Source organism: Peribacillus faecalis (assembly GCF_014712675.1).
In the GTDB taxonomy this organism is placed as follows: domain Bacteria; phylum Bacillota; class Bacilli; order Bacillales; family DSM-1321; genus Bacillus_AD; species Bacillus_AD faecalis.
The window spans coordinates 1-57,671 of sequence record NZ_JACXSI010000055.1 but is presented as its reverse complement, the minus strand read 5'-3'; the positions used below and the strand labels follow the sequence as shown (position 1 = coordinate 57,671).

At 40.4% G+C, this 57,671-nt stretch carries 55 protein-coding genes, 2 tRNA genes and 1 pseudogene (1 of these 58 running past the window's edge); 20 read left to right on the top strand and 38 right to left on the bottom strand.

Going from position 1 to position 57,671, the window contains the following annotated elements:
- The 7 genes from IEO70_RS17315 to IEO70_RS17285 form a co-directional block, all read right to left on the bottom strand.
- Positions 1-199, bottom strand: the 5' end (the start) of a protein-coding gene (locus IEO70_RS17315) for a DUF47 domain-containing protein (RefSeq protein WP_190999626.1). Its footprint begins 422 nt before the window's first position; 199 of the gene's 621 nt are visible here — the first part of the coding sequence; the start codon lies at positions 197-199; its stop codon lies beyond the left edge, outside the window.
- Between the two features lie 358 nt (positions 200-557).
- Positions 558-1,586, bottom strand: coding sequence for an AI-2E family transporter (locus IEO70_RS17310; RefSeq protein ID WP_190999625.1), 1,029 nt, complete (start codon positions 1,584-1,586; stop codon positions 558-560).
- A gap of 311 nt (positions 1,587-1,897) precedes the next feature.
- A complete protein-coding gene (locus tag IEO70_RS17305; protein WP_190999624.1) occupies positions 1,898-3,235 on the bottom strand; it encodes a methyl-accepting chemotaxis protein in 1,338 nt (445 codons plus the stop codon).
- A gap of 329 nt (positions 3,236-3,564) precedes the next feature.
- Positions 3,565-4,236, bottom strand: coding sequence for a potassium channel family protein (locus tag IEO70_RS17300; RefSeq protein ID WP_190999623.1), 672 nt, complete (start codon positions 4,234-4,236; stop codon positions 3,565-3,567).
- Positions 4,237-4,308: 72 nt separating this feature from the next.
- The gene (locus tag IEO70_RS17295; protein WP_190999622.1) at positions 4,309-4,854 is read right to left on the bottom strand and encodes a hypothetical protein; all 546 of its coding nucleotides are present in this window, start codon (positions 4,852-4,854) and stop codon (positions 4,309-4,311) included.
- A 231-nt stretch (positions 4,855-5,085) separates the two neighbouring features.
- Positions 5,086-5,484, bottom strand: a complete 399-nt coding sequence (locus IEO70_RS17290) for a DNA-directed RNA polymerase subunit alpha C-terminal domain-containing protein (RefSeq protein ID WP_190999621.1) — start codon at positions 5,482-5,484, stop codon at positions 5,086-5,088.
- 129 nt (positions 5,485-5,613) lie between these two features.
- Complete coding sequence (locus tag IEO70_RS17285) at positions 5,614-6,849, bottom strand: dicarboxylate/amino acid:cation symporter (RefSeq protein ID WP_190999620.1); 1,236 nt, start codon at positions 6,847-6,849, stop codon at positions 5,614-5,616.
- Positions 6,850-7,252: 403 nt separating this feature from the next.
- Between IEO70_RS17285 and IEO70_RS17280 the strand changes: the two genes are divergently transcribed.
- Together IEO70_RS17280 and IEO70_RS17275 are read left to right on the top strand one after the other, a co-directional pair.
- Positions 7,253-8,197 (top strand): alpha/beta hydrolase, encoded by a 945-nt coding sequence (locus IEO70_RS17280; protein ID WP_328820961.1) that lies wholly within the window; start codon positions 7,253-7,255, stop codon positions 8,195-8,197.
- Positions 8,198-8,539: 342 nt separating this feature from the next.
- A complete protein-coding gene (locus IEO70_RS17275; RefSeq protein WP_190999618.1) occupies positions 8,540-9,100 on the top strand; it encodes a GNAT family N-acetyltransferase in 561 nt (186 codons plus the stop codon).
- A 509-nt stretch (positions 9,101-9,609) separates the two neighbouring features.
- Here the strand turns inward: IEO70_RS17275 and IEO70_RS17270 are convergent.
- A complete protein-coding gene (locus IEO70_RS17270) occupies positions 9,610-10,923 on the bottom strand; it encodes a Na+/H+ antiporter family protein (protein WP_190999617.1) in 1,314 nt (437 codons plus the stop codon).
- Positions 10,924-11,172: 249 nt separating this feature from the next.
- Between IEO70_RS17270 and IEO70_RS17265 the strand changes: the two genes are divergently transcribed.
- The 5 genes from IEO70_RS17265 (at position 11,173) to IEO70_RS17245 (ending at position 16,979) form a co-directional block, all read left to right on the top strand.
- Positions 11,173-12,534: a hemolysin family protein gene (locus IEO70_RS17265; protein WP_235973648.1), complete on the top strand. Its 1,362-nt coding sequence runs from the start codon at positions 11,173-11,175 to the stop codon at positions 12,532-12,534.
- A gap of 38 nt (positions 12,535-12,572) precedes the next feature.
- Positions 12,573-14,108, top strand: coding sequence for an amidohydrolase (locus IEO70_RS17260; protein ID WP_190999616.1), 1,536 nt, complete (start codon positions 12,573-12,575; stop codon positions 14,106-14,108).
- 227 nt (positions 14,109-14,335) lie between these two features.
- A complete protein-coding gene (locus tag IEO70_RS17255; protein ID WP_190999690.1) occupies positions 14,336-15,811 on the top strand; it encodes an NAD(P)/FAD-dependent oxidoreductase in 1,476 nt (491 codons plus the stop codon).
- 272 nt (positions 15,812-16,083) lie between these two features.
- Positions 16,084-16,740: an HAD family hydrolase gene (locus IEO70_RS17250; RefSeq protein ID WP_190999615.1), complete on the top strand. Its 657-nt coding sequence runs from the start codon at positions 16,084-16,086 to the stop codon at positions 16,738-16,740.
- A 59-nt stretch (positions 16,741-16,799) separates the two neighbouring features.
- A complete protein-coding gene (locus tag IEO70_RS17245) occupies positions 16,800-16,979 on the top strand; it encodes a hypothetical protein (RefSeq protein WP_190999614.1) in 180 nt (59 codons plus the stop codon).
- 273 nt (positions 16,980-17,252) lie between these two features.
- Here IEO70_RS17245 and IEO70_RS17240 read toward each other — a convergent pair whose 3' ends face one another.
- The gene (locus IEO70_RS17240) at positions 17,253-17,780 is read right to left on the bottom strand and encodes a hypothetical protein (protein ID WP_190999613.1); all 528 of its coding nucleotides are present in this window, start codon (positions 17,778-17,780) and stop codon (positions 17,253-17,255) included.
- A 110-nt stretch (positions 17,781-17,890) separates the two neighbouring features.
- Between IEO70_RS17240 and IEO70_RS17235 the strand changes: the two genes are divergently transcribed.
- A complete protein-coding gene (locus IEO70_RS17235) occupies positions 17,891-18,664 on the top strand; it encodes a MerR family transcriptional regulator (protein ID WP_190999612.1) in 774 nt (257 codons plus the stop codon).
- Between the two features lie 26 nt (positions 18,665-18,690).
- Here the strand turns inward: IEO70_RS17235 and IEO70_RS17230 are convergent, their stop codons facing one another.
- On the bottom strand, positions 18,691-19,119 hold the full coding sequence (locus IEO70_RS17230) for an Rrf2 family transcriptional regulator (protein WP_190999611.1): 429 nt from the start codon (positions 19,117-19,119) through the stop codon (positions 18,691-18,693).
- A gap of 168 nt (positions 19,120-19,287) precedes the next feature.
- Between IEO70_RS17230 and hmpA the strand changes: the two genes are divergently transcribed.
- On the top strand, positions 19,288-20,493 hold the full coding sequence (gene hmpA, locus IEO70_RS17225) for an NO-inducible flavohemoprotein (RefSeq protein WP_190999610.1): 1,206 nt from the start codon (positions 19,288-19,290) through the stop codon (positions 20,491-20,493).
- 179 nt (positions 20,494-20,672) lie between these two features.
- Here hmpA and IEO70_RS17220 read toward each other — a convergent pair whose 3' ends face one another.
- The 5 genes from IEO70_RS17220 to IEO70_RS17200 all read right to left on the bottom strand — a co-directional run bounded on the left by IEO70_RS17220 (position 20,673) and on the right by IEO70_RS17200 (position 25,279).
- Positions 20,673-21,380, bottom strand: coding sequence for an ABC transporter ATP-binding protein (locus IEO70_RS17220; RefSeq protein ID WP_190999609.1), 708 nt, complete (start codon positions 21,378-21,380; stop codon positions 20,673-20,675).
- Position 21,381: 1 nt separating this feature from the next.
- Positions 21,382-22,161: an ABC transporter ATP-binding protein gene (locus tag IEO70_RS17215; protein WP_190999608.1), complete on the bottom strand. Its 780-nt coding sequence runs from the start codon at positions 22,159-22,161 to the stop codon at positions 21,382-21,384.
- Positions 22,136-23,098, bottom strand: a complete 963-nt coding sequence (locus tag IEO70_RS17210; protein WP_190999607.1) for a branched-chain amino acid ABC transporter permease — start codon at positions 23,096-23,098, stop codon at positions 22,136-22,138. Before IEO70_RS17210 ends, IEO70_RS17215 begins: the two co-directional genes overlap by 26 nt.
- Before the next feature lie 13 nt (positions 23,099-23,111).
- Positions 23,112-23,990 carry a branched-chain amino acid ABC transporter permease gene (locus IEO70_RS17205; RefSeq protein WP_190999606.1) on the bottom strand — a complete coding sequence of 293 codons (879 nt, stop codon included), beginning with the start codon at positions 23,988-23,990 and terminating at the stop codon, positions 23,112-23,114.
- Positions 23,991-24,079: 89 nt separating this feature from the next.
- Positions 24,080-25,279, bottom strand: coding sequence for an ABC transporter substrate-binding protein (locus tag IEO70_RS17200; protein ID WP_328820960.1), 1,200 nt, complete (start codon positions 25,277-25,279; stop codon positions 24,080-24,082).
- A gap of 333 nt (positions 25,280-25,612) precedes the next feature.
- On the opposite strand from IEO70_RS17200, the gene IEO70_RS17195 reads away from it, so the two are divergent.
- Positions 25,613-26,092 (top strand): ABC transporter permease, encoded by a 480-nt coding sequence (locus tag IEO70_RS17195; RefSeq protein ID WP_407949622.1) that lies wholly within the window; start codon positions 25,613-25,615, stop codon positions 26,090-26,092.
- A gap of 36 nt (positions 26,093-26,128) precedes the next feature.
- Complete coding sequence (locus tag IEO70_RS20470; protein ID WP_407949620.1) at positions 26,129-26,293, top strand: hypothetical protein; 165 nt, start codon at positions 26,129-26,131, stop codon at positions 26,291-26,293.
- A 78-nt stretch (positions 26,294-26,371) separates the two neighbouring features.
- Here the strand turns inward: IEO70_RS20470 and IEO70_RS17190 are convergent, their stop codons facing one another.
- The 5 genes from IEO70_RS17190 to IEO70_RS17170 all read right to left on the bottom strand — a co-directional run bounded on the left by IEO70_RS17190 (position 26,372) and on the right by IEO70_RS17170 (position 32,037).
- Positions 26,372-27,391, bottom strand: coding sequence for a homoserine dehydrogenase (locus IEO70_RS17190; protein ID WP_190999605.1), 1,020 nt, complete (start codon positions 27,389-27,391; stop codon positions 26,372-26,374).
- A 20-nt stretch (positions 27,392-27,411) separates the two neighbouring features.
- Entirely contained in the window at positions 27,412-28,521 is a 1,110-nt protein-coding gene (menC, locus tag IEO70_RS17185; RefSeq protein ID WP_190999604.1) for an o-succinylbenzoate synthase, read from the bottom strand.
- A gap of 18 nt (positions 28,522-28,539) precedes the next feature.
- Positions 28,540-29,346: a GNAT family N-acetyltransferase gene (locus tag IEO70_RS17180; RefSeq protein WP_190999603.1), complete on the bottom strand. Its 807-nt coding sequence runs from the start codon at positions 29,344-29,346 to the stop codon at positions 28,540-28,542.
- A 25-nt stretch (positions 29,347-29,371) separates the two neighbouring features.
- Positions 29,372-30,508 (bottom strand): amidohydrolase, encoded by a 1,137-nt coding sequence (locus tag IEO70_RS17175; RefSeq protein ID WP_190999602.1) that lies wholly within the window; start codon positions 30,506-30,508, stop codon positions 29,372-29,374.
- 146 nt (positions 30,509-30,654) lie between these two features.
- Positions 30,655-32,037 (bottom strand): YjiH family protein, encoded by a 1,383-nt coding sequence (locus IEO70_RS17170; RefSeq protein ID WP_190999601.1) that lies wholly within the window; start codon positions 32,035-32,037, stop codon positions 30,655-30,657.
- 200 nt (positions 32,038-32,237) lie between these two features.
- On the opposite strand from IEO70_RS17170, the gene IEO70_RS17165 reads away from it, so the two are divergent.
- From IEO70_RS17165 to IEO70_RS17155, 3 genes and pseudogenes are all read left to right on the top strand, one after another.
- Positions 32,238-32,314 (top strand) — tRNA-Arg (locus tag IEO70_RS17165).
- Between the two features lie 16 nt (positions 32,315-32,330).
- Positions 32,331-32,401, top strand: a tRNA-Gly gene (locus tag IEO70_RS17160).
- Between the two features lie 592 nt (positions 32,402-32,993).
- Positions 32,994-34,422, top strand: a pseudogene (locus IEO70_RS17155) (IS1182 family transposase).
- Between the two features lie 106 nt (positions 34,423-34,528).
- On the opposite strand, the gene IEO70_RS17150 reads toward IEO70_RS17155, so the two are convergent.
- The gene (locus tag IEO70_RS17150; protein ID WP_190999600.1) at positions 34,529-35,815 is read right to left on the bottom strand and encodes an L-lactate MFS transporter; all 1,287 of its coding nucleotides are present in this window, start codon (positions 35,813-35,815) and stop codon (positions 34,529-34,531) included.
- A gap of 252 nt (positions 35,816-36,067) precedes the next feature.
- On the opposite strand from IEO70_RS17150, the gene IEO70_RS17145 reads away from it, so the two are divergent.
- Positions 36,068-36,832: an alpha/beta hydrolase gene (locus IEO70_RS17145; RefSeq protein WP_190999599.1), complete on the top strand. Its 765-nt coding sequence runs from the start codon at positions 36,068-36,070 to the stop codon at positions 36,830-36,832.
- Between the two features lie 408 nt (positions 36,833-37,240).
- On the opposite strand, the gene IEO70_RS17140 is transcribed toward IEO70_RS17145, so the two are convergent.
- The 13 genes from IEO70_RS17140 to IEO70_RS17080 form a co-directional block, all read right to left on the bottom strand.
- Positions 37,241-38,509: an MFS transporter gene (locus tag IEO70_RS17140; protein ID WP_190999598.1), complete on the bottom strand. Its 1,269-nt coding sequence runs from the start codon at positions 38,507-38,509 to the stop codon at positions 37,241-37,243.
- Positions 38,510-39,847, bottom strand: coding sequence for an alkaline phosphatase family protein (locus tag IEO70_RS17135; protein WP_190999597.1), 1,338 nt, complete (start codon positions 39,845-39,847; stop codon positions 38,510-38,512).
- A gap of 114 nt (positions 39,848-39,961) precedes the next feature.
- Positions 39,962-40,843 carry a D-alanyl-D-alanine carboxypeptidase family protein gene (locus IEO70_RS17130; protein ID WP_190999596.1) on the bottom strand — a complete coding sequence of 294 codons (882 nt, stop codon included), beginning with the start codon at positions 40,841-40,843 and terminating at the stop codon, positions 39,962-39,964.
- A gap of 82 nt (positions 40,844-40,925) precedes the next feature.
- Complete coding sequence (gene thiD, locus IEO70_RS17125; protein ID WP_190999595.1) at positions 40,926-41,705, bottom strand: bifunctional hydroxymethylpyrimidine kinase/phosphomethylpyrimidine kinase; 780 nt, start codon at positions 41,703-41,705, stop codon at positions 40,926-40,928.
- Positions 41,702-42,340, bottom strand: a complete 639-nt coding sequence (locus IEO70_RS17120) for an HAD family hydrolase (RefSeq protein ID WP_190999594.1) — start codon at positions 42,338-42,340, stop codon at positions 41,702-41,704. Before IEO70_RS17120 ends, thiD begins: the two co-directional genes overlap by 4 nt.
- Positions 42,337-42,978 carry a thiamine phosphate synthase gene (thiE, locus tag IEO70_RS17115; protein WP_190999593.1) on the bottom strand — a complete coding sequence of 214 codons (642 nt, stop codon included), beginning with the start codon at positions 42,976-42,978 and terminating at the stop codon, positions 42,337-42,339. Before thiE ends, IEO70_RS17120 begins: the two co-directional genes overlap by 4 nt.
- Positions 42,968-43,792, bottom strand: a complete 825-nt coding sequence (gene thiM / locus IEO70_RS17110) for a hydroxyethylthiazole kinase (protein WP_235973647.1) — start codon at positions 43,790-43,792, stop codon at positions 42,968-42,970. Before thiM ends, thiE begins: the two co-directional genes overlap by 11 nt.
- Before the next feature lie 691 nt (positions 43,793-44,483).
- Positions 44,484-46,466, bottom strand: coding sequence for a TRAP transporter permease (locus IEO70_RS17105; protein WP_235973646.1), 1,983 nt, complete (start codon positions 46,464-46,466; stop codon positions 44,484-44,486).
- Positions 46,453-46,971, bottom strand: coding sequence for a DUF1850 domain-containing protein (locus IEO70_RS17100; protein ID WP_235973645.1), 519 nt, complete (start codon positions 46,969-46,971; stop codon positions 46,453-46,455). Before IEO70_RS17100 ends, IEO70_RS17105 begins: the two co-directional genes overlap by 14 nt.
- A gap of 77 nt (positions 46,972-47,048) precedes the next feature.
- Positions 47,049-48,065, bottom strand: coding sequence for a TAXI family TRAP transporter solute-binding subunit (locus IEO70_RS17095; RefSeq protein WP_190999592.1), 1,017 nt, complete (start codon positions 48,063-48,065; stop codon positions 47,049-47,051).
- A 54-nt stretch (positions 48,066-48,119) separates the two neighbouring features.
- Positions 48,120-48,776 (bottom strand): DNA-3-methyladenine glycosylase family protein, encoded by a 657-nt coding sequence (locus IEO70_RS17090; protein ID WP_190999591.1) that lies wholly within the window; start codon positions 48,774-48,776, stop codon positions 48,120-48,122.
- Complete coding sequence (locus IEO70_RS17085; RefSeq protein ID WP_190999590.1) at positions 48,763-49,236, bottom strand: methylated-DNA--[protein]-cysteine S-methyltransferase; 474 nt, start codon at positions 49,234-49,236, stop codon at positions 48,763-48,765. The genes IEO70_RS17090 and IEO70_RS17085 overlap by 14 nt, the downstream gene beginning before the upstream one ends.
- A gap of 119 nt (positions 49,237-49,355) precedes the next feature.
- A complete protein-coding gene (locus tag IEO70_RS17080) occupies positions 49,356-50,408 on the bottom strand; it encodes a zinc-dependent alcohol dehydrogenase family protein (protein WP_190999589.1) in 1,053 nt (350 codons plus the stop codon).
- A 224-nt stretch (positions 50,409-50,632) separates the two neighbouring features.
- On the opposite strand from IEO70_RS17080, the gene IEO70_RS17075 reads away from it, so the two are divergent.
- The 5 genes from IEO70_RS17075 to IEO70_RS17055 all read left to right on the top strand — a co-directional run bounded on the left by IEO70_RS17075 (position 50,633) and on the right by IEO70_RS17055 (position 54,692).
- Entirely contained in the window at positions 50,633-51,400 is a 768-nt protein-coding gene (locus tag IEO70_RS17075) for a threonine/serine exporter family protein (RefSeq protein WP_190999588.1), read from the top strand.
- Positions 51,401-51,411: 11 nt separating this feature from the next.
- Entirely contained in the window at positions 51,412-51,888 is a 477-nt protein-coding gene (locus IEO70_RS17070; protein WP_190999587.1) for a threonine/serine exporter family protein, read from the top strand.
- Between the two features lie 478 nt (positions 51,889-52,366).
- Positions 52,367-54,037 carry a dihydroxy-acid dehydratase gene (gene ilvD / locus IEO70_RS17065; RefSeq protein ID WP_206711642.1) on the top strand — a complete coding sequence of 557 codons (1,671 nt, stop codon included), beginning with the start codon at positions 52,367-52,369 and terminating at the stop codon, positions 54,035-54,037.
- 123 nt (positions 54,038-54,160) lie between these two features.
- Positions 54,161-54,409: a hypothetical protein gene (locus tag IEO70_RS17060; protein ID WP_328820959.1), complete on the top strand. Its 249-nt coding sequence runs from the start codon at positions 54,161-54,163 to the stop codon at positions 54,407-54,409.
- Positions 54,410-54,518: 109 nt separating this feature from the next.
- Positions 54,519-54,692 (top strand): asparagine synthase, encoded by a 174-nt coding sequence (locus IEO70_RS17055; RefSeq protein WP_190999584.1) that lies wholly within the window; start codon positions 54,519-54,521, stop codon positions 54,690-54,692.
- Positions 54,693-54,888: 196 nt separating this feature from the next.
- On the opposite strand, the gene IEO70_RS17050 is transcribed toward IEO70_RS17055, so the two are convergent.
- Genes IEO70_RS17050 through IEO70_RS20085 form a run of 4 tightly spaced genes read right to left on the bottom strand, consistent with a single transcriptional unit; the run spans position 54,889 to position 57,393 of the window.
- Entirely contained in the window at positions 54,889-55,584 is a 696-nt protein-coding gene (locus IEO70_RS17050; protein WP_190999685.1) for an ABC transporter permease, read from the bottom strand.
- 12 nt (positions 55,585-55,596) lie between these two features.
- Positions 55,597-56,505, bottom strand: coding sequence for an osmoprotectant ABC transporter substrate-binding protein (locus tag IEO70_RS17045; protein WP_190999583.1), 909 nt, complete (start codon positions 56,503-56,505; stop codon positions 55,597-55,599).
- A gap of 18 nt (positions 56,506-56,523) precedes the next feature.
- Positions 56,524-57,177 (bottom strand): ABC transporter permease, encoded by a 654-nt coding sequence (locus IEO70_RS17040; protein ID WP_190999582.1) that lies wholly within the window; start codon positions 57,175-57,177, stop codon positions 56,524-56,526.
- 18 nt (positions 57,178-57,195) lie between these two features.
- Positions 57,196-57,393, bottom strand: a complete 198-nt coding sequence (locus tag IEO70_RS20085; RefSeq protein ID WP_235973652.1) for a CBS domain-containing protein — start codon at positions 57,391-57,393, stop codon at positions 57,196-57,198.
- Positions 57,394-57,671: the final 278 nt, after the last annotated feature.

The window sequence follows — 57,671 nt, the reverse complement described above, 5'->3', positions numbered from 1 at the left end:
CTTTATTCAGTTCTTTAATAACTTCATGCACAAAAGAATCACCTTTATGCTCATATTCCTTCATCGCTTCTGTTAAAACCTTCAGGTCGCTGATATTGTTCAGCTTTTTATCAGCGAAATAATCGCTCGCTTCCTTTAAGTTTTCAGCAATATTAATTAAAAGTGTTCCAAACTTGTCCTTTTTAGAATTAAAAACCATTTGTAATTTTCCCTCACGATCAAAATAATATGTAGTTGAGTGCCCGTTCCTTTTTAATAGAACTTAAATATTATGAAACGAATGAAGTGAACATTCATTACGAAAGAATATTAAAATAACTCTTCCTGACTTAAGGTGATTTTTATTAAATCATCCAAAATTAACTATTTAAAATACAAAAAAAACACATAAACAGAATTGTTATTTTAACATAATTTATATTAACACTAAAAATCATTGTGATACAAGCATATCTTACTTTCCTTTTTTCTAGTCTTCCTATTCATCTCTTCCCTATACTTTAAGAAAACAAAATAAAAAACTGTACAAAGGCGATTTCTTTGTACAGTTTCACTCATTAAGTCGTCTTTTCTTTTACTTTATCTTCTTCCGGTATTTCCAGCATATCCATCGCAAAGATAAAAATCGGAATACCGATAATCAGACCCCATACGCCGAGGAAATGTTCCGAAACAAGCAGCACCGCCAATGTTACAAATGTCGGCAGATTTGTCTTAACGCTCATAAATTTCGGGTTTAAAACATACGCTTCGAGTGCATGGATGACAGCAATCATCACAACAACCGCGATTACAGTTGAAATGCCCCCAATATTATAGGCAATCATACATAATGGAACTAGCGAAATGATCACACCTACAACCGGAATTAGTCCAAGGAAGAATATCATAATCCCAAGACCAATCAGCTGAGGAAAATCCATTAGCCACAAACCGATGATAGAAATGACAGCATTTGTAGAGGCAATTAAAAATTGCACTTCGATTACTTTACCAAACGTATTGATGAACTTTTTGCCGAATAGCTCCATGTTGATAAAGAAAGTACTGAAATAACCTTCTTTAAAGCGCGAAACAAAATCAAGAATTTTGTCTTTCTCCAAAAGTAAAAATAAGCTAAGGACAATACTGATTAACACTTGTATCAACTTACCTCCTATTTCTGAGGCATATGTATAAATACGTTCAACGTTGCTCTCCAAATCAAGAGGAAGCTTATCAATTGTGCTGATCACAAAATTAAAGATTTCACCCTCGGGAGGATTGTTGTAAAAATGCACTAGTTCCATCACGAGAACCCTAATCTGTAACGATATGATCGGCAAATATTTATATAGTACCAACACAAGCGCCAATACAACGGCTGTATAAATGATTAATAAAATAATCTTCGGATTAATCTTAACAACTTTATCCAACTGATGGGAAATAATCATCTGAAGACGCCCCATCAAAAAAGCGAATAAAAACGTAAACAACACAAGATGAATCATGCTGCCCAAACTATAAAGAAGCAAAACTAAAATAAGCAGCGTAATTATTTTCGAAAAACCTTTACTCCGAAAAAAGGCGATTATATCTTCCATTAAGCCATTCGATCTCCCGTCCTATAAGAATTATGTCGTTAAAACCCGTTTTATACGATAAATTAGCTTTTTTTCTAATTTACCATACTTTAAGCATAAAAAATAGGACATCTAAACAGACTTTTTATTATCCTTACTATATTTTATACACGATGGCATTTAAATTATTCGCAATTTCGGATAACGATTTTATGACAGCATAAATAGATTCTGTAGACGCTCGTTGCTCCGCAGATGCTGACGAGATATTTTCAATTTTATTAAAATATTGATCGGTGGCATCATTAAGACTCGAACAACTTATTCGTGATCTACGTACTCGACATCAGTTCATTTGCGGCTGTTTGCATATCTGTAACTTCTTCCTTCACCGCTTTCATATCTTCATAAATAGAATGGAAGGCTGTTTCGCTTCGCTTAATCATCTCGTTTCCGACCAGTACCTCGGATAAGCTCTTTTCCATCCCTTCCACTAATTCCTTAATGCCCGCCTGTATTTTGGAGACAACCGCTTGAATTTCTGAAGCTGATTCCTCTGTTCCGTTCGCCAGCTTTCTGACCTCTTGGACTACAACTGAAAAGCCTTTGCCATGTTCTCCGGCACGTGCCGCTTCAATGGAAGCATTTAGCGACAACAGCTTTGTCTGATCGACAATAGCCGTAATCATTGAAAGAATCTGTCCGATTTGCAGCGATTGCTTTTCAAGATTTTCCGTCAATTTCCTGCTTAAAGCCACTTCATCCGTAATAACGCCCATTTGCTTTGTTGCCGCTTCAATGCCCAGAATGCCGTTTTCTGCCCCTTGCAAACTTGTTTCAGCTTTTTCCGCAACGATATCGGAACTCTTATTAATTAACTTTACTTCGTTCATAATGTCAGCGTTCTTATCCAAGCCTTCTTCTAAATTTTCCCGTTGGTTTTGTGAATCCTTCCCGCTTTCAAATAATGATGAGGCAATCTCAGCATTGGCCGCACGTGATTCCTCATCGACATATTCCTGCACTTCGGCACTGACATTCACTAATTGCTGTACGAGCTGCTTTTTCTCTTCCTCCAAAATCCCTGCCTCTGCCTTTAATTGTGTTTCAATACGACGGTTTGCTGTAATAACCAAAATCATCGCCGAACTTGTCAGCACCAGAAAGACAGCATGGATCATCAGCAAAGAAAAAGAGTAATCCGATGTACCACACAATAGTTCCGGGAATAAAAAATATCCCTCCAAATGATGAACCGCAAAAATAACGGTGCTGACCAAAATCAGCTTAATGCGTGCAAAGAACGCAATAATCGCCAATACCATAAAAATAGAGAAATGGTATTCAACAAGACCATTTCCCTCGGCAATAATGGAGATGCTGCTCGTTGTCATCGTTAAAGTAACTACTAATTGCAAGACACGATCGTTCGCTTTCGTTTTATATAAAAATAAACTGACTGCAAATAAAACAATCGGTGCTATTAACGTACTATTTAATAACACCATCTGATCGTTTGTATAACTGCTCATCCCATTTAGCAGCAAATAGTCATCTAAAAAGTTAAATTGCCTGTGCAAAAGATGGACTAAAACCATCAAAAAGATACACAATCCGCTAAGTACTACCATAATTATATTTTTTCTGTCGCCGTTCATTGACTTTTCCATTTTCACCTATCCCTTCTACTTTTTCTCTGCTGTGTTATTCTCGCGTTGTTCTTATGTCCTGATAGTGAATATCTGCTTTCTCTCAAATCAACATGAAAGACAACAGAACCATGTATATTTATAAACAAACATTCACTGTAAACAATAACGTTTATAATGATACATTGCTGTTCTTAAAAAATTCTTACATAGCTTTTATCGGCTATAATTTTCATTTTTCGAGCAAAAATAAAAGCATTTTCATATTGGTTATGCCAATTTGAAAATGCTTTACAAACAAAAGTAAGCGTTTACTATATATTGTAATGTCATAGGCTGGTTTTGCGTATTCATTTCCTTTTGTTTTCTATCAATTGCAACAGCACTTTGTATTCTTGCTCACTCAACTTTTCAAGCTGATCAATTTTCTTCTTTATGTACTCTTTATCGTCATCTTTATTGGAATTATGCGAAAAAAATGTCGCTACACTGCCTGTAATCATCCCAATACAACCGATACCGATCAACATTAAAAGAACTGCAGTGATACGGCCGATTACAGTAACCGGAATGATATCCCCATACCCGACGGTCGTCGTTGTCACAATGCCCCACCATATTCCTTCGGCAAAGCTTGTTACATCCGTTTCGAAATAATACATCGGGATAGCCGCTAAAATAATAATGATAAACGTAAACACAATGACCTTATAAAGATCATTCGTCTGCAAAATTTTCGCAAGACGCGGGAATGCCCTTCTTAACGTTTTCGAAACAACAATCAATCTGAAGAAGCGAATAATCATTGCGCCCCTAAAAATATCATCTATTGGTATTAACGCAATCAATTCTAAAGGATGTGTTTTAATGAATTCCCATTTATTATCAGACTTTATAAACTTGTAAAGGATAAAACAAAAGAAAATAACCAGAATGACCTTATTTATCCACATAGACTCTTGCCGGTTAATAAAGAACACAATTAACGAAACGACAGTAAGTATCGTAATAACAACATCCATAAATGAATCCTTATTTATTGTTCATTCCTCCTATGCGACAGAAGCAACAAATTTGCAGAATTGATTTTATCCTTATTCTCTGATGGCTAATTCATACACTTTCTCTTGACAAGTGATGATGGCCTTAACCGGTTTTCCGTCATTCTCCATCTTCTCAGGAACTGAGGCATAATAATGAAGCACCCTCGTTTCTTCCGGCTCAATCGCAGTTGCATTGGCAAAATCAAATTCCTGACCATCAGGATCTTCAACTGTTGCGCATGTTCCATATTGATCTTTTCCATCGTACTCAATGTTCACTTTCAGAAACTGATCGGATATCTCATCTTTTTCTTTTAAATTTGTCAGCTCAATGACGATATCTAAGTATGTATAGCCTTCTTCTGTATTTTCATAGTATGTAACGAATTCATTTTGTTTTGATGGGGAAATTTTATTCGTGAAAACAGTCTTCAGCACTTTCCATTCCTCAACTGCTTTGTCTTTCACAGTTTCTCCAATCGTAACGACTGATGCTTCCGGCACTATTTCGGAAGCCATTTCACTAACTTTAGAAGTGCCTAGTCCACACCCCATTAATAAGGAACAAACAATAAAGACCGCAACAATTCTATTCATCCTTCATCATACCTTCCTGCTTTAAAATTATTATATTTTTAAAATATAAATCAAGAATAAAATAAAACAGATTACCCTTTAAAACCTTATTAATATACAATTCCCCTTTTAAAAATGAATAATCCTCCCGATATAATATTTTATCAAAATAGTAAATCTTCATTCAACTTAGCTTTCAAAAACATAAAAAAAGGAAAGAAGTTTAGTAGATTGCTTCTTTCCGCTGCTATATTACAAATTTAACTTTCTTTTTATCTCTTCAATGGACTTTTGACTAATGTTCGGAATATCTTCTAAGTTCGCTTCGCGCAGCTGCTGAGCTGTATCGTAGTTTGCCTTTTTCAAAACAACATAAGTTCTGATCGTGAAATTAAGCTGTTCAATTGTTCTATAATCTACATCATTAAACACATATAACAATCTTTTACCGCGCATTTTCTTATGCGCAGGTGTCAATTCCTCCGCAAACATACATTCATATTCAGTTAATACTTCAGACAAAACCCGAAGCTTCGCGCGCCTCTCGATGATGTCTCCCTCATCAAAAGTGTCCTGATAATCCTCCAAATCTTGTTCGATTGCTTCTATTTGAGTCTTTATTTTTTGTTGAAATACCTTCAATGGTTCCATAACAGCCATAATCCCCCTGGATTTGTAATGCATACAGAGTATTTTACAAAATCCCCCCTCCGGAAGACAACCATTTAGTTTGAAATTAAAAAAAGTTGCCTAAAATCATCAGGCAACTTTTTTATATAATTACGCAGTTTTATTTTCAAGTTTCTCTTCTTGTCGTTTTTCCTGCTCGGAGATGATAACCGCACATGCAGCGTCTCCCGTTATATTAATAGATGTTCTCGCCATATCCAATAGACGGTCAATACCGAGAATAAGACCGATCCCTTCTACCGGAAGATCCACAGCTGTCAGAACCATCGCTAACATAATTAAACCAACGCCAGGCACACCGGCAGTACCGACACTCGCCAATACAGCCGTCAAAACAACAATAACCATCGCTGATATTGATAAATCCACGCCATATACTTGTGCGATAAAGATTGTCGCCACACCTTGCATAATCGCTGTACCATCCATATTGATTGTCGCGCCAAGCGGCTGTACAAAACTGCTGACATTTTTCTTAACACCCAGGTTATCTTGTGCCACTTCCATCGAAACAGGCAGTGTAGCATTACTGCTTGATGTACTGAATCCGACACTCATAGCCGGAGCAAATCCCTTGAAGAACCATAAAGGGCTTTTCTTAGCGAATAACCATACAGAGCCGCCATAAACTACAACAGCATGAACAATCAGTCCCAGAACGACAACCAGCATGTACAGTCCCATTGCTTTCATCGCGCTGAATCCTTGCGAACCGACAGCAGTCGCAATTAAGCCGAATGTACCGTATGGAGCTAATTTCATTACTAAGTTCACTAAGTACATCATCACTTCATTGCCTTGCTCAACCAGCTTTGTAATACCTTCTGCCTTTTTTCCTAAAGCAGTCAGCGCAAAACCGATTAATACAGACATAACAATAATTTGCAGCATATTACCTTCTGATAACGCCACAAACGGATTTTTTGGAATAATATTTAATAACGTTTCTGAAACCGGCGGTACTTCACCTGCCTCAAATGAAGCATTCTCTGTATCGAATTCTCCTTTTGTTCCCGGAGAAATGACAGTCGCTAACGTCATCGCAATAATAATCGCAATACCGGTCGTCACTAAAAAGTAGCTGACTGTTTTCAAGCCCATACTGCCAAGTTTCTTCGGATCACCCAATCCGGCAGTACCTAAAATAAGAGAAAATAAAACAATAGGAACAACAAGCATCGTAATTAAGTTGACAAAGATTTTCCCTATTGGGACGAACAGATAATTGTTAAGATACGGAAATAAATCAGGGGCAAAAATATTCAGTCCTAAGCCAGTGAGGGACCCTAGTGCGAGGGCAATAACAATCTTTTTCGTTAAGTTCATTTGCATCCATCCTTTGTCGTATAATAAAAAATCCCTTGTAACCGCTTACGTTTGTGTGAGGCAGGAAATGATTGCAGCTTACTATTGCTCATTCCGCACAGTTAAAAACTGGCACATTGGAATAAGAACACACAAATTTAACGTTTATTACCAAGAAATTTATACTTTATTATACTTAATAACTATTGAAATATAAAATATAATGCATTCATTATGTAAATTAAGATTATTCTGAAAATTTAACCGTTGTATATCAATGTAATATTATCGATTTTCCCTCTTAAGTAAATAAATGTAATTTATCCTTGTACATATACACCCTACCTATCTTCTTGTAATATGCATTTTAATATAGTAGAGCCTAACTATATAGATAACACTAATGAATAACGGAGAGATTATTTTGAAGAAAAAACGATTAATAAACTACATCATTATTCTCTTATCAGTTATTTTGATCGGATTGACAGGCGCAAGCTTCTACTTCTACAATCTTGCCATTAAACGTTCGACCGGAGAATTTCTTAACGACAATCCGGATTTAGCTGTAAATACGGATAACTCTTTACAAATCGTGGGACAAGCTTGGCTGGAAACCGTCACATTCGATACAGTTGAAATGACCTCAAATGACGGATTGAAACTAGTCGGCTATTACTTGCCGGCAGAAACAGTAACCAATAAAACAGCGATTATTGCACATGGCTATACGAGCCAAGCGATGAATATGTATTCCTACGCGAAATTTTATCACGAACTGGGCTATAACGTACTGATGCCCGATGCGCGCGGACATGGCGCAAGCGAAGGAGATTATATCGGTTTCGGCTGGCATGATCGTCTCGATTATGTGCAATGGATTAACTATGTGCTGGCACAAAACGGAAATGACACAGAAATTGTGCTTCACGGCGTTTCTATGGGCAGCGCGACCGTACTGATGACGAGCGGCGAAGAACTGCCAAAACAAGTAAAAGCAGTTGTTGCCGATTGCGGCTATACTTCTGCAGAAGATGTATTAAGTTATCAGTTAAAGCGCATGTACCACTTACCGAGCTTCCCTATTCTTCAAGTGACAAGCTTAATGACGAAAATCCGTGCCGGATACTCATTTGCGGAAGCATCCGCACTGGAACAAGTGAAGAAAACCGAAATACCGATTCTATTCATTCACGGTGAAGACGATACATTCGTCCCTGTCGAGATGGTTTACGAACTTTACGACGCAGCCGGCAGCGACAAAGAGCTGCTTATTGTTCCGGACGCTGAACACGCGAACGCTTATGATGCCGATCCTCAGTTATATGAAGAAACGGTAACGAATTTCTTGGATAAATATGTAGAATAGTAAAGAGCCGTGCAACAGTTTGCACGGCTCAATTATTTATCAAAGGTATACGCAAAAGAAGCCTCTTTCACATGGAAGTTTCCGGTTCCAACTCAACACCGGTCCTTCGTTCACTTCGCCCCCGGCATAATTCATCCGAATTTCACCGTAATTCCTCCACTTTTGAAATTAATTCTTCTGCTTCTCTAAATAATTCGTCCAACTTCTCAGTAATTCTTCCACTTTTCTATTTTATTCTTCCACATTCCCCCATAATTAGTCCGACCCTTCTGCCGAAATCAACTAAATGTTTACGTTTCAACCTATACTATAATGTTATGTAAATCTAGTCGAGGTGATAAGATGAATCCGATTTTATTAGATTTTCCAAACGAGTTCACGACTAAACGACTGTTAATTCGAATGCCCATGCCGAGTGACGGAAAAGCGGTCTATGATGCTATTTCTACTTCTCTCCCGGAACTTAAGCCATGGGTACCTTTTGCACAAAAAGAGCAATCTGAGCAGGATCTTGAAGCGAATGTGCGCCAGACACATCTCGACTTTCTCAGCCGAAAGGATTTGCGCCTCCATTTATTTTTAAAGGAAAGTGGGCAATTTATCGGCTCCTCCGGCTTGCATCGGATCGATTGGACTGTTCCGAAGTTTGAAATCGGTTATTGGCTTGACACACGCTTTAGCGGAAAAGGCTATATGACCGAGGCAGGACAAGGTATTACTGACTTCGCTTTCAACGAATTGAAGGCAAAAAGAATCGAAATACGTTGCGATCCTAACAACATCAAAAGCCGTGCTATTCCTGAAAAATTAGGCTATACATTAGAAGGTGTATTAAAAAACAATGCTAAAGCACCTGATTCCGACGGGTTAGTTGATACATGCGTTTTCGCTAAAATTAACTAAACCGAACTTATAGTGAAAAAAAATGCCGATGCCCCCTTTGGTGAGCATCGGTATTTTAATTCCCTTATAAAATTAAGTTTACATTCTGAACTTGGATAGCTGTCTAACCTTTCACCTGCCATGCTCGGAGGCCTACAGGATGTAGGTCATATCGGCGTTGACACAGGACGTGGCGCCTTTAGCCGATGTTCCTTCTCCTGCCTCCCCCAAGAAACCAAGATCGGGTTTCCTGGGTGGGGCTCTCACGATGAGAGTCACAGCGACGTTGCTACAGGACGTAGCGCTCTTAGTCGCTGTTCCTTTTTTGTCTAGTGTCTATCTGCAGCGGCCAGCCCCTCGAGGTCATAAGCCAAATCACTCCAGAAATTTTACAATTTCCTACGTGATTCGACTTATGCAGGTCGGGGCTGAACGGGCCGCTTCCGCTTTTCGGATCCGCATGGCTCCTTTTTCACCGAAGTGTCTAAGTGGCATATTCATGATGAAAAAGGACCGGTGACGGTTTTTTCTTATAAAACCATCGCTGCAATCCAGCCGAAAATAATCAGCGGAATATTGTAGTGCAAAAATGTCGGCACGCATGTATCCCAAATGTGGTTGTGCTGCATGTCGGCATTCAATCCGGAAGTTGGTCCAAGCGTGCTGTCAGATGCAGGTGACCCGGCATCCCCTAACGCTGCCGCCGTTCCTACTAAAGCGATTGTTGCCATCGGACTGAATCCAAGCTCCAATGATAGCGGAACGAAGATGGTTGCAATAATCGGGATAGTCGAGAATGAAGAACCGATTCCCATTGTCACAAGCAAACCGACAATCAGCATCAGTAAAGCTGCCAATGCCTTACTGCCTCCGATGATATCCGCAGCCTGATGCACTAACGTATCAACATCACCCGTCGCCTTCAATACATCAGCAAACCCAAAAGCTGATAGCATAACGAAGCCGATAAAGGCCATCATCTTCATACCTTCAGTCAGCAATGCATCCGCTTCATTCCAACGCACAGAACGGCTGATGTACAAAATCGCAATACCTGCAACAGCCCCGATAATCATTGAATCAAATGCTAACTGAGCTACAAGCGCTCCGATTATTGATAAAACCGCAAAAATAATGCCCGCTTTCGAATAAGGGCCTTCTTCAGCCTTCACTATTTCACGTGTCTCATACTCTCTCTTTTTACGATATGAGAAAAAGATTGCAACCAGTAAACCTACTACCAAGCCTAATGTCGGAATCAACATTGCGACCGGAATATCACTTGTGTCAATCGTTAAGCCGCTGCTCGCCATATTCGTTGCCAAAATATCATGAAATATTTTCCCGAATCCGACAGGCAATAAAATATACGGCGCTGTCAAACCGAATGTTAAAACTGAAGCAATCAGTCTTCTATCAATCTGTAATTCATTTAATAACCGCAACATAGGCGGTATTAAAATAGGAATAAAAGCAATATGAATCGGGATTACATTTTGCGAAAAGCAAGCGATTACGAGTAAAGCAAATAAAATTAACGCCTTTGAATAAGTCTTTCCTTTCGAATCTCCATTTTTCTTCACAACTTTAAGTACCCATTCGACCAATAGATTAGGCAACCCTGTCTTCGAGATTGCCACTGCGAACCCTCCCAATAAAGCATAGCTCAATGCCACGCCGGCACTTCCCCCTAATCCGCCCGTAAACACTTCAATCGTTTTTTCAAAAGTAAGCCCGCCTGTCAAGCCACCGGCAATCGCTCCCACAATTAGAGATAACACGACGTTGACACGGAGTAGGCTCAAAATAAGCATAATAAAAACCGCTACTATAACTGCATTCATAATAATATCCCTCTCGACGCTTTAGTTTGATAAATCGGTAAAGAACTAAAATATACATATTAAAATATCACTATAATAAAATTGTGTCAATTTATTCATTTTTCTTCTTCCCTTAGTAGAGATGGTTTAATCCATTCAACTAATTGGTATAAAAGATGAAACGATACCATTAACTAACAATAATTGTTTGAAAAATACCAATACAAACACTATTCAGCTTTTGTATAATAATAGAAAAGGCATTTGGAGATGATGGACAAAGTGGACTCTTCCTGGTTAATAGATTTACTCATCGTATTTTTGCTCATCATAGGAAACGGAATTTTCGCAATGACTGAAATTGCTCTCATATCATGCAGTGAAGCCAAACTAAAAAATGAAGCAGAAAAAGGCAAAACTAGCGCGAAACTTGCCCTTCGTTATTTAAAGGATCCGACAGATCTGATGTCAACCGTTCAGGTCGGCATTACATTAATCGGCATCATCAATGGGGCCTTCGGTGGCGCTCGTTTATCAACCCCTTTTGCTAACTTAATGATTAATTGGGGATTAAGCAGCGATTGGGCTTATTCAATCAGTTATATTGTAGTCGTCACTGCGATTACGTATTTATCGCTTATTGTCGGCGAACTTGTCCCTAAACGCATGGCATTTGCGGCTCCCGAGCGCATTACACTGACAGTGATTCCGACTATGAATATATTTTCAAAGATTATGCGTCCATTCATTTGGATTTTATCTAAATCAACTTTATATGTCTTCAGCTTGCTGGGCTTAAAAAAACAAAACACAAGCCAAGAAGCTGAGTCTGAAATTAAACAATTATTATCGAAAGGCGTTCAAGACGGCGCTTTCGCCCATGATGAAGTACAGCAAGTCGAGCGTGTTTTCGCCTTCCACGATCAGTTGGCATTTGAACTGATGCAGCCCCGCACAACTTTAGACTGGATAGACTTAGAGGATACAAATGATGATATAGCCGCATCAATTTTGAACAGCAAACATAATAAGCTTCCTGTCGGCCAAGGAAGTTTGGACGATTTTCTCGGATTTGTCGATGTACGCGATGTTTTAATGGATTTCCCGATTACCGATGCTCACCAAATCACTAAACATTTGAAGCAGCCGTTAATTTTGCCCAGACAGATGGATGCCAGTGCCGTTCTGCAGTCGATGCAGAAGAGCGGCAGCGGTATGGCATTTGTACTGGACGAGTATGGCGGTTTCCTTGGAATGATTACATTATTTGATATACTCGAGGCAATCGTCGGCGACATTCCGATTGAAGAAGAAGAACCTGAGTTAATTGTTCGCCATGACGGCTCATATTTGGCGGATGGTTTATTGCATATTGAGGATTTAAAACGATATTTGGATATTAAAGACCCTTTACCGGGTGAGGAACGCTCCTCTTATCATACAGTAGCCGGGCTGTTCATATATCTTCTGGGAGATTTGCCGAAGAAAGGCAGTCGCGTTAGCTCCAACGGTTACACATTCGAGGTCGTCGACTTGGACGGCAACCGAATTGATCAATTGCTGATTGAGAAGCTCCCGGAGGAAGAAGAAAGTTCCGCTAAGAAGTCAATTCAAGAGGATGGAGATGAATAATTATCAGAAAACTATTTTATAACGGACGTTTTTATACAATGGAAAAGGAAGGCGCAACCGTTGAATCAGTAATCGTGAATAATGGATTAATTGAACGTGCAGGCAATCTTCAAGATTGTCTGCATTTCTTAAATGGCCGATCTTATGAAAAAATTGATTTAGCCGGAAAAACGATTCTGCCCGGCTTTATCGATTCGCACCTTCACTTGATCGGGCACGGAGAAAAGCTTGAGAAAGTGAATCTTTCTGTCGCGACAACAAAGAAAGAAGTACGGCTGTTACTGCAGGCTGCTTCACTCAAAAACGATGTGGTTATTGCTGAAGGATTTCATGAAGATTTGACAACAGACGGTGAAATATCGAAAGCTGACCTGGATGTATGGTTCCCGCTTCAGCCTGTCATTCTCATTCGCCGCTGCTATCATACAATTTTACTAAATGAGTGTGCCATGCATAAGTATAAGCTGGCCGATTGGGACATTCCCGAGAAAGAAATCGGGAAAGACATAAACGGACAGTTGAACGGGTACATATACGAAGGTACTATGCAAAGATTAAGAAAACTTTTGCAAACGTACCCGTTGCAATTGCTGGAACGATATATCGAGGCCGGCATAAGAGATGCCAATTCGTATGGAATCACTTCCCTTGTCAGTGAAGATTTATCTTACTATGGTGATTGGGCACCGACACTTCAAGCTTTTACCAACACATTGTATAAAACAGACAATCCTTCAATGAAGCTGCATTTGCTGGCGCATCATACCGTTTGGAAGAAAGTCGATGAACAAGGCTTCTTCGACCATCCGCCTCACCCTTACCTGTCAATTGGCAGTGTGAAGTTTTTTCTCGATGGGTCACTCGGAAGCCGCACCGCTTATTTGAAACAACAATACTCAGACGATACAAACAATTATGGCATCCGCAATTTTTCGGAACAACAGCTTGAAGCCGAAGTACAGAATGTGCGGAAAAGCAAGCGCACTGTCGCATTCCATATTATCGGTGATGCCGCATTTGAGATGGCTGTATCTGTCTTAAAGAAATACCCCCCTGTCATTGAAAATCAAAAAGACCGTCTTATCCACTTGTCTATGCTTCCTGAAGATGGTATCGAAAAGCTGCGAGGCATGCCTATCGTCCTGGATTTACAGCCGATTTTCTATAGTTCTGACTTCGCTTGGATTAAAGAGCGAATAGGCTCTGACCGTCTTCCTTTCGCATATCTGCTGGCAACATTCGTGCGTAATGGCTTCATATGCGGCGGAAGCTCAGATGCCCCGATTGAAACAATAAATCCTTGGGAAGGAATTTATGCGGCAATAGAACGCAAACCGATGGATCAGCCCGCACAAAGAGAATCTCTTACTTTATATGAAGCGATTTACTTATACACTAAAGGAAGCGCACAAACTATTGGCAGCCAATGTGGAGAAATACGTGCCGGTTATGCTGCTGACTTCCAAATATACGAGACAGATCCGTTTCATGTCGCCAAAGAGCAAGTGCGGCATTTGAGACCGAACCAACTATTCGTCAATGGTGAAATTATCTCTTACGCAACAAGCCTCTAAATCAATTTTAGAGGCTTGTCATCGTCACATGAATGACAAATGATTTTCGTGTTTTTATAACACTTTACGATATTTTTCTACATTACCCTTGTAATAATTAAACTAAATACGAACAATAATATCATTAAATTAATAAAAGTTCGCTTATTGTATTGACGAATAAATCATCATTTGTTATATTTACCGATGGTGTCAGGAAAAAAGATCAAGCCACCTGGAGGTTAATGATTATGAAACAATATGATGTAATTGTAGTCGGAGCAGGTCCCGCGGGGATTTTTGCCTGCTATGAACTAAGCTTAAAAATGCCGCAAGCGAAAGTACTTTTAATTGATAAAGGTCACGATATTTATAAAAGAAATTGCCCGATTCTTCAGAAGAAAATCGAAAAATGTCCGCCTGCAGTCGGCCGTAAAGAATTTGCCGGATGTTTGCCTGCTTGTTCCATCACAAATGGTTTTGGAGGAGCCGGAGCTTATTCGGACGGAAAATTCAACATCACAAGTGAATTTGGCGGTTGGATGACAGATTATCTCGATGATTCTCAAGTAATCGATTTAATTAAATATGTCGATGCCATCAATTTAAGTCATGGGGCAACTGAAACAATTACAGACCCATTAACTCCTGAAGTTAGAGAAATCGAAAAAAGAGGTTATGCGGCAGGATTGAAGTTACTGCGCTCCCAAGTGAGACATTTAGGAACTGAACAAAACCTTGAAATATTAAAAAGCATTTTTGAATACTTAAAAGATAAAGTCGACATGCAGTTCAAAACTGAAGTTGAAGACATTGTTACCGAGAAAAACGAAAGCGGTCATCAAATTAAAGGAATTGTCTTAAAAGACGGAAGTGCGATTTTGGCCGATAAAGTCGTGATTGCTCCCGGTCGCGACGGTTCAAAATGGCTGACAAAAATCATGAAAAAACGCCGCTTGCACATGATAAACAACCAAGTCGATATCGGCGTGCGCGTTGAAACTTCTGATGTTGTCATGGAAGAAATCAACACGCATTTATATGAAGGAAAATTCATTTACAACACATCAGTCGGCACACAAGTACGCACTTTCTGCAGCAATCCGTCCGGTCATGTCGTTGTAGAGAACCATTCCGGCATCATGCTGGCAAACGGTCACGCATATAAAGATAAAAAACTCGGCAGCAGCAATACAAACTTTGCCCTGCTCGTTTCTCATAAATTTTCCGAGCCGTTTGATCAACCGAATGAATATGCAATTGATGTGTCCCGCCTGGCAAATGCCCTATCTAACGGCGGCATCATCGTGCAAAAATACGGTGATATTTTGAAAGGCAGACGCTCGACAGAGAAACGAATAAAAGAAGGATTCATCGAGCCGACTTTGAAAGAAGCGGTTCCCGGAGACTTAGGGTTAGTGCTGCCATACAATACGATGAAGAGCTTAATTGAAATGACAGAAGCCTTAAATCATGTGTCACCCGGTTTAGCATCTGAACACACATTATTTTACGGTGTTGAAGCGAAGTTTTACTCAGCCCGACCTGTCACGAATAAACATTTCGAATCGGAAATTTCCGGACTGTATGTCGGCGGAGACGGAGCTGGCATCACGCGCGGATTGGCTCAAGCCGGAGCGTGCGGTGTGTGGATTGCCCGCGATATTATTAATAAGGTCAATGGAATTCAAACTTCTCCAGCGGTTCAAAATGTTTATGCCTAATTTAGCGGTTCGGACTGATTATTTGTAAATGCGGACTAATTATTTGGGAATTTGAAAGAATTACAGCAAACCTGGATTAATTATTTTAAAATCTGGATGAATTCTTTGTAAATTCGGACTAATTATTCCTAAATTCGGATGAATTCCCCGCCTCTAGAAGACTAACAATCTTTCAGAGGCATTTTTTAATGGATGTAATAGCCCTTGAAACAGCCCAAAAGCTTTTTTTACAATGAAATAGACAGAAATAAAGCGAAAAAGGAGAATCATTCATGATTAAAGCAGTTATTTTCGATATGGACGGTTTAATGTTCGACAGTGAAGTTCTTGGCATAGAAATGATGAAAAAAACGATGGAGCATTTCCCGTTTGAATATGATCATGATTTAAATACACGGATTATCGGAACAACAAGTGAATATATTAGAAAGCAATTTTCAGAGCACTATGGTGAGGATTTTCCGTTTGAGGAGGTAATGAAGCATAAAAAAGAAATAACACTGCAATATTATCATGAAAATGACATTCCGAAAAAAAGCGGCTTAGTGGAATTGCTGCAATTTTTAAAGGAAAACGATTATAAGCTTGGTGTCGCGACTTCCACTTATCGCGATGATGCAGAATTTATGCTGAAGCAAGCGGATATTTATCACTTTTTCGATGAGATTGTCTGCGGTGATGAAGTGAAAAAATCTAAACCGAATCCGGATATTTACTTAACAGCATTACATAAATTGAACGTGAAAGCAGAAGAAGCCATCGTGCTTGAAGATAGCGAAAATGGATTACGTGCCGGCCAAAGCGCGGGTATCGCAACAATTTTTGTGAAAGATCTTGTTCATCCACACGAAGAAGTTCTTGAAAAAGTGGTCTGCAGCGCACAAAGCTTGCATGATGTAATTGCCTATTTAAAGAATGATACGGTTTAAACTTGTTTTCGTCTCTCTCTCAGTGATATACTTTCTTGAACATAAAGGAGAATAACACTATGAAGAATGAACAACCGAAAAAAAAGTTAAGCTTACAAGAGATCATCAATCAAAAATTGGCAGCTAAAAAGCAAGGCAATAATAAAAATGATACATCACATTATTCTACTGCTACAAAAAGCTTAAAAAGCCAGCAAACGAAGAAAACAAATAACCAACGCAAACGTACCGGTGTGTAATCGAAGCAAATACTAACTCTGCAGTCTCGGGCCGTTTATTTTTGAATCCGGACTGATTAATTTTTAAAGCAGACCGATTCCGGAGAAATGCGGACTGATTAGGCAGTAAAATGAGTGGCTTTTAACAAAAGAGAAGTGACCATCCATAGTCACTTCTCTTTTCAATTCCAAAGCAAATAAACTTAAAACCTGCTTGCTCCGCCATTTCTAATTAGACCGCATTCGAAAATCATCGGTCCGACCTATCTGGAGGATTTTGTATGAAAAATACGCCTATTTCCGCCAAATAAAATAACTGATTGCGATTAAAAAATCAATGCCTAAGACGAGTGACCATACTTTGAATATCGATGTTAATGCTTCTGTTCGTGTTGCATCATTTATCCAATAAACTAAGCCTAACAATATCGCTGCTCCGATACAATAAGCTAAAACATGTTTCAACCAGCCTATAAAGTTATGCTTTGCAAATTCGAGTCCGACTTTTTTTACCGGCTTTTCTCCTTGCTTCATAACATAATAGCGGAATCTGTCGTCCGCCCACTGAATCATGCTTTTTCCGAAAGCAATCGATACACCAATATAGACAGCGGCAATCGCATGTGCCATAGTGGCGGTCGCTCCCCAATACAAATCCAAGCCTGTAATGATAACCAATACAAGATCAATAACCGGCGTCATTGCCAGCAGAAAAAAACCTAATTTTTCTCTTTTAGCGATATACCTCGTGATTAACCCTGCTAAAATAAAGACCCAAAACAATATTTCACACGCTACAATACTCCAAGCAATTGCATTCATTTCTTTTCTCCTATTCACTAAATTACATTCTTTACAATTCCAAAATATGTTATATTGAGTGTAAATGGTGACGTTACGTAACCTGCAAGCTTTGTTTAGGGGGTTTATAAATGAAATATTTTTCAATCGGCGAAGTTTCGAAAAAATTCAATACTTCATTGCGGACGCTACGCTATTATGACGAAATCAATCTTCTCCAACCTGAGGTGAAAGATGAAAGCGGCAGAAGATTTTATTCACAAGACAATTTGCTCACCTTGGAGAAAATAACTTTATTAAAATCCGCTTCCCTGCCTCTATCGGATATCCAAAACATACTGAACGAAGCAGATATGCATGCCGTCCTTTTGCTTCATAAAAATTTATTGCAAAAAGAAATTCAGCAACTGCAGCAATCTCTCGCTCACACGCAATCTCTCTTACATATTTTATTTTTAGAAGAAGAGCTTAACTGGGAACAGCTGCTTCCTTTAGTAAGACAAAACGAAATGATGAATAAAGAAAAGAAACTCGTAACAGACGATTTCTTCAACAAACAAGAACAATTGACATTGAAAGAAGTGCTCCCTCATCTTGAAAACGACAATCCGGAAACAATTAAGTGGCTTCATATTATGAAAAGAATACAGCTTTATGCCGAAAAAAAACTTCCCCCTCATTCGAAAGAAGCTCAGTTGCTCGCAGCAGATATTCAATTATTGACGTTAGAGACATTCGACGGCGATGAAGAGCTTGCGGAACGTTTTTGGAAAGCAAGAAAATCAGAAGAACAATCAGAGGCTATGAATTTGTATCCAATTGATCAAGAGCTGTTGGATTATGTGGAAGAGATAACGTCTGTCTATGAAAATATGAACCGACAACCAAAACGCCGGCGTAATTAAATAAATAATACGCCGGCGTTTTGATATCAGCCAAATAGCTCTTTTAGCTTGATTTTATTTTTCGAAATATCTTCTAAAGTATAAGAATCCAACACTTTCAAAAAAGCAAACAGCGCTTGATTGAGAACTCCCTTTAACGTACAAATCGATGTAATAGGACACCCCGAGTGATCACCGCCGAAGCATTCCACAATATTAAAATCTTCTTCTGTCTTTCTGACCAATTGCCCGATATTAATCTCACTCGGCTCCATCGCTAAACGTATCCCTCCGTTCCTGCCCCGAACAGTCTCTAAATACCCCAGCTTACCGAGCTGATAAATAATTTTCGTCAAATGATTTTTAGAAATGCCATAAGCATCAGCTATTTCCTGGATGTTAACGAGCCGATCGTTATGTACATTCACATATAATAAAACGCGAATTGAATAGTCCGTAAAACTTGTTAATCTCATTATTCATACCTCATTGCAAGAGATTTCAATTATCTTTATTTTAACATAATGGTGTAAATTTGAACATAATTGTCATAAAAACATGTATTTTAAATATTGCTTTTATTTTCTGAACATTTATAATGAAACATGTATTTAAAATACTTCTTTAAGGGATGGGGACACTTCATGTTATCACAATCAACTATCACAACTATTAAAGCAACAGTACCTGCATTAGAAGCTTACGGTACTGAAATTACAAAAGCATTTTACAAAAAATTATTTGAAACGCATCCACAACTATTAAATATCTTCAACCACACAAATCAACAAAAAGGCAGACAACAAAATGCCTTAGCTACTACTGTTATGGCAGCTGCGAAATATATCGACCAATTGGAAGTGCTTTTGCCGGCAGTTAAGCAAATTGCTCACAAACACCGCAGTCTGCAAGTACAGCCTGAGCACTATCCGGTAGTCGGCGAAACATTATTATGGGCGATTAAAGAGGTTTTAGGTGACGTAGCAACTGATGAAATCTTAAATGCATGGGGAGAAGCATACGGAGTCATTGCCGATATCTTCATTTCTGTCGAAAAAGCCATGTATGAAGAAGCCACTGCTGAATTAGGCTGGGATGGCTACAAATCTTTCATTATCAGCAAAAAAGTGAAAGAAAGCAAAAATATTACTTCTTTCTATTTAACTGCAGGAGATGGTTCAAAATTGCCGTCATTTAATCCCGGCCAATATATAACAGTTCGTGTAAGGATTCCCGGTGAACAGTACTTATTAAACAGACAATATAGCTTAACTGCTTTACCGAATGAAGATTACTTCCGAATTTCAATCAAAAGAGAAGCAATAGAAGGTTCGCCTGCTGGTAAAGTATCCAACTATCTTCACGATTTCATAAACGAGGGCGATTCAATTGAAGTGACAGCGCCAGCCGGCGAGTTCACAATCGACTTATATGAAACTAAGCCGATTCACTTTATTGCGGCAGGAGTTGGAATCACTCCATTTATGAGTATGCTTCACACATTGGCAGATAAAGAGTCTCAAAGAGATATTACAGTTATTCATGCTGTGCAAAACGAACAAGTACAAGCCTTCCATCAAGAGTTGGCGACGCTTCAAAATCAGCTTTCCAATTTCAGTGCTTCATTCTACTATGAATCTGGTGACCGCAGTGAAAAACAAGAGGGCTTCCAATATGCTGCAGGTCGTGTAACTGAAGAAACTTTACAGCAACTTGATACTAACGGCATCTATTATGTATGCGGACCTGTACCGTTCATGCAATCTGTTGTTTCTGCTTTATACAAATCGGGAGTTTCCGAGGAACAAGTGAAATATGAATTCTTTGGACCTGCAATGGCTATTCAATAATAAAACTTAACGCAGGTTTTTTGTTAGACCGTTGGGAAAACCTTTTCTCAACGGTTGTTTTTTCTATCGTGCAAATTTTTCGATCAGTTCATGCAGAAGAACTATATCTTTTAAATACTCCTCCTTCCAAAAGAATTATTTACAAAAAAAATCGCTTTAATAGCGATTTTTGATTTGTCTTAATGGCCGCCCAAATAGGCTTTTTTCACTTCTTCGCTAGCTGTCAATTCAGCAGCTTGTCCCGATAATACAATACGCCCCGTTTCTACTACGTATGCCCGATCGGCAATGGAGAGTGCCAGATTGGCATTTTGTTCAACTAATAGAATTGTCGTACCGGCATTATTAATCTCCTGAACAATCGAGAAAATTTGCTTAACAAGCAAAGGCGCAAGACCCATTGAAGGTTCATCAAGCAGCAACAGTTCAGGCTTTGCCATTAAGGCTCTCCCCATCGCCAACATTTGCTGCTCCCCACCTGATAATGTCCCGGCCTGCTGTTTTTGGCGTTCGAGCAATCTCGGAAACAGATGATACACCTTTTCAAGGTCCTGCTTAATGCCAGCCTTATCTTTTCTTAAATAAGCGCCTAGATCCAAGTTCTCTTCTATTGTCATATTGGCAAACACTCGGCGACCTTCCGGAACGTGCGAGATGCCTCGCTTAACAATAACTTGCGCCGCTTTTCCTTTAATTGAAGCATCCTTAAATATAATATCGCCTTGCTTCGGCTTCAGCAGACCGGATATCGTTTTAAGCAACGTGCTTTTTCCGGCTCCATTAGCCCCGATTAATGTGACGATTTCTCCTTGATTGATTTCAAGCGAAACCCCTCTCAGCGCTTGGATATTTCCGTAATATACATTGATGTCATTCACTTTTAACATTTTATGAAACCTCCTCGCCTAAGTACGCTTCAATAACCTTTGGATTGTTGCGGATTTCTTCCGGCTTTCCATGAGCAATCAACTGACCGTGATCCAATACATAAATTCGCTCACAAACACCCATAACTAGCGACATGTCATGTTCGATAAGCAAGACTGTCAAATCAAACTTCTCTCGAATAAAGGAAATCAATTTCATAAGTTCTTGCGTCTCTTGTGGGTTCATGCCGGCAGCCGGTTCGTCGAGCAGCAGCAATTTTGGATTTGCCGCTAAGGCACGTGCAATCTCCAACCGTCGTTGCTGACCGTAAGGCAAGTTTTTCGCAAGCTCGTCTTTGTATATATCCAAATTGAAAATCTTCAAAAACTCCAATGCCTTTTCTTCTATAATCTTCTCGCCTTTTATATGATTCGGCAGACGGAGAATAGAGCTTAAAATGTTATGCTTCGCTAACGAATGGTACGCAACCTTTACGTTATCAATAACCGATAAATCGCCAAAAAGACGGATATTTTGGAATGTTCGGCTAATACCTTTTTGGTTGATTTTATACGGAGGCAACTTCTTTAAATTCTCGCCATTTAAAGTTATGCTCCCCTCTGTCGGTATGTACACGCCTGTCAACAAGTTAAAAAATGTTGTCTTTCCAGCTCCATTCGGTCCGATTAATCCAACGAGCTCCCCATGATGAATTTCCATGTCTACGCCAGAGACAGCCTTCAAGCCTCCAAACTGTATTCCGACCGAATCAACTTTAAGCAGTGGTTTGTTTGTTGTCATGCTTGTGCCCCCCTTTTCGCTTAAAGAACGTTGTAAATTCTTTCGTCCCCATTAAACCTTGCGGACGATAAATCATCATAATGATTAAGACTAAACTATAAATAATCATTCGCGTTTCCGGATAGTCCTGCAAGAATGTTGTCACAATCGTCAAAAGAATCGCAGCCAATACAGATCCTGATAAACTGCCAAGACCGCCAAGCACTACAAAAATCAAAATATCGAAAGACTTTAAAAATCCGAAATTAACCGGCTGGATTATATAAAAGTTATGAGCATACAACCCGCCTGCTATTCCTGCAAAAAAAGCACCGATCGCAAACGCGATAACTTTATAATAAGTTGTATTGATCCCCATTGAATCTGCGGCTGTCTCATCCTCGCGAACCGAAATACAGGCGCGTCCATGTGTTGAAGTCGTGAAATTGCGAATAACGACAATCGTGATTAATACAGATGCAAAAACCCATGGCCAAGTCGTCATATGACTGACCTGCATTCCAGCTGCTCCACCTACATAGTCGATATTTAAAAGTGTAATCCGGACTATCTCACCAAAGCCAAGCGTCGCAATTGCTAAATAGTCACCCTTTAATCGCAAACTTGGAATACCAATCAATAGTCCCATTAAAGCGGCTGCAATTCCCCCGATTAACAGCGACAAAACGAAAGGCTGTTCAAGCTTCATCGTCACAACAGCAGAAGCATACGCTCCCACTGCCAAAAAGCCCGCATGTCCGATGGAAAACTGTCCTGTAATTCCTATTATTAAGTGTAAACTCACTGCCAAAATAATATTTATCCCGATAAACATAATCGTATTTTGATAGAAAGCATTCAAAGATCCACCGCTGATCAGCATTTGAATGACAGCAAATATGACGAACGAGAGTACAATTGAGAGCCAAAATCCTTTTGCTCGTTTCAATATATTCATAGCTTTGTCTCCCCTATACTTTTTCTTTTTTGTTTTTGCCGAAGATGCCTTGTGGTCTGAAAATAAGAATTAAGATTAGCACTACAAAAGCTGCACCATCACGCCATAATGAGTAACCGGCAGCACTTACTAATGCTTCAATAACACCTAGCAGCAATCCGCCGACCATTGCTCCCGGTATTATGCCAATACCGCCCAGAACCGCAGCGACAAAGGCTTTCAGTCCTGGAAGCAATCCCATAAGCGGTTCAATCTTAATATAATAAATACCGAAAATAACACCGGCAGCACCCGCTAATGCTGAGCCAATCGCAAAAGTAGCTGATATTGTATTATCAACATTAATCCCCATCAATCTTGCAGCATCGGCATCGTAGGAAACCGCACGCATCGCTTTCCCTATTTTCGTTTTATGGACAATGAACTGCAAAATGACCATTAGTATAATTGATACAACAAATATCCAGATTGACATACTATTCACTGAAATACCGAAAATATCGATGTTTTCGGATGGCAGTACGTCTTGTGGATAGGCATCCAACTGCGCGCCACGGAAATAAATAAATCCATATTCAATCAGTAACGAAACACCGATTGCTGTAATTAAAGCGGCTATTCTTGTTGCATTTCGGAGCGGCTTATAAGCAATTCGTTCAATCAATACGCCAAACACCGCACATACAGTCATCGCCACCATCAATGCCGGTATAAAAGGCAAATCAAAAATGGTGATGGAATAAAAACCGACAAAAGCGCCGATCATGAACACATCGCCATGTGCAAAATTTATCAATTTTATTATTCCGTAAACCATTGTATAACCAAGTGCAATAAGGGCATAAATGCTGCCGAGCGAAAGCCCGTTAATAATTTGCTGAATCCATTCCATGTTCGACTCCCCTTGAAAAATATTTCCCGGATAATATTTTGAAAACTATTAGAAAAAAGGAGGCATAGTCGCCCCCCTCCTTAATCTCTTTATTGCGGATCAATTTTTGTTTTAAATTGCTGTTCTCCATCAACAAATTCAAGGATTGTCGCTGATTTTACCGGATTGTGCTTATCATCTAACGTAAATGTTCCTGTAATCAATTCTAAATCCTTAGTTGATGCAAGCGCATCTTTAATTTTCACAGAATCAGTTGAACCGGCACGCTTTATAGCATCTGCCAGGAAGTATCCAGTGTCATAGCCTAAAGCATTGAAAGCGTCAGGAGATTTGTCGGAATACTTCGCTTTGAAAGCTTTAACGAATTCTTGAATCTTCTCATCTGGGTCACCGGAAGAATAATGGTTCGTAATGAATGTGTTATTTAACACTTCATTGCCTGCAATTTCAACTAATTTCGGAGAATCCCATCCGTCGCCGCCCATAATCGGAATGTCCAATCCAGCTTCACGCGCTTGTTTCACAATTAAACCAGCTTCTTCATAGTATCCAGGAAGAAAAATGAAGTCCGGCTCTGCTGCTTTCAAACGTGTTAAAGTCGCACGGAAATCAGTATCTTTAGCAACATATGCTTCTTCTGCAACAATCTCTCCGCCATTTGCTTCAAATTGCTCGACAAAAGCTGCTGCTAAGCCTTTTGAATAATCACTAGCGCTATCTAAGTAGATTGCTGCTTTTGTCGCTTTAATTTCCTGAGTTGCAAAGTTAGCTGCAACTGTACCTTGGAAAGGATCGATAAAACTTGTTCTAAATGCAAATTCGTTTAATTTGCCGTCTTTGAATGTAATATCAGGACTTGTACCGCTTGGTGAGATAATCGGTGTTTCATTATCCTCAGCAATTTGCACTTGGGCAATTGTATTACCGCTCGTTGCTGCACCGACACTCGCTACAACATCATCCTGTGTAATCAGTTTTAAAGCGGCACTTGTCGCCTCTGAACCTTCAGATTTGTTATCGACTTTAACAAGCTCGATTTTTTTGCCGTCTATGCCTTCTTTATTAATTTCTTCGATGGCCAATTCAAGACCTTCCAAAATAGATTGTCCATAAGATGCCACACCACCGGACAGTTCAAGGTTTGCACCGATTTTAATTGTATCGCCTTTACTGCCGCCGCTTGAATCGCTGCCACTATCGCTGTCAGTTGAATCAGATCCGCAGCCTGCAAGTACAACACTTGCTGCTAGAGATAAAGAGAATAATAGCCCGGTTAACTTCTTCTTCACATCAAACCCCCCTATATTCTATTACTAATTCTTATGTATGAATATTTTAAAAATAACAAATATTCTAAAAATATCTTACACGATAATAAGGCCTTAAGTCTATATTTAATTACATTTAATTGAAAATATATAATATTTTGGTTTATATTCTTTTTATTACCATTTACACTGTTATTAAGTACTTTTCCTCTTCTTTTACGAAATTCGTCTTCACCTTCATGACATTTGTGACTATCGAAACAGAAGATACCGATGAAGTAAAGAAGCCTTTGAATTATTGACATCTTCAGAGGAGGAAAAGTAATGATGGGCTCTTTCAGGATGCAATGTAAAATGGAGACTATTCGAATCTTTCGTAATCCTTATTACGTATTTTGGTCGTTATTTATGCCAATTGTCTTTTATTTCGTTTTCACGAAGGTTTTTGCCCCTAATGTTGATGATCGAGGCTTATTTGAAGCGCATTTCTTAATGTCGATGACCGCATTTATCGTTATGGGTTCCGCCATCATGACAATGGGTATTCGTTTAGTAGAAGAACAAACGAAAGGCTGGACTTTATTTCTAAAACTCACACCACTATCTTCTCAATCATACTTTCTTTCTAAAATGGTTAGTCAATCCGTCATTCATGTATTTTCGATTATATTAATTTTTGTAATCGGCGGCGTTGTAAACTCGGTTTCCCTTTCTATCACTGAATGGCTGCTTTCGGGATTATGGATCCTAATTGGGTCATTGCCTTTTCTGGCTCTCGGTACATTAATCGGCACAATGAAAAGAGTGGATACCGCTTCAGCTGTCAGCAATTAAATTTATTTATCAATTGCCATATTGGGAGGCATAAGGATGCCGCTTGAAGTATTGCCAAAGTTTATTCAAAATATCGCTGTCTGGCTGCCGGGATTGGAAATGAAGCTTGGCAAATTATTCGCGGCAATGCCCCAGAGTTCAGAAATATACTTTTATTATTGGGGTACTTCTTCCTGTTCACACTGTTATCCAGTTATATAAGGAAAAATCAAGAAGCGACAGCATAATAGCAAAGAGACTATCTAAAAGCCAATCACCGACCTTTAGACAGTCTCTTTTTTAGCGTAGGCATACCGCATTAATCAAATCTTTCAGCGCGGCTGCAGCAGCTGCTCGCGGATGGGATGCTCCGCCCGTCACACAAATCGCGCCCATTTCCTTCGTTTCAAAAACAATCCCCTTGTTTGTTCCATCAACATGAAATAACGGGTGCTCTTTTGAAAGCATGATTGGTTTTACTTGCACTATTGCCTTACCTTCGTGAAGTGCAGCTTGAGCGATCAGCTTTAGTTTTTTTCCTTCTGCTTGCGCCACAGACAGATGTTCTATCGCTATTTCATTTATCCCGGAAATTTTAATATCTCGCAAAGCTAGCTTCGTTCCTAAAAAACGGTTGGCGAGCAATAAGATTTTACAAGCACTATCAAAGCCTTTCACATCCATATCCGCATTTGCTTCGGCAATCCCTTTCTCCTGGGCATTTTTCAATGCTTGTTTAAAAGAAAGCTGCTCCTCAGCCATACTCGACAATATATAATTACTTGTGCCGTTCAAAATCCCTACGATAGATGTAATCGTACTGCCGGCTAAGCTATATTCGCCGATATCCAAAGTCGGCAAGGCCGCAGCAGTTGCGCCGCTATATTTTAGCTTTGCTCCATGTTGATTTGCTAATTCCATCACTTCCTCAAATGAAGTAACTAACGCTCCCTTTGAAACAGCAATGACATCCATCCCTTGCGACAACGCATCTATTATGTACGTTTTCCCAGGCTCACCGTTTACTATATTCGTCGGCGAGCATTCAACAAGAATATCACCATTTATATTAGCTTGCTGCAACGGGATGTGCATATCTACCGCGTATTGAAGAAGCGCATCCGAGCCATTGCCGTAATTCAGCAGAGCTTCAAGCTGAATACCTTCATCTTGAGCAATCATCCCTTTACTGCCAATAATTCCGCAAACCTTTATTTCCAAATCATAGGTGTTCTTCAGCATTTCTTCTTTTTCTGACAGAAGCTTTACCAGCTCCTTTGCAACATTTCCATAACCGCTTATGATTAAGTCTTTTTTCATCTCTTTCTCCTGCAAACTATTTAAATGTGATAAGTTTTACTGAAAATCGTCAAATCTTCAATTCTTGCAATATTCGGTGTATAACCTATTCCCGGTGCGTCCGGAACTGTAATCAATCCGCCCTTCATTTCCACAGCAGGGTCGATAATATCTTGCTTCCAATAATGTGAAGAAGGTGCTGTGTCCCCTGGCAAAGTGAAGTTGGCAAGGCTCGTAATCGCAATATTGTGTGCACGTCCGATGCCCGCTTCGAGCATCCCGCCGCACCACATCGGAATATGATGCTGAACACATAAATCATGAATCTTTTTCGATTCTGTCAGTCCGCCAACCCGGCCAATCTTCAAATTGATTACCTTACAGCTTCCTAATTCAATCGCTTTTCTCGCATCCTCCGCTGAGTGAATGCTTTCATCAAGACAGATTGGTGTCTCCAGCTCGGCCTGCAATTTAGCATGGTCGATAATATCATCATGAGCTAGCGGCTGTTCAATCATCGTCAACCCGAATTCATCCAGCTGTTTCATATGATCTATGTCATTTAGGGAATATGCGCAATTGGCATCAGCCATCAGCTGAATAGCAGGAAACTCCTTGCGGACAGCTCGTAAAATATCAATATCCCAGCCAGGCATAATTTTCACTTTAATTCTTTTATAGCCTTCTTTTAGATAGTCCTCAATTTGTTTCAGCAACTGTCTTTCTGATTCTTTTATGCCAATGCTGACTCCGACTTCAATCTGCTTTTTCACGCCTCCTAAAGCTTTAGAAAGGGATACGTTATTTTCCTTCGCATACAAATCCCATATTGCCCCTTCAATAGCAGCCTTCGCATTGAAATTACCGCGTACAGGTTTAAAAATGTCCATTACGTCATCAGGATGGCTGATCGAAGCTTTAGACAAACGCGGTATTAAATGATCGTTCATCATATGCCAATTCGTCTGAACCGTTTCCTCATTGTACATCGGTTCGACAATCGACACCGATTCTCCCCAGCCTGATAAGCCGCTCTTCGATTGCACTTCTACAGCGATAAAGTCTTTATCAACTTCTGTTCCAACACTTGTGGTAAAAGGATGCAGCAATTCCATCTTGACCTGTCTTAAAATGATTCTATTAATCTCCATTTTTGTTCCCCTTATTTCTTAGTTCACTTTTTTCAGCACGTATACATATTGATTTTCCATTTGGCTATCCTTCAATAAATCGACTACGAGCCAGCCTCTTTGCATGTAATGAGAAAATACTTGTTTCGTTGTCTCTCTCCATGTCACGGCAAGCAGGAAATCACATTTTTTCAAACTTTGAAAATTACCCGGAACCGGCACAAGCAAGTGTTCATCGTTTAAATTTAATATGATTTCCGATGGTCTTATAAAACCATCCTTCACATCCGTATTAATACAGTACGGATGCAATAAGTTGTGAGCTGTTTCGTCATCATCCTCCCTAATTCGCCACTCCACTAAAAAGCGATCTGTCGCAATGCCCTTGTTCATAGCATCAGACATTTCTCCGTATACATTTTCCATATAGTCCGTACAGACGGCTTTCAGTTTATGGACGTTCAAATTGCCATTAACAGTCTCAAGCGGATCATATGTCCATGAAATGTATTCATAACCCATTTGCAAAGCCAATTCCTTCTGCTTTCTTTTTAAGCGTTCTCCGATACCGAACGCGCGATAATCAGGATGAATACCGAGGCTATGCGACACAAGATAAATGTTCTTCCCGTTAAAACCCGGGAAACTATATTGAAAACCGATAAGCTTATTGTTAAAAAATGCTCCTAAAATAAAACCGCCATTTTTGACCGTTGCTATCGTCTGATTCACCGGCACAGCATCTTCAACCGACCAAACAAGCGACTCCAACTCATAGACGTCTTCTAATTCCTTTACTGTATGAAGAGTTCGTATCGTTAATGAAGATAAAATTTCGTGTTTCATTCATGTTCCTCCTTGCTGTTTAACATTACCACTGCTTTTTGTCGGCAAACAGCAAAGTTTGTGCTAAAATTTGCGTGCCAAAAATCAATGCTTCTTTATTAAAGGTCATTGCCGGATGATGCAATCCCGGCTGCAGGCCGCAACCGAGTCCAATCATCGTAGCAGCGATATCCGTTTTTTTCATTGTATAAAAGTGAAAATCTTCCGCTCCTGGTGATTTGCAGTATGAATTTACATTTTCCTTTCCTAAAACAGTCGCAATCGCTTCTGTAGAAACTGCAATTGCAGCATCATTCGTAACCGCAGCCGGAGCATACTCTTCCAAGCTGAATGCAATATTCGTTTCTGTCAGTGCTGCAATCGATTCAACGACACGTTTCGCTTTTTTAATTAACAAATCCATCGTCTCATTGTTTTCCGATCTTAAATCGAATGTAAAACGGGCTTTTTCAGGTATGCTGTTGGATGCCTCACCACCTTGCAGCTCCGTTATTTTAATCGAATAGCTTCCTTGCGCTTGCAAACGAATTTGCGATATTGCTTGAATGAGTGCAGAAGCTGCCTCAAGTGCGTTAATGCCTAGCTCCGGTCTGGCGGCATGAGCCGTTTTTCCCGTAATTACCCCTTTAATGCTGACACTCGAACCGTGCTGAATGACAGGAGCGGCCTTTTGAAACGGCACTTCCAATTCCGGACGCAAATGAATGCCGCCAAGAAACTTCACATTCTCTAAAACGCCGTCCCTCACCATTTGCAGCGCTCCTTCAGCCACCTCTTCAGCCGGCTGAAAAATAAACCGGACAGTATGCCGGAAGCATCTTCCGCTTTGTTTCAATGCAAGCGCAGCATGTAAAACCATCGTGCTGTGGGCATCATGTCCGCATGCATGATTCGCTCTCACCTCTCCATCAATCTCTTGCATAAGCGCATCCATATCGGCGCGAAGAGCAATCACTTCCCGCTTTTCTCCCTGCAGTTCAGCAATGAAACCATAGTGACCCGCAAACGTCTGAATAGAAAAACCTGCATCATATAATACCTTCTGCAAGTAACGTGATGTCTTTTCTTCTTTCCAGCTCGGCTCGGCCAATTTATGCAGCGCATCATATGTACATAAAATAACATTTTCATTCTCTTTAATTGCTTGGATCAAATCTCTCATCGTGAACACCTCCTTAATGCCATTATATTATAAGGTTATACAGCCCTACCTACGTACGTTTTAAAATTTCTTCCTTATGAAGTAAAAGAGGCGCCTTCAAGACATTTACAGCTTGTCTTAATAGGCGCGCCCTCTTGGTTTATCGATTAAAATATTATATGCGCAATGACTACAATGATTGGCAATGTAATAATAGTACGTAAAATGAAAATCAGCACTAAATCCCAGAAATTAACCGGAATTTTAGAGCCTAAAACAAGTCCACCCATTTCCGATAAGTAAACAAGCTGCGTAACAGATACACAGGCAATGACAAATCGTGTCAATTCGCTTTCAATTCCGCTTCCTAAAATCGCCGGAAGTAGCATATCGGCAAATCCAACTACCATTGTTTGAGCCGCCTCAGCTGCTTCAGGCACCTGCATTAAAGCTAAAATTGGCTCAAATGGCTTACCTAAGATTGCAAAAGCAGGCGTGTATTCCGCAATAATCAAACCGATTGTTCCGATTGCCATAACAACCGGCAGAACACCAACCCACATATCCAATACGTTTTGGAAACCTTCTTTAAATATAGAAGAAACTTTATCATTTTTACTCGCTTTTCTTAGCGCGGAATTTAAACCCCATTTTGCAAGCGATACATCAGAAGGAATGTCGTCCTCTGGTATCATTTCCACTTGTTCATAGCTAATGTCCGCTTTTTTCGATAAAGGCGGAATGCGCGGCATTATAATTGCAGCAACAAAACCTGCTAGAACAATTGTGAAATAGTACGGCAGAAAATATTGTTCCAAATCCAATTGCTGAAGAATGACGATGGAAAAAGTAATCGATACTACCGAGAACGTTGTCGCAATGACTGCCGCTTCACGTTTCGTATAATATCCCTCTTCATATTGCTTCGCTGTCAGAAGCACTCCGATTGTGCCGTCGCCAACCCATGAAGCTAAGCAGTCCAATGATGAACGACCAGGCAATTTAAAAACCGGACGCATAATACGCATAAATAATGCACCTGCAAATTCAAGCAATCCAAAGTTCAATAATAACGGCAATAAAATACCTGCCAAAAAGAAAGTCGTAAATAACGTAGGAATAAGACCATGAAGAAGCGTATCCCCTGTATTTTCAGAAATAATCCAGCTTGGGCCGAATTGCCATAATGTTAAAACGGCAATCACCGCACCGATTACACGAGTAATCATCCAAAATATACTTACATTCAGCAAGTTATTCAGAAATGGACGGTTAATGATAAAAGCCGGCTTTGCCAAAACAGCAAACACTGTGCCGATAGCGCCTGATACAATAAATATTACAGCTGTTAACGGAATATAATCGCCGACAGCAGACATGATTTGCCCGGATAAAAAGGCAATCGGTATCGTAATTGAACCATCTGCTTTTATCGGGACAATAAATAATAAAATACCGATTAATGATGGAATTAAAAATTTCAAATAATCTTTTGCAGTATACGTTGATTGCTGCAATTGTTCATTTTGCTTTTGAGCAAGATTGTTCATTTCGTTTTCCCCTTTATTAAAAACAATACTTCGAAATAATAAAGCATCTCATTATTCAAAAGCAAACAAAAAGGATGTAAAAATTCAAAAAAATTTATATTTATACAATAAACGAAATATAAAAGCTTATTTTCAGACACTTGAAATAAACTATATAAGCTGATATCATAAATTTTGTCAGCAAGATAATAATAACAAATGCGCCCGTAGCTCAATTGGATAGAGCGTCTGACTACGGATCAGAAGGTTATGGGTTCGACTCCTCTCGGGCGCGCCATTTATGAATTTAATATGCGGGTGTAGTTTAATGGTAAAACCTCAGCCTTCCAAGCTGATGTCGTGAGTTCGATTCTCATCACCCGCTTACATGAAACAGGGCCTTTCTATACGATAGGCTCTGTTTGTTTTATGAGTTATTATTGGGCGACGGACGAATTATTGGTCAAAGTCTTCTAATGCGAAAAAATTGCCTAACCGAACAGGCCCGCATCAGCACACACTCAGTGCTATCACTTAGAAAATAATTACAAAAACAGATAAAAAGGATTACGAAAAGTTTTACTCACTCTTAAACGGGTATATAAAAATAACCTAATGGAATATAAGTTTAACAGAGCAGTGTTGCTATTCCTCCGGCAGCACTGTTCTTTAGTTTTCATAAAATATGTACTAATAAAGACAGTTAACAATCTTCCTCATTTTCATTGCTCCTTTTGGAACGACGATAGCATTTCGCCATAGCTATGACAATAGCATCATGCTAACACTCACTTTCTTCTAAGCAGAAGTATGTAAAAAACGGGGCTGGGACAAAACCCTTCTCTGAATTAAAAAAGCCGGTGAAGTTTTACGACAAGTAAAATTTCACCGGCTTTAAACTTTTAGATAATAAAATAAGGACAACTTCTGTTAAAATTGAGTCACCACAACAAAATCCAACAGAAAGAAGTGTCCTTATGTTTAAAGATTATAACGTGAATCAATTAGTTTTGCCTTTAGATTTAGAAGTAAAATTACAAAATAACGATATTGCTTTTTCCATCCACCATTTAGTAGAAAGTATCCCACAAGAAGCACTGGAACCATTTCTCCGAAATACAGGGTGTCCTGCCTACCACCCAAGAATGATGCTTAAAATTATCTTATGTGCTTATACGCAATCTGTCTTTTCAGGACGTAAAATCGAAGGACTACTGAAAGACAGCATTCGCATGATGTGGCTGGCTCAAGGATATGAACCAACCTACCGCACTATCAACCGTTTCCGAGTCCATCCGGAAGTGAAAGAACAATCCGCCAATGCTTTGTCCAATTCCGTTGTCGACTCGTATCAGAAGAGATTATCGATCAGGAAGCGATCTTTATTGACGGTACAAAGATTGAGGCGAATGCGAATAAATTCACATTCGTCTGGAAGAAATCGGTTGAAAAATATCATCAAGGGCTGATGACAAACAAATTGAAGCATCCGAGGACACAGCTGAGCGAAAAGCGTTGAGGAGCGAACGGAAATTCCCGAAACAAGCTAGAAAGCAATTGGCGGACCACATCGCTCGCAAACAGAAATATCAAAGGGATTTTGAAATCTTTGGCGAACGAAATAGCTATTCGAAGACAGACCCAGATGCGACATTTATGCGAATGAAAGATGATTATATGAAGAACGGCCAATTGAAAGCAGGCTATAATATCCAAATCGCAACAGAGGGTCAATACGCGCTGGCTTACAGTATCTTTCCGAACCCAACCGATACCCGTACCTTAATCCCTTTCTTGAATCAAATCGAGCAGCATTATTTTGAATTGCCGAAGCACATTGTCGCGGATGCCGGATACGGTAGTGAACAGAACTATGATGATATCCTTTCGAACCGAAAACGGGAAGCACTTATTACCTATGGGATGTATCAGAAGGAGCAGAAGAAAAAGTACAAACAAAATGAATTCCATCCAGACAACTGGCATTATAATGAAGAGAATGATACATACACTTGTCCGAACCAGCAACACCTTGTATTTAAAAATCATTCGGTGCGGACAGACAAGTCGGGGTTCACACGCGAGTTTAAGATATACGAGTGTGAAAACTGCACAGGCTGCCCATTCCGTTTATCGTGTACCAAAGCCAAGGAAGGCAACAACCGAAAATTAATGGTGAATGAGAAATGGGAACAGCAAAAAGAATATGTGAGAGCGAAGCTTTCAGAAGAGAAAACAAGTTCCATCTATCGTCAGAGAAAAATAGATGTGGAACCAGTTTTTGGATTCTTGAAGGCTAATTTGCACTTCACCCGTTTTTCTGTCCGCGGACAGTCGAAGGTTGAAAATGAAATGGGCTTAGCATTAATGGCCGTGAATTTACGGAAATTCGCGGCCAGCAGCTAAGGATTTATTGAAAAGAACAGAAAAAAAGTGAAATGGAACCGGTCCATTTCACTTTTTTCGTTTTTTGAAGCTAGTTATGTCCCAGCCTCGGCTTATTTTTATATTTTTAACCGATTTGTCTTTCCTCTTCATATATACCGGCTTGTATATTTTGTTCTTGTTTACGGCGCATTTTCTGCACATCCTGACGCAGTAAGACTGAAATTAAAAATGCGATTGAGATTAACCCAGCAAACACATAAAACACCGGGATATAGCTGTTAGTGGCTTCTTTAATTGTTGAAACTAAAATTGGGCCAAATACTCCGCCAAGCGACCATGTTGTCAATAAGTATCCATGGATAGCACCAATTTGCTTCGTTCCGAATAAATCTCCGGCAAAGGCCGGCAAATTGGAGAAACCGCCTCCATAACAGCTGACCACAAATAATATTAAAGCTTGGAACAAAAGTACATTCGTTGTATTAGGTAGCGTCAAAAATGCTGTTAATTGAATAATAAAAAAGATGACAAATACATTCGGGCGTCCAAGGTAATCGGAAGCGGCAGCCCATACCAATCTGCCTCCGCCATTAAACAGTCCCATTATTCCGACTAATGTTGCCGCACCTGCAACAGACAACCCAACAACTTCTTGCGACATCGGGGATGCAACTGAAATCATCATAATCCCCGCTGTTGTATTAATAAGCTTCATGGACCATAGCATCCAGAAGTGTTTTGTTTTCACTGCTTGTTTCGCTGTTAATTGGCGAAGATCTTGCTTTATTTTCTTTTTGCCTGACTCTACTGCTTCCTTCATGCCATCCGGAAGATAGTCTTTCGGTGGCGGAGCGATGTATGAAGCACCAAGCATCATAAAAATTATATAACCGGCGCCTAAAATAAAGTATGTGCTAGAAATTCCTACAGTCATCATTAGCTCTGCAGCGACTGGAGCAGTAATTAATGATCCGGCACCAAATCCAAGCACAGCCATTCCAGTTGCAAGCCCTCTTCGATCCGGAAACCATTTCACCAAAGTGGAAACCGGTGAAATATATCCAATACCTAGTCCTAAACCACTTAATACCCCATAAGTCAACCAATACAGAGGCAATGAATCTACTAATACCGCTACCCCAGAACCGACTTGTCCTAAACCGAATAACACAGCAGCAAGCGTTGCCGACTTCCTCGGTCCATTCTTTTCAACAAAACTACCAAACAAAGCTGCAGAAGAACCAGCTAACCCCATCATAATTGTAAATGCTATTGTAACCTGTGTTCCTGTCCATCCCATCTCCTCGACTAATGGCAGCTTGTACACACTGTAAGCGTATGCACCACCGATCGAAAGATGAATGGCAATTGCCGATAAAGCGATCAACCATCTGTTTTTCATAGTACCCATCCCCTTTGAATTGTGACAATTTTTAAAAATTTCCCCTTGTAAACACAATAACACCCAACAATACGGTTAATCAAGTAAAATGTCGAACGAAATAGAGAATATTGTGTTTAAAATAGAATTTTATCGAATAAATTAGGTAATTTTATCTATTATTTATCCCTTTTAATAATTCCGACTTGACTAATGAGTATAATATGAATTAAATTAATAATAACAAAATCGGGAATTAACCATTTAAAGGGAGGAAAAGAGATGGGAGCAAATAATGGGGTTATTAATGGGGCAGAAGCATTTTTGTATGAAGGAAACGAAATCGGACTTTTATTATCGCACGGATTTATGGGAACGCCGCAAAGTGTCCGCTTCATTGGCGAAAAGCTAGCCGAATTGGGGTATACCGTTTTGGCGCCAAGATTAAAAGGACATGGAACGGATTACTATGACTTGGAGGGCTGCAAAAATGAAGATTGGTTCCATTCTTTAGAGAAAGGATATAACAAACTGAAAGACCGTTGCACAAAAGTATTTGTAATCGGGCAATCTATGGGTGGAACATTGTCTTTATGGCTGGCCAATAAAAATCCGGAAATCTCGGGCATCATCCTTATTAATGCCGCTTTATCAATTCCGACTCTTGAGCATTTTAAAAATGCGATATCTCCCAGATTTGTCAAGGAAGGCCGACCTGATATTAAGGATAAAAGTGTTCATGAAATCACATATGATAAAGCACCCCTCCTTTCAATTCAAGAATTACAGAAACTGATGAATGATACACCGGCAATTCTTCCATCTATTCATTGCCCGGTACTCGGCATTAAATCGGCCATTGATCACGTTGTTCCTCCTGCAAACACTGATTTTATATTAGCTAACGTCGCTTCAAGGATTAAACAGAGAGTCGTCTTAGAAAACTCATATCACGTTGCATCAATGGATTTTGATAAACAGGCGATTATCAATCATATTCATCAATTCACACAAACCATTCTGCAGCAAAACAAACAAGCTATTTAAACAGAAAAAACCGTTACCGGTCCTTTTGGGATGGCACATATTTACGAACTTTGCAGTCATCTTTAGATAATTCCCTTCCTAAATGCGTTACAAATCAAAAGGAGACATGCAGGAACCGAAAAGCAGAAGCGGCCCGCAAGTAAAGAACAGCTACTAAGGACGCTACATCCGCATATCTTCGTCGCTGTGACTCTCATCGTGAGAACCCCACACGAGAAACCCGACTTTGGTTTCTTTTGGGAGATAGGTAAAAGGAATAGCGCGCCACGTCCGCATGTCTTCGCCGATATGACCAACATCCTTTAGGCCTCCGAGCATGGCAGGTATAAAATTAGACAACAATTTAATCTTGCACTTATACTTTTTAATAGAAAAAAACTTGGAGATGGGAATCTCCAAGTCTTTTATTTAAGCAGATTTTTCGGCAGTTTGCACTTCATGGTCCGGTACACGCCATAATATGACTGCCCCGGCAACAAACAAGATAATTAAACTAAAAACGCCGCTGCTTGTATCCCCGGTTATTTGTGCTGTCGCCCCGACCAGTACCGGACCGGCAATTGCCGCAAACTTCCCGAATATATTATAAAACCCGAAAAACTCATTGGACGATTCTTTCGGAACAAGTTTAGCAAAATACGAACGGCTCAATGCCTGTATCCCTCCTTGGACGGTCCCAACAAGCATCGCAATAATCCAAAAATCCAAACTCGTTTTCATGAAATAGGCGTAAATACATATGATAATATACACAATAATGCCGACCATAATCATTTTTTTAGCGGTAAAGCGTTCACCGAGTTTACCGAACCATACAGCACATGGGGCTGCTATAATTTGCGTCATAAACAGCACAAGCAAAAGCGTTGTTGAATCGATACCCATATCCGAACCAAAGGCTGTCGCCATCGTAAAAATTGTATGAACCCCATCGATATAAAAGAAATAGGCTAACAAGAATAAAAATAACGCACGATACGCTTTAATATTTTTCAAAGTTTCATACAGTCTTTTAAAGCTCATTCGAATCGGATTCGGAACACGCTCAATATAATATTTTTGCTCAACATTTTTCAACATAGGAATTGTGAACAGCCCCCACCAGAGAGCTGTAATCACAAAAGCAAGCTGGCTTGCCGTCGGAACCGCTAAAGGAATAATTTTTTGCTGCGCCAGCATAATGATTGCGATACATAGGACAAAAGGAATAGCGCTCCCTATGTAACCGAGAGCATATCCATTTGCTGAAATACGATTCATACGGTCCTCTTTTGCGACATCCACTAAAAAGGCATCATAAAAAATATTAGCGCCGGCAAAACCGACGGATGTGAAAACAAAAATGCCAAGCAGCAATAGCCATTGATCATACGGAACCAACGCCAATACGAAGGTGAAAACAATACCCAGTCCGGCGAAAAACACAAAGAAACGCTTTTTAAAGCCTTTAAAGTCCGCAATCGTTCCTAACAAAGGCGCTAAAACAGACACCAGTAAGGTTGCGATTGAGTTTGCATATCCCCAATATGCTGTTGAGGTAGATGCCGCTATTCCCGCCTCTGTTGCCGCCGCTTTAAAGTAAAGAGGAAAAATTGCTGTTACTACGACAATTGAATAGGCGGAATTGGCCCAATCATAAAAAACCCAGCCTTTTTCTGCTTTTGACATTTTCACCATCTAAAGACCTCCAATAGTATCAGTTTCCGTTTCCAGCAACGGATAAATAACCTCACCATCTGTCTCTCCAAGATCCAAACCTAACAAGCTAGCTAACGTCGGACCGATATCCACTAACTTCATTGAAGGTAATGTTACACCTTGGCGAATTCCCTTGCCTGCCGCCATAAAAAACGTCTTATAATTTGGTTTATCCAGCGAATATCCATGACAGGCCAGCATATACTTTTTATTGCTCTGCACATCTTCACGGGTTACGTGCTTTATATACGATCCTTCATAGTCCTCAATAAAGTAAAAGCCTTCAGAAGCTTCAATCATAAAAGCACATTGCGAATCCGCTCCCCGTTTGCCGGCCTGTTCTCCTGTAATGTATTGCTCGATGCCGCTTTCAGGGTCGTTCACTAAATGCTGCAGCATCTGCTCGACGGTATGGACCGTCTCTTCGTCATGTTGATCGTTTAAATATATGTATGCCGAGCCGTCACATGTTTTGCAATACGCTTTCCAAGCGGTCAGTTTTCCTTTTCTATTGACGTCTATTAAACCTTTCTCGCGCAGCCGTACATTTAAACTGACTGCTTTATTCACATCCAAAGCAGTATGATCGCCTAATATTACAATTGCTGTCTCCTCGTATAAACCGCATTCTTCCAAAGTCCCGATAATTTTTCCAAGTCGGACATCATGGCGATGAATAGCCTGTTTAGCCTCCTCAGAATACGCGCCGAAATGATGACGCTTCGTATCCAAGTCGGTAAAATGAGCCATTAAAACATTTGGTCGCTTCGTTTTAATCGTATGAATGGTCGACTCTAAAATGAAATCATCAAGCTCCGGCTGATTCAGCCCATTTCGAATATGTCCGAAACGTTGATTCAGCTCCCACTGATAACCCGGTGTTCCACTAAATAAAGAGACCATAATTTGATTTTGCCACGGTCGGTTTGCGAAAATCTCTGGCAAATTGTATTTAATACCCTTCGCTCTTCCAGTGACCGGCCATAAAAGAGCAGCAACTGTCATATTCGCCCTGCTCGCTTCATCATACAGTGTTGTTCCTTTAATAGCACTTCTGAACCAATTCCAATCTGGCGAAGCTACTCCAGGTTGCAGCAATGTATTATTAATGATTCCATGCTTAATTGGATAATTGCCTGTAACAATCGTCGTATGGCAAGGATAGGTCAACGACGGATAAATCGTTTCGACATTTTGCACATAAGCCCCTTCGCAGAATATCCGCTGGAAATTCGGCAAAGTATGAATCAGTTCATAATCATTTGCTGCTAAGCAATCAAATGAGATGATAACTAAGTTTTTTGTTAGCGCTCTCAAAAATACCCTCCTTCAAGTAAATACCTTACATTATTTCTTATATTTTACTATACGCGAGGTTATTCATTAGTGGATTTATTTATTTGTAACAAAAACTAAACATTCTTCACCCAATCATTCTCCTGTCTTCATAGCATAGAAGCCATAATCCAAAAGTCGTGCGGAATCTTGCCAAATCGCTTCCTCAGTAGATTTGAAAATGATAGAAATGATCGTTTTCCCGTCTACAGTAGCAGACGAAATAAGACATCTACCAGCTTCATTTGTAAAGCCCGTCTTTATGCCATCCGCTCCCTCGTAATAAAACGATGAATCCCGTTGCAATAGTAAGTTTGTATTATTAAAGGTTACATTTTGGTCACTGTATTGATCTTGCTTAACAATCTCTTTGAACACTTCATTATTCATAGCCTCTCTAACAATAAGCCTCATATCAGACGCAGTTGTATAATGGTTGTGGTCGTGCAAGCCGCTCGGATTTACAAAATGTGTATCTGTAGCTCCTAATTCTTTTGCTTTAGCATTCATTAAACTGACAAAGTGAGCAATTGCTTCCTTATTACTGGCTGATTCAGCTCCGGACTCCAATTTTGCAATATAAACAGCAATTGTTCTCGCAGCATCATTTCCCGACGGCAGCATTAATGCTGAAAGCAATTGCCGAAGTGTATATGTTTGATTTTGCTGCAAAAAAGCAGAGCTCTCTCCCTCTACTTCCCTCTTCACTTCTTCGCCAACTGTAATTTCATCATCTAGATTTCCGAACTCAAGAGCGACTATCGCTGTCATTATTTTTGTTGTACTTGCTGGATAGACTCGAGCATTTTCATTTTTCGAATATAACATTTTGCCATTTTCTTGATTAAATACGATAGCCGTTTCTCCAATAATTCCGCTATTGCTATGACGTTTTTCCATGTCATTTATTTCCCGCGACTGGACAAACAAGTAAACGAGCGACACTAGCGCTAAAAGAATAAATAATTTCCGTTTCATTTCCATGCTCCCTTTTAAATGAATTAATTAAAGATTAAATCATTTATCTTAAGAGTAAGGGATGATAATTCTTAAGATTTCATTAATTTACAGAGCAATGATTGAGCGGTCCGCTCCCCTTGCCTAAATCCAATTGAGCCTTCAATGCATCCGTCAAATATTGCTTCGCCAATAAAATACTCTCTTTCATATCATGTCCAGCTGCCAACTGACAGGCAATTGCTGAAGAAAGCGTGCAACCTGTTCCATGAGTGTTTGGATTATGAATGCGCATGCCACTAAACCACGTCGCTACTCCTTGATGATAGAGCAAATCATCCGCTGAATGCTCAAGATGTCCTCCTTTTAGCAAAATGTAGCCTTCATATTGCTCTGATAATTTCTCCGCCGCTTCTTGCATATCCTGCTTCGTTTTAATAGAAAGATTTGTGATGCATTCCGCCTCCGGAATATTTGGAGTAATAATCGTCGCGAGTGGCAGCAGTTTGGTCATTAAAGCATCCATCGCATCATTATTAAGCAATCGGCTTCCACTCGTTGAGATCATCACCGGATCGACGACAATATTTTGCGGTTTATACTGTTTTAGTTTCTCAGCAATCATCTCAATGATCGTCGCTGATGAAACCATGCCTATCTTGACACTATCGGGAAAAATATCTTGCATAATGCAATCCAATTGCAGACCGACAAATTCAGGCGTCGCTTCCTTTACACCATACACACCTGTCGTATTTTGCGCTGTTAACGCTGTAATTGCTGTCATGCCATACATTTTATGAGCAGCAATTGTTTTCAAATCCGCCTGAATTCCAGCTCCTCCACTGCAATCAGACCCGGCTATACTCAATACTTTTTTCATAATGACACCTCGTAAAAATCATTAATATATAAATCTGCTATTCTTTTCATTTCCTCTTGATCATCCTGTGCCGACTCATCGTATACACCGATTGTAAAAAAGCCTGCTGTTTTTGCTGTTTCAACTGCATGCAGTGCATCCTCGAACACCGCGACTTCATGAGGCTGTGCTCCCCATCTCTCGGCAACCTTCAGAAATATGACCGGGTTATCTTTCCCGATTCCTGCTTGTGAACATGTCACAATAAAATCAAAACAGTCTAATATTCCCAGCCGTTGCAAAGCAGCTTCTGCATGCTCATATTCAGATGCCGTCACAATGCACATCCGTATATGACGATCATTCAACCTCTTTAAATAATCGCGCACGAACGGCTTTAAAGAAACGTAGTCCGTATATTGTTTTTCCACGACTGCTTTAATTCCAGCTATAATCTCAGCATCCGATAAAGAAAGATGAAATTGCTGTTTTAAGTAGTTTGCTGCCTGTTCCAAACTCATCGCTTTTAATTGTTCATAAAGATCTTTAGGGGCTTCAATTCCCTTTTCCTTTAAAAATAAGGCACCAGCTTCTTTCCATATATACATTGAATCCAGCAATGTACCGTCCAAATCAAAGATCACGTACTTTCTCATACATTTACCATTTGTTTAGACAGCTTTGTAAATCTTTTTGCTGCTTCCTTAATGTCGTTCTGGGCAAATAATGCAGAAATAACAGCAACCCCAGCGATTCCGCTCCCGCTTAACAGAGATACATTTTGTTCTGTTATACCTCCAATAGCAACGACCGGTATAGAGACGGCTTCACAAATTTGCTTTAAGGTTTCAAATGATACTCTCTCCGCATCCTGTTTTGTTGATGTCGGAAACATTGCGCCAACCCCTAAATAGTCTGCTCCTGCTTGTTCAGCTGCCATTGCCTGCTCAACTGTTTGCGCTGACACTCCTAAAATTTTGTATGGCCCTATTAATGACCGTACAGAATGAACAGGCAAATCGTCTTGTCCGATATGCACACCATCCGCATCGCAAGCAATGGCAATGTCCACTTGATCATTAATAACAAAGGGGATATTGTAGCAATCTGTTACTTTTTTCACTTGAATGGCTTCTGTCAGAAAATCATCATAGTGTAACTGTTTTTCGCGCAATTGGATAAAAGTTGCACCTCCGATAATGGCTTCTTCCACTTGTCGCGCGACTGTCTGGCCATTTAACCACTTACGGTCAGTTACCGCATAAACTAATAAAGACTCTCGGTTAATTCTCAATTTTCATCCCCGCTTTCAACGTTGTTTCATTCATCTTGTTCATACAATCAATTAAGTATGTCCTGAATGTTGCTGTTCCTCCATCTGTAGCAACCATCTTATGGTAGGCAAGTTCTCCGCATAACCCCATTGCCACAACAGCAGCAACAGTACTTTGCATAACTCGTTCATGATTGGCACCGCAATAAGCTCCAATGACTGCTGTCAGCATGCATCCTGAACCTGTTATTTGCGCCATCATTTCATGTCCATTCTTAATAAAAAATACATCTTTGTGATCGGTTACTATATCTGTCGCCCCTGTTATAACAACGACAGCGCCCGTCTTTTTGCTTACATTTCTTGCTAGAGCAACTGCAGCCTCCCTACTAGTCGCTGTCACGACATCGGCGTCTGCGGCATCAACACCTTTTGTATCACCGTTTCCATGCGCAAGCGTTTTTATTTCAGATATATTCCCTCTTATCACCGAGAACTTCACTTCATTCAGCAAACGGAAAACCGTATCCGTCCGTAATGTAGATGCTCCAGCACCGACAGGATCAAGAATAACCGGACGCCCTAATTGATTGGCAACCTTACCTGCCTTAATCATCGATTCAATCGTTCTAGCATTTAAAGTGCCGATATTAATGACCAAGCTATCGCATATTGAAGCTATTTCCTCAACCTCCGCTTCATCATCCGCCATAATGGGAGATGCTCCGCAAGCTAACACAATATTAGCGCAATCATTAACAGTCACATAATTCGTTATATGATGCACCAACGGTCGTTTCTCTTTTACATTACGCATAATCTCTTCAATCATCATTCCATTCCTCCTTAGAAAACCGTTACCGGTCCTTTTTTAACATGATAATGCTACTTCGATTTACTTCGTTGAAAAAAGAGCCATGCGGGAACCGAAATGCGGAAGCGGCCCGTTCAGCCCCGACCTGCATAAGACGAATCACGTAGGAAATTGTAAAATTTCTGGAGTGATTTGGCTTATGACCTCGAGGGGCTGGCCGCTGCAGCTAGACAAACTCTAATAAGGAACAGCGACTAAGAACGCTACGTCCTGTAGCAACGTCGCTGTGACTCTCATCGTGAGAGCCCCGAACGAGAAACCGATTTTGGTTTCTTGGGCGGGATGGCTTAGGCCCGAGCATGGCAGGTATAAGGTTAGACACCGATCGAAGTTCAGAATTATATACTTTTTATCTTTCTAGAAAAACCGTTACCGGTCCTTTTGTAGAGCACTTACTAAAGAATTGACAGTCAGCTCCAGATAATTACCTTCTTAAATATGTCGCAACTTCTAACAGAATAAAAAATGCGGTATACCTAATAAGGGCATACCGCATCCATTTCTACATCATCCCTACGTTGGCATTATCCATACAGGTTCAAGGGTCAAAGCTACATTTCGCTTACTCTCAGCCTGCTTGTGCAAGCCCCCCTTTTGCTTTATTCAATTTTTTATTCATTGTACCATAACCAGATTGGGTTGCAATAATTGTTTATATTTTCATCGCAGCCGGCTGACTTTTGTCATTTTTATAGAAAATTTGCAGGGCAATTAATACAGCAAAGATTCCTAAACCGATTGCATCCGACATTCCTTCCGGATACATCATTAGCAATCCTGCAATAATCGCAACAATTCGCTCATACCAGAAAACTTTTCTGAACCAATGCCCAATCAGCCCTGCCCCGATTGCAATCATTCCACAGAAGGCAGTCATAACTACCCAAGCTATTTCAGGTATGCTTGCATCAATCATTAACAGCTCCGGTGAGAAAACAAACATGTACGGAATGATAAAGGCGGCAACCGCCAGTTTTGCTGAAATAACTCCGGTTCGGATCGGTTCTCCTCCCGAAACTCCTGCTGCTGCAAAGGCAGCCAACGCAACAGGTGGCGTAATATCGGCAATAATACCGAAATAAAAAACAAACAAATGTGCAGATAATTCCGGTACCCCCATCAAAATAACCGCAGGGGCCGCAATTGTTGAAGTAATAACATAGTTGGCCGTTGTCGGAGAACCCATTCCGAGTATGATACTGGCAATCATCGTAAAGAGCAACGTCAAGAATAACAGCATCTCCGGATGAGTCGTTATTGCTTTGGCAATGGAAACAAGACTATTAGCCATCTTTAAACCTAAGCCGGTTTTTGTGACCACCCCGACGATAATCCCGGCACAAGCAGTTGCCACAGCGACTGGAATCGCTGTACGCGCCCCATCCGCCAACGCATCAATAAAGTCGCGTAGACTCATTCTTGTATCTTTACGGATTGAGCTAACCACCACTGTAATTGCAATAGCTATTAAAGCCGCACGCATAACCGAAAAATTTGCCATTAGCAAAATAATGATTGCTAAAATCGGAAACAATAAATGAATTTTTGATAAAACTTCTTTTTTTGAAGGGATTTCATCATCACTTAAGCCTTTTAAACCAAGCCGTTTCGCTTCAAAATGCGTCATAATCCAAATACCTGTAAAGTAGAGGATTGCCGGAATAGCAGCTGCTTTTGCAATATCCCAATATGTAATACCTCCGCCAATAAACTCAACCATTAAAAACGCTGCCGCACCCATAATTGGTGGCATTAATTGTCCACCTGTTGAAGAGGCGGCTTCTACTGCGCCCGCAAAGTTTTTATTGTAGCCAAGTCGCTTCATCATAGGAATCGTAAATGAACCGGACGTTACAACATTAGCTACCGAGCTCCCGCTAACTGTTCCTTGCAGCGCACTGGAAAAAATAGCAACCTTCGCTGGTCCTCCTACTCTCTTGCCGGCTATAAGTGCAGCTAAATCATTAAAATATGCACCGACACCCGTTTTAACTAAAAATGCTCCGAATAATAGGAAAACAAAAATAAAAGTCGAAGATACACCCAATGGCGTCCCTAATATCCCTTCAGTCGTAAAGAACATAGTCTGAACAAGTCTTTCAAGCGATAACCCGCGATGCGCAATAAAATCCGGCATGTACGGACCATATATGGCGTAGACAATAAACAAGACCGCAATAATTGTAATCGGTAACCCGACTGTTCTTCTCGTTGCCTCTAAAACTAACAAAATAGCCATTAAACCGATCATATAGTCAACTTCGGTCACGGTACCAGGACGCATAACTATCTCTTCCATCATTAATGGCCAATAAGAACCTACCACTACACCAAGTATGGCGAGAATAATATCATACCAAGCAACTTTCCCTTTCTTTAGCATCGATTTTCGGGCCGGGAATAAAAGAAACGCAAGACCGAGCGCAAAGCCTAGATGGACAGATCGTTGCAGCTGGGCCATTAATGGCTTATCAATGGCTGTATATAATTGAAATAATGAAAAAGCGATCAATCCACCAAAAACAAGCCAACCCATAAATCCTTTAAGCTTTCTCGTTGCCGCTTCCGGGTCGTACTTTTCTATTAATGCCTGTTGCTCTTCCTGAGAAAGAGTTTTATCCTTAAAATCTGTCAAAGATGTTCACTCCTTTCATTTGTTCCCACATATTTAATTTGGAATATTTTATTCTCAAAACACTGCCCGGAGATGTAAACGAAGTCATAGCAAGAGCTTTTTCTTCAAATAATAATTGGTGATTGGCAGAAACCTCCCCTACTCGCAGCACTATTTCAGGGAAAGTACGATTCATATTCTTTATGTAATATTTGCCGTTCTCTTGTACAAATCTTTCATTTCCTTCCGCATGAGAAGGCATCCCAATTGCAAAATCTTCATACATTAATTCAATCTGCCGAATTTCGTCTTCATCTGTTAATTCATATGTTTCCTCAACGATTGAAAGATGAATAGAATGTGTGTATTGAATTGAAAATGAATGACTTTTATCAAGCGGCAAAAAAGCGATTCGTTCTTTTGTTCTCGCATCGTAAAAAGAGAGCGTCTCCTTTGAAGGAATGAAAGATATATATAAAGCGATACATATAAAGAAAATCATAAGAGAGAGTTTTTTTAACATCATCCCCAATTCCTTCATTCAAAAAGTAAAGAAAAGGCTAGCTCAGCAAACTTCTACTGCTAAGCTAGCATTGTTTCTAATTATTTAACGCCTTGCTCGTCAAAGTACTTCTTAGCGCCTGGATGGACATCAATTCCAACACCATTCAAAGCATTTTGGACATCGATTAATTTACCTTTAGCATGTGCTGCCGATACTTTATCAAGGTTTTCGAAGATTGATTTAGTAATCTCATAAACAAGGTCTTCATCTAACTCATCACTTGCAACTAACATCGCCTGTACAGCAACAGTAGGCACAGCGTTTTCAAGTTTGTACGTTCCAGCAGGAATTTCTTCCTTTGCATAGTAAGGATATTTTTCAATTAGTTGTGATATCTTATCTTCTGCTATAGGTAGAATTACAACGTCCGTTGTTGCCGATAAGCCTTCTACTGAGCCAGTAGGTGTGCCGGCTGTTATAAATGCAGCATCGATAGTTCCAGATTGAATACCGTCTGTTGATTCGTCAAAGGAGAGGTTTTGAGGTTTGATATCGTCCATTGTCATTCCATGCACTTCTAATATTTGCTCAGCATTCGCAAATGTACCTGAACCCGGGGCACCGACCGATACTGTTTTCCCTTTCAAGTCTTCGATGGAAGCAATGCCTGATTTTTTAGTTGTGACAATCTGAATTGTTTCTGGATAGAGAGCAGCAATTGCTTTAATATTCGTTATTTTTTGGTCGAACATTAATTTCCCTTCCGTAGCGTATGAAGCAATATCTGTTTGTGTAAAAGCGAGGTCTGCATCCCCTGAGCTGATAGCCTGCATATTTTCAGCTGATGCTCCTGAGGATTGCGCTGTTGTTTCAGCATTTGTATTATCTGAAATGATTTGAGCAAAAGCTCCTCCTAGTGGATAGTATGTACCACCCGTTCCGCCGGTGACGAGATTCAAAAACGCCTTCTCAGCTTTTGGTTCTTCTTTTTCGGTTTCTTTCTCATCATCCGTCGTATCGCTGGAGCCGCTGTCTTCGTTTCCGCCGCAGGCTGCTATAAAGACAACCATAGACAGCATTAATAGAAACAGCATAAAAAGTTTTCGTTGTTTCATCCAATCCCTCCATATAAAAAAATTCTCAATTCTATTAAATAATAACACATTTTGTTATATTTTTGTAAAAATAGTAAAAAAATCACTATTTTTACAAATTATAAACCATCCCTTTTTTGACCTCTCCCATAAATAAAGAGAGGCAATTGAACCGTATGGCGAATAGCGCTCCCGGTAGCTTTCAAATTGCTTTTTCGTTAAGTTATCCAGCCCGTACAGCTGCATAATGCCTTTACGGATTCCAAGGTCGCCATAACTTACGATATCGGGCCTCTGCAAAGAAAAAATCAGCAGCATCTCTGCCGTCCAAACACCGACCCCATGCAAGGAGGATAGCTGTTTAATCACTTCTTCATCAGGCAAAAGTTCTAATTCTTTCAGATTAATATGGCCTTGAATGACTGCTTCAGCACAACTTTTTATATAGCCGGCTTTTCGATTCGACATGCCGCAAGCTTGAATGTCTTCGATAGATAAACCAGCGACCGCTTGCGGCGTGATGTCCGGTATCTTACCCAAAAGCCTGTTCCGAATTGTAGTCGCCGCTTTTGTTGATATTTGCTGACTGATAATGCTATAGATTAATGCTGTAAACAGATTTGGCGTAACTTCCCGTTCAATCATTCCGACACTGTCAATATAAGCACCAAGCAAAGGATCCTGCTTTTTTAAATAGTCCCGTTCTTTTTCTCCATACTTAAAAATCTCCATGTTTTTTCTCCAATGATAATAAATATTCTTTTACTTCCAGTCCGCCCGCGTAACCCGTCAATTTGCCGTTTTTGCCGATTACTCTATGGCATGGTATAAAAATCGGCAAAGGATTGCGGTTATTGGCTAACCCAACTGCCCGAACCGCTTTCGGGTTATTAATCTTTTCAGCAATATCTTGATAGCATCTCGTTTCACCATACGGGATATTTTTAAGTTCATTCCATACGAGCTGCATAAATGGCGTACCTTCGTGCGACAACGGAAGATTAAATTGTTGAATTTCGCCGGCAAAATACGCCTTCAATTGCTTCCCTGCTTCTTTTAGAAGAGGCGTTTCTTCCACGTTTCTGTCCAGAGGGATTTCCTCATTTGAAAAATATACTTTTGTGATAGTCTTGCCGTCCTCCTCGATAGCCAGTTTTCCGATTTCCGTTTCATAAAAATAAATGCTGTTCATGTTTACACCGCCCCTGCGAAAAATATATTATATACATATTATAACAGTTGCAGGTAAACTAAAAACAGAGCTGAAACAGTCACCGAGTGACCATCTGAAGCTCTGTTTCAAAATACTATTCAATTAAACTTCGTAATGACATTAAAGCCGTATGTTTTATAGTTGCTCATATCATTTAAAACATCCGATACATTATCTAATGAAATTTCACGCGACACGAGCGACTTCGGATTAAGTTTTCCTTGGGCAATCATCGCGAGAAGTCCGTTGTAATCAGAGCGCGGATTACCTAAGCTTCCGACAACCTCTAGCTCCTTCGCTGTAATGACATCAACCGGTAACCCGACGAAACCGCTTTCATTACTTGTCGTCAAACCGATTTGCACATGACGACCGCCCTTACGCAAACTAAGAACCGAGTTTAAGATTGTCTCCTGAATACCAAGCGCCTCGATGGATGCATGCGCACCACCTTTTGTGATTTCCATAATCGCTTCAACCACATTATCTTTTCTGGCATTCACACCGATGACTGCCCCTTCTGCCATCGCCTTGTCCAGTTTGGCATCATCGACATCGACAGCAATGACTTGTGCGCCTACCGCGTTGGCAACCTGAATGGCTGATAAACCGACACCCCCCGCACCGTGCACGACAATCCAGTTTCCAGGTCTGACATTGCTTCGGATGACGCCATGATAGCCGGTCATATAACGGCAGCCAATCGCTGCTGCTGTTAATGCATCTACTTCATCCGGAAGCGGCACAAGGTTGAAGTCGCCATTTGGAACCTTTACATATTCCGCATATGCGCCATCATAGCTAAAGCCAAAGATTTGCAGATTATCGCAACGGTTGGAATGACCGCTTAAGCAATTGGAACAATGGGTGCATCCTTCATGGAAAGGTGTCGTTACACGGTCTCCCGGGCGGAAGTTTTTTACTTCTTTTCCTACTTCCTCTACTACGCCGCCAAGCTCATGACCTGGAATAATCGGCAATACTGGGCTCAATCCAATCCACGCCCAATCGCCCATCCAGGCATGCCAATCGCTTCGGCATACACCGCTTGCTTCTACTTTGACAATCACATCATGCGGTCCAGGTGTCGGGTCAGGCACATTCCCTATTCTTAACGGCTTTCTTTGCTCAATGATTTGTGCAGCTCGCATATATTCTCCTCCTCAAAACGAATTATTCTTTCCTTATAACGATATTCGCGGTAAGTATCATACATGAGCATTAATTGGACAAAACTAATAAGTGATTCTCTTCGCAAAAACTCCCTTTGACCATACATAACATATGTACTATACTCATAACAGTTCAATTATCGAAAAACACACTCTTGCAATCCAAGGGTGATTTTTATGCGTTTTAATATAGGGAGAAACAGATGAATTACGACCAACTTCAACACGAAAAAATACTGGAAACGAGCATCCTCGCCGGCAAAATTATGCTGCAAAGCGGAGCTGAAACGAGCCGGGTCGAAGATACAATGGAAAGAATTATTCGCAATGCTTTACATAAACCGGACAGCACCGAAGCTTATACATACGTAACGGTAAACGGGATTTTTGCAAAAATCACAGGCAGTCAAACAAGCTTTGCTCGCATAGACCAACGCGATTTCGATTTAAATAAAGTAACCATCGTCAATCAACTGTCACGTTCTTTTGCTGAAGGCACAATCAAACTATCGGAGATGCAAGAAGTGCTGCAGGAACTTGAAAAAGAGTCTGCTTCAATTCCAAGATGGCTGAAAGTGTTATGCACGGCTGGTTTAAGCGGCAGCATCATGCTCATTTTTGGCGGAAGCTATATTGATTTGCCAGCAACTATGATTGCCGGTGTTACGGCTTATATGATATTTCTATTCATTTGGAATAAATTAAAGCTTCCATTCCTTTCCGAATATATCGGCACACTTATTGGCGGTACAATCGGATATTTTTTAACGGCTCAATTCGGGGATAATATTGATCTCGTTATGATTGGAGCTGTTGTTCCGCTTGTTCCCGGTATCCTTATTACGAATTCAATCCGCGATATGATGGCCCGGCATTATTTATCCGGATTAATCCGCTTTATTGAGGGTATTTTTACAGCTGGTGCGCTCGGAGCCGGCATCGCGACCGTTTATTATCTTTTTATCATTTAGGAGTACAACATATGTTTGGGACAATTTTAATACATGTAGTTTTCAGCTTTATTTCTTCTATTACATTCGGTGTTTTATGCAATGTGCCGCGACGCTCTTTAATAGCAGGCGGGATTGTCGGCATGATCGGCTGGATGGGCTATTGGGGGCTTTCGAGCAATGGCGTGGGTGTCTTCTTATCGAGCCTTTGCTGTTCGCTGTTGCTTGCTTATGCCGGGCAAGTTTGTGCACATCTCTTTAAAAAGCCGCTTACGGTTTTCTTTGTTCCCGGACTTGTACCTGTCGTACCGGGAATTACTTTCTATGAAGCTTTTAAAAAGCTGCTGTTAAATGAATATGAGCAATCATTTTATGTTTTCCTCGATGTTGCCTACTGCGCCGTCGGCATTACATGCGGCTTAGTAATTGCCTCGATTATTTTCCGATTCACTGTCGCTCCGCTCTTTCGTATGCAAAATAAACTTTCAATTTGTAAGAAAGCCGGCTGACTAGATAAACCGCTACCGGTCCTTTTTCATTTTTGAATCTGCTACTTGATTTTACTTCAATAAAAAAGGAGACATGCGAAAGCGACCTGTAAGTAGGTCACAGCGACTATGGACGCTACGTCCGCATATCTTCGTCTCTGTGACTCTCATCCTGAGAGCCTCCGCACGAGAAACCCGAACTTGGCTTCTTGAGGGAGGCAGCTAGTAATGAACATCGGCGAAAGACGTCACGTCCTCATGCCTTCGCCGATGTGACCTACATCCTGTAGGCCTCAAGCATGGTTAGTATAAGGTTAGACAGTCATCTTCTTTCAAAACTATATACTTATCTTTTTTTTGCTGGCTTTCACATTTAATCTCCGATATTTAAAAACTTCTTCTAGGATATTAGCAAAAATGATGGTAGAATGTTTTATAGTTTAAATTTTTTAAATATTTATTATTTTTGAAATAATTGGAGTGATTTTTTATGTCAGAAATGCGCAGCAACATGATTAAGCAAGGAGTTGACCGTGCTCCTCACCGCAGCTTGCTGAGAGCGGCCGGAGTTAAAGATGAAGATTTCGGCAAGCCGTTTATAGCGGTTTGTAATTCATATATTGATATTGTTCCTGGTCACGTTCATTTACAGGAATTCGGTAAAATCGTAAAAGAAGCCATTCGTGAAGCAGGCGGTGTACCGTTTGAATTCAATACGATTGGCGTTGATGACGGTATCGCGATGGGACACATCGGCATGCGTTACTCATTGCCGAGCCGCGAAATTATTGCTGATTCAGTTGAAACAGTCGTTTCTGCACACTGGTTTGACGGTATGGTTTGTATTCCGAACTGTGACAAAATCACGCCAGGTATGATGATGGCAGCACTTCGCGTCAATATCCCGACAATTTTCGTCAGCGGCGGTCCGATGAAGGCCGGTAAAGATTCCGAGGGCAAATCGCTTTCTCTTACATCTGTATTCGAAGGCGTCGGCGCTTATCAGTCCGGTCAAATCGATGAAGCCAGATTGCAAGAAATTGAACAGGTTGCTTGTCCGACTTGCGGATCATGTTCCGGTATGTTCACAGCCAACTCAATGAACTGTTTGGCAGAAGGGTTAGGGCTGGCGCTTCCAGGCAACGGAACAATTCTAGCAGTAGCGGAGGAACGTAAAGACTTCGTTAAGCAATCCGCGAAACAATTAATGGAACTAATCAAAAAAGATATTAAACCTAGAGACATTGTAACAATTGATGCAATCGACAATGCTTTTGCATTGGATATGGCGATGGGCGGCTCAACAAATACTGTGCTTCATACATTGGCTCTAGCACACGAAGCCGGCTTTGAATACCCGATGGAACGCATTAATGAAATCGCAAAACGTGTACCTCATCTGGCAAAAATTGCTCCAGCATCAGATTATCACATTGAAGATGTGCATAATGCAGGTGGCGTCAGCGCGATTATTAATGAGTTATTGAAGAAACCAGGCGCATTCAATGGCGACTGCTTAAGCGTTTCAGGGCAAACATTGCGTGAAAATGTAGCAGGCTGTGAAATTCTTGATCATGATGTCATCCGACCTTTAGACAATCCGCATTCTGAACAAGGCGGACTTGCCGTACTATTCGGCAATTTGGCTCCTCAAGGTTCAATTGTCAAAGTTGGCGCTGTCGATAAGTCAGTAGGCGGCTATCATAGAGGCCCGGCTATTTGCTTCGAATCACAGGAAGATGCATTATCAGGCATCATTACCGGCAAAGTGAAAGAAGGCGATGTCGTCGTCATCCGTTATGAAGGTCCTAAAGGCGGTCCGGGTATGCCGGAAATGCTTGCTCCCACATCACAAATCGTCGGACGCGGACTTGGTGCAAAGGTTGGTTTAATTACAGACGGACGATTCTCGGGAGCATCTCGCGGAATCAGCATCGGACATATTTCTCCTGAAGCAGCTGAGGGCGGCCCAATCGCTTTCGTTGAAAATGGTGACATTATTGAATTGGATATGAACAACCGTACGATCCAACTGGAAATTTCCGATGAAGAGTTTGAAAAACGTAAAGCCAACTGGAAAGGCTTCGAGCCAAAAGTAAAAACCGGCTATCTTGCCCGTTATTCAAAACTAGTGACAAATGCCAGCTCAGGCGGGGTTATGAAAATTTAATAACCCGGTTTTTAAATCTCGCATTTAAATATAAATAGCCTTACATTTCAGCCCCCTTTGCTGGATGTAAGGCTATTAATTTTGGCGAACGTATAAGTATCCGGTTGGGGAATAATGTTAAGGGTGAATATATGTTTTGGAAAACTTAGAATTCCTCTGCTTTTATTTGTTTTAGGAACCATTTCCGGTATTACGCAGAAATATCCGAAGGAGCTTCTGTTAAATATCCCGTATTTCATAACAAGTACAACTTTTATCGGTCTGATCGGAATAATCTTCGCTATTTTAAAAAAAACAAAAATTAATGAGAAGAAGATTCATTTTTCAATCGGCATTGGTTTAATTTTCTTAGGTGGCCTGATTGATTATTAAATGGTTTAAGGATAATTGCTTTAGTAGTAAGTAACATAACCGGAACAAATAAGAACATACTATTAATTGGTGACTTGCACCAACTAACTTCGATGTGGAGGGATCCGATTTGAGTATTCGAGAAGGCTTAATCCCAACTGTATTAGGTTCAGCAGTGACAGCAACAGGTTACGCATTAAAACAAATAAAAGGTTCGAATAATAAAGTCGCAAACACTGTATTTGGTTTCGGCTTAGCCCATATTGTTTTAGGTGCAATCGACTTAGTGGAGCATCGTCGTTAGTTAAAAGGAGAGCATAATTTTGCTCTCCTTTTCTGTCCGCCGGGAAAGGCTTTCGTCTAACATAGATTACGGCATGGGCCGATTTTTCTCAAAAGTGGATTAGATATGAACGAAGACCGCTCACATGTTTTATTGTTCTTGGAACAGTGTGCAATCGCCAAAAAGAGGCGCCTATACAGCACCTCTTTTCCTAATCTTATGCAACCTCTTCTGTATTTCCGCTTTCTTTTTGTTTTCTTCTCCATCTTTTATGGTTAGCAGGAGATAATAATTTCTCAAGCCAACCCATGAAAAAGTCCGCGATAACCGCCATTAACGCGGTAGGAATTGCACCTGCCAAAATGACAGCTTCCCCGCCCATTATATTGGTCCCACGAATGATAATGTCACCTAACCCACCTCCGCCGATAAAAGCGCCGATAGCTGCAACACCAATCGCAATGACTAACGCATTACGCAAACCCGCCATAATGACAGATAGCGATAATGGCAATTCGACCATATAGAGCAGCTGAAATTTCGTCATACCCATCGCACGGCCGGACTCTAGAATTGGTTTTTCAACTCCTCTTATGCCTGTATATGTATTTTTGATGATTGGCAGCAGTGAGTAAAGGAATAAACTCATCACGACTGTATTCGCGCCAAGACCCATAACAAGCATCAGCACCGCCAGCATCGCCAGTGCTGGAACTGTTTGGATAATATTAGCGATTGATAACACCCATGTGCTTAATTTGCTGTGCCGGGCGATGAACACACCAATCGGAATTCCGACAATCGCAGCAAACAGAACGCCATACGCGGACATAAGGAAATGTCTCAAAAATTGATCAAGCACATATTCCGAGTTTTGAGAATAGTAAACAAACATCTCTTGCAACGTATTCATCATCGCCCCTCCTTATTCAAAGTAATTGTTTTTCTCAAGGAATTCCTTCGCTACAGTAGCAGGTTCTTTCTTTAAAACATCCGATTCATAGTTCAGTTCTGTCATTGTTTTTTCGTCAATTTTGCCGACCAATTTTTGAAGAATATCATCGAGCTCCGGATGCGCCTCCAGCACATCATCCCTTATAACCGGCGAGCAGTCATAAGGAGGGAAGAATTGCAAATTATCTTCAAGCGTCTCTAAATTAAAAGCTTTTAAACGGCCGTCTGTACTATAAGCAAGAACAACATCCATCTCGCCGCTTTTAACAGCCTGATAGACAAGACCAATTTGCATCGGAAATGCTTGGCCGAATGTAAAGCCGTATGCATTTACGAAACCATCATAACCATCACCTTTTCGGTTCAGCCATGAATTATCAACTCCAAGCTTTAAATCACCGGCAATTCTTCCTATATCAGATACTGTTTCTAAATTCTCTTTCTCTGCTAATGCTTTTGTAACTGTTAACGCATATGTATCCGCAAATCCGTATGAGTTATACCATTTTTGTTTGAACTGTTTCTCAAACTCCTCTTGAACAGTTTTTAACGCTTCGTCCGGATCGCGGATCGGATCCATACCGAGTGCACCCGACAAATCCGTTCCTGTATATCTCGCTGCAGTAATATCTACTTCTCCTTTCGTCAGCGCTTCATGCTGAACGATAGATGAGCCTAAATTCTCAACAAGCTCGACATTCAAGTCGGTATTTTGTTCAATCATCAATTTAATGATATGCCCTAAAATCGATGTTTCACTTGATGTTGTCGTAGCCACTTTTATCGTGTCTTCACCGCTTCCTCCAAGACCAGGCAAGGAGCAACCGGCTAAAACACTTAATGACAGTGCGATTAAAAACGCTTTCTTTAATCTGTTCATAATAGCCTCCTCCTTTAATTACGCCACATCTCTTTGCTGGCGGATGCCTTTCGGTGTTACGATATATTCAATTCGTTTTAAAACTAAGTCAAGCGCCAAAGCAAGCATTGTTACCGGAATGGCACCGGCAAGCACTAAGTCCGTACGGAATAAATTCAAGCCGTCAAAAATGAAATCACCAAGACCGCCACCGCCGATATAAGAAGCGAGCGTTGCCCATCCGATCAAACAAACAGCCGAAACTCTGATCCCGGCCATTATGACCGGAACAGCAAGCGGCAATTCTACAAGAAAGATGCGCTCAAGTTGCGTCATTCCCATCCCTCTTGCCCCTTCCAATAAATCCTTGTTTACACCTCTGACACCGATGTATGTATTACGTAGTATCGGCAGCATCGAGTAAAAAAACAAAGCAACGATTGCCGGAACCTTCCCTATCCCCAGCAAAGGTATAAAAAATGCCAAAATCGCCAAGCTCGGGAAAGTCTGAATGACGCTTACAATTCCAATGACAACATTCGCCACTTTCGGTATGCTTGATAGCCAAATTCCTAAAGGAACGGCTACAATAATACCGAGCAGCAAGGCCGAAAAAGAAATCATTAAATGTTCGCCTGTTTTAACGAGCAATTGCATTCCATATTCCGAGAAAAAATTAATGAGTGCATTCATAGCGGTTCCTCCTCTCTGCTAAATGCTTTCTTCCACTTCTTCATTGCCCCAAATTGATTCATAGATAGCATCTACTAAGTTTGTTCTTGTCAAAATGCCAATCAGTCGATAATTACGGTTTACAACCGGCAAGAAACGCAAGCTTTTAATCGACATTTGTCGCGCCGCATCCCTCAGCAACGTATCCTCAAATACAGAATCCACATCAGTTTTCATCAATTTATTAACTCCCTCTATAAAGTAAGGTTTTTCTTTGTTTTTCTCTGTTTTTCGTAGAATTGCTATGCCGTTTGAATCAAATAAATGTGAAATACCCGTTAGAATGAGCTGAATTTTAATCATTTTAGAAGTGGAGGGTACCTTTAAGAAGCCTTCCCTTCCTTTTTTTTGAAAGACTGGTGAAAATATATGGTCGTACCTTGGATCCCACATATTCATGGCGGCATACCCTCCCACATCTCACAGCGTCTAATGCGCATACATTCCTTCGTTCT

Excerpts from the sequence above, each read along its gene's own strand:
- IEO70_RS17190 (WP_190999605.1), bottom strand. The coding sequence starts at position 27,391 with ATGAAAAAAGACTTAATCATAAGCGGTTATGGAAATGTTGCAAAGGAG.
- IEO70_RS17210 (WP_190999607.1), bottom strand. The coding sequence starts at position 23,098 with ATGAATATATTGAAACGAGCAAAAGGATTTTGGCTCTCAATTGTACTC.
- IEO70_RS17075 (WP_190999588.1), top strand. The coding sequence starts at position 50,633 with ATGAATTACGACCAACTTCAACACGAAAAAATACTGGAAACGAGCATC.
- thiD (WP_190999595.1), bottom strand. The coding sequence starts at position 41,705 with ATGAAAAAAGTATTGAGTATAGCCGGGTCTGATTGCAGTGGAGGAGCT.
- IEO70_RS17260 (WP_190999616.1), top strand. The coding sequence starts at position 12,573 with ATGGAAAAGGAAGGCGCAACCGTTGAATCAGTAATCGTGAATAATGGA.
- IEO70_RS17235 (WP_190999612.1), top strand. The coding sequence starts at position 17,891 with ATGAAATATTTTTCAATCGGCGAAGTTTCGAAAAAATTCAATACTTCA.
- IEO70_RS17145 (WP_190999599.1), top strand. The coding sequence starts at position 36,068 with ATGGGAGCAAATAATGGGGTTATTAATGGGGCAGAAGCATTTTTGTAT.
- IEO70_RS17040 (WP_190999582.1), bottom strand. The coding sequence starts at position 57,177 with ATGAATGCACTCATTAATTTTTTCTCGGAATATGGAATGCAATTGCTC.
- IEO70_RS17285 (WP_190999620.1), bottom strand. The coding sequence starts at position 6,849 with ATGAACTTAACGAAAAAGATTGTTATTGCCCTCGCACTAGGGTCCCTC.
- IEO70_RS17140 (WP_190999598.1), bottom strand. The coding sequence starts at position 38,509 with ATGGTGAAAATGTCAAAAGCAGAAAAAGGCTGGGTTTTTTATGATTGG.
- thiM (WP_235973647.1), bottom strand. The coding sequence starts at position 43,792 with ATGATGATTGAAGAGATTATGCGTAATGTAAAAGAGAAACGACCGTTG.
- IEO70_RS17215 (WP_190999608.1), bottom strand. The coding sequence starts at position 22,161 with ATGACAACAAACAAACCACTGCTTAAAGTTGATTCGGTCGGAATACAG.
- IEO70_RS17240 (WP_190999613.1), bottom strand. The coding sequence starts at position 17,780 with ATGAATGCAATTGCTTGGAGTATTGTAGCGTGTGAAATATTGTTTTGG.
- IEO70_RS17195 (WP_407949622.1), top strand. The coding sequence starts at position 25,613 with ATGGAGACTATTCGAATCTTTCGTAATCCTTATTACGTATTTTGGTCG.
- IEO70_RS17310 (WP_190999625.1), bottom strand. The coding sequence starts at position 1,586 with ATGGAAGATATAATCGCCTTTTTTCGGAGTAAAGGTTTTTCGAAAATA.
- IEO70_RS17070 (WP_190999587.1), top strand. The coding sequence starts at position 51,412 with ATGTTTGGGACAATTTTAATACATGTAGTTTTCAGCTTTATTTCTTCT.
- hmpA (WP_190999610.1), top strand. The coding sequence starts at position 19,288 with ATGTTATCACAATCAACTATCACAACTATTAAAGCAACAGTACCTGCA.
- IEO70_RS17130 (WP_190999596.1), bottom strand. The coding sequence starts at position 40,843 with ATGAAACGGAAATTATTTATTCTTTTAGCGCTAGTGTCGCTCGTTTAC.
- IEO70_RS17085 (WP_190999590.1), bottom strand. The coding sequence starts at position 49,236 with ATGAACAGCATTTATTTTTATGAAACGGAAATCGGAAAACTGGCTATC.
- IEO70_RS17245 (WP_190999614.1), top strand. The coding sequence starts at position 16,800 with ATGAAGAATGAACAACCGAAAAAAAAGTTAAGCTTACAAGAGATCATC.
- IEO70_RS17100 (WP_235973645.1), bottom strand. The coding sequence starts at position 46,971 with ATGATGTTAAAAAAACTCTCTCTTATGATTTTCTTTATATGTATCGCT.
- menC (WP_190999604.1), bottom strand. The coding sequence starts at position 28,521 with ATGGAGATTAATAGAATCATTTTAAGACAGGTCAAGATGGAATTGCTG.
- IEO70_RS17305 (WP_190999624.1), bottom strand. The coding sequence starts at position 3,235 with ATGGAAAAGTCAATGAACGGCGACAGAAAAAATATAATTATGGTAGTA.
- IEO70_RS17295 (WP_190999622.1), bottom strand. The coding sequence starts at position 4,854 with ATGAATAGAATTGTTGCGGTCTTTATTGTTTGTTCCTTATTAATGGGG.
- IEO70_RS17290 (WP_190999621.1), bottom strand. The coding sequence starts at position 5,484 with ATGGAACCATTGAAGGTATTTCAACAAAAAATAAAGACTCAAATAGAA.
- IEO70_RS17175 (WP_190999602.1), bottom strand. The coding sequence starts at position 30,508 with ATGAGAGATTTGATCCAAGCAATTAAAGAGAATGAAAATGTTATTTTA.
- IEO70_RS17205 (WP_190999606.1), bottom strand. The coding sequence starts at position 23,990 with ATGGAATGGATTCAGCAAATTATTAACGGGCTTTCGCTCGGCAGCATT.
- IEO70_RS20085 (WP_235973652.1), bottom strand. The coding sequence starts at position 57,393 with ATGAAAACTGATGTGGATTCTGTATTTGAGGATACGTTGCTGAGGGAT.
- IEO70_RS17150 (WP_190999600.1), bottom strand. The coding sequence starts at position 35,815 with ATGGGTACTATGAAAAACAGATGGTTGATCGCTTTATCGGCAATTGCC.
- IEO70_RS17230 (WP_190999611.1), bottom strand. The coding sequence starts at position 19,119 with ATGAGATTAACAAGTTTTACGGACTATTCAATTCGCGTTTTATTATAT.
- IEO70_RS17095 (WP_190999592.1), bottom strand. The coding sequence starts at position 48,065 with ATGAAACAACGAAAACTTTTTATGCTGTTTCTATTAATGCTGTCTATG.
- IEO70_RS17080 (WP_190999589.1), bottom strand. The coding sequence starts at position 50,408 with ATGCGAGCTGCACAAATCATTGAGCAAAGAAAGCCGTTAAGAATAGGG.
- IEO70_RS17265 (WP_235973648.1), top strand. The coding sequence starts at position 11,173 with ATGATGGACAAAGTGGACTCTTCCTGGTTAATAGATTTACTCATCGTA.
- IEO70_RS17270 (WP_190999617.1), bottom strand. The coding sequence starts at position 10,923 with ATGAATGCAGTTATAGTAGCGGTTTTTATTATGCTTATTTTGAGCCTA.
- IEO70_RS17180 (WP_190999603.1), bottom strand. The coding sequence starts at position 29,346 with ATGAAACACGAAATTTTATCTTCATTAACGATACGAACTCTTCATACA.
- IEO70_RS17170 (WP_190999601.1), bottom strand. The coding sequence starts at position 32,037 with ATGAACAATCTTGCTCAAAAGCAAAATGAACAATTGCAGCAATCAACG.
- IEO70_RS17220 (WP_190999609.1), bottom strand. The coding sequence starts at position 21,380 with ATGTTAAAAGTGAATGACATCAATGTATATTACGGAAATATCCAAGCG.
- IEO70_RS17090 (WP_190999591.1), bottom strand. The coding sequence starts at position 48,776 with ATGGAGATTTTTAAGTATGGAGAAAAAGAACGGGACTATTTAAAAAAG.
- IEO70_RS17050 (WP_190999685.1), bottom strand. The coding sequence starts at position 55,584 with ATGAATACGTTGCAAGAGATGTTTGTTTACTATTCTCAAAACTCGGAA.
- IEO70_RS17045 (WP_190999583.1), bottom strand. The coding sequence starts at position 56,505 with ATGAACAGATTAAAGAAAGCGTTTTTAATCGCACTGTCATTAAGTGTT.
- ilvD (WP_206711642.1), top strand. The coding sequence starts at position 52,367 with ATGCGCAGCAACATGATTAAGCAAGGAGTTGACCGTGCTCCTCACCGC.
- IEO70_RS17300 (WP_190999623.1), bottom strand. The coding sequence starts at position 4,236 with ATGGATGTTGTTATTACGATACTTACTGTCGTTTCGTTAATTGTGTTC.
- IEO70_RS17275 (WP_190999618.1), top strand. The coding sequence starts at position 8,540 with ATGAATCCGATTTTATTAGATTTTCCAAACGAGTTCACGACTAAACGA.
- IEO70_RS17250 (WP_190999615.1), top strand. The coding sequence starts at position 16,084 with ATGATTAAAGCAGTTATTTTCGATATGGACGGTTTAATGTTCGACAGT.
- IEO70_RS17120 (WP_190999594.1), bottom strand. The coding sequence starts at position 42,340 with ATGAGAAAGTACGTGATCTTTGATTTGGACGGTACATTGCTGGATTCA.
- IEO70_RS20470 (WP_407949620.1), top strand. The coding sequence starts at position 26,129 with ATGCCGCTTGAAGTATTGCCAAAGTTTATTCAAAATATCGCTGTCTGG.